Raw genomic sequence first — 56090 nt, 5'->3', positions numbered from 1 at the left:
GGGCCACGCGCGCGGCCGATGCATCGGCCTCGCGCTGCTGGGCGATGCGCGCATCGAGGGTCCGCATCGCGACCAGCGCGTCCTCGACCTCGCGGAAGGCCTGCAGCACCGTCTTGCGGTACTGCGCGACGCTCTCCTCGTAGGCGCCGCGGGCGCGTTCGAGCTCGGCCTCGCGGCGTCCGCCGTCGAACAGCGGCAGGCTCAGCATCGTGCCCGCGAGCGGACCGAGCAGGAAGGTGCGCTGCGACCAGTTGCCGAGGTTGCCGAGCGCGGCCGATTCGTAGCCGAGCGAGCCGGTCAGCGCGAGCGAGGGAAAGTACGCGGCCTTCGCCACGCCGATGCGTGCGTTCTCCGCGGCCATGGCGCGCTCGGCGGCCGCGATGTCGGGCCGGCGCTCGAGCAGGGCAGAGGGCAGGCCCGGCGGCAGCTGCACGACGGTGGCTTCCAGCGGCTTCGCGGCGAGCGAGAAGCTCGCCGGCGCCTTGCCGAGCAGGATGGCCAGCGCGTGCGAGGCCTGCGCGTGTTGCTGCGCCACCGCCAGGTGCTCGGCGCGCGCCGTGAACAGTTCCGTCCTCGCCTGGTCGACGATGTGGCGCGCCACGGCGCCCGCGCCGAGCTGGCGCTCGAGCAGCGCCGCGGCGTCCTCGCGCAAGGCCACGGTGTCGGCCAGCAGGCGCAGCTCGCCCTCCAGCTGACGCAGGCCGAAGTAGGTGCCGGCGACCTCGGCCTGCACCAGCAGCAGCATCTGGTGCGCCAGGGCGCGTTGCCGCGCCTCGTCGGCCCGCGCGGCGGCGATGCCCGAGGCGACGCGGCCGAAGACGTCGACCTCGTAGGCCACGGAAGCCTGGGCGCGCCACAGCGTCTGCGTGCTGCCCGCCGCGCCGTCTCCGCGCCCCGCGGCCGCGCCCGTGCCGCGCTGGCGGGTCGGGCCGAAGCCCGCGTCGATCTCGGGGAAGCGTTCCGACTCGCTGCGCGAGGTCAGCGCGCGCGCCTGCTTCAGCCGTGCCATCGCGATCGCCACGTCGGGATTCGCCCGCAGCGCTTCCTCCTCGAGCTGCACCAGCACGGGATCGCCGAAGACGCCCCACCAGGGCGAGGGCGCCTGGTGGTCGGCGGGTTCGGCCGGCTTCCAGCGGCCGGGTTCTTCCGCCGGCATCGCGCCGGAAGGCGCACCGGACTGTCGGTAGCTCGCGGGGATGTCGATGCCGGGGCGCTGCTCGGTGGACGCGAGCGAGCATGCCGACAGCAGGAAGGCGATGGCCGCCGTCGCCAGCAGGTTCCGTGTGTGGATGACGCGGCTCATGCGCGGCCCTCCGGTTGCAGGGGTTCGAGATGGCGCGCGGCGAGCGCCGGCGCCTCGTGATGCGCCGCCGCGTGCAGCGGCCTGCCCCTGCCGAGCGACCTGACGAGCGCATAGAACAGCGGCGTGAGGAACAGGCCGAACAGCGTGACGCCGATCATCCCGAAGAACACCGAGATGCCCATCGCCTGGCGCATCTCCGCGCCCGCGCCGGTCGACGCGACCAGCGGGATGACACCCATCACGAAGGCGAGCGAGGTCATCAGGATCGGGCGCAGCCGCAGGCGGCAGGCCTCGATCACGGCCTTCGCGGTCGACAGGCCCGCCATCTCGAGCTCGCGCGCGAACTCGACGATCAGGATCGCGTTCTTCGATGCCAGCCCGACGAGCACGATCAGCCCGATCTGCGTGAAGATGTTGTTGTCGCCCCGGGTGAGCCACACGCCGAGCAGCGCCGAGAAGATGCTCATCGGGATGATCAGGATGATGGCCAGCGGCAGCGTGAGGCTCTCGTACTGGGCCGCCAGCACCAGGAACACCAGCAGCACGCACAGCGGAAGGATCCAGGCCGCGCTGTTGCCGGCGATGATCTGCTGGTAGGTCAGGTCGGTCCATTCGTAGCTCATGCCCGGCGGCAGCGTCTCGGCCGCGATCCGCTGGATCGCCGCCATCGCCTGGCCCGAGGAATAGCCGGGCGCCGGGGCGCCGTTGACGTCGGCGGCCGTGAAGCCGTTGTAGCGAACCACCTGGTCCGGCCCGTAGGTCTGGCTGATCCTCGCCAGCGAGGCGAGCGGAACCATGCGGCCCGACTCGCTGCGCACGTGCAGCTGGCCGATGTCGTCGGGCCTGGAGCGGAACCTGGCGTCGGCCTGCATCCGCACCTGGTACACGCGGCCCAGGAAGTTGAAGTCGTTGACGTAGTACGCCCCCAGGAAGGACTGCAGCGTGTTGAACACCGCCGGCGTATCGACACCCAGTTGCTGTGCCTTGGCGCGGTCGATGTCGACCTTGAGCTGCGGCACGTTCACCGTGTAGGTCGAGTAGATGGAAGCGAGCTCGGGTGCCTCGGAGGCCTTCTTGACGAAGGCCTGGGTCGCCTTGTAGAGCGCCTCGTAGCCCAGGTCCGCGCGGTCCTCGATCTGCAGCTTGAAGCCGCCGAGCGTGCCCAGTCCGTAGACCGGCGGCGGCGGGAAGACGCCGGTGTAGGCATGGCCGATGCCGGCGTACTCGCGGCTCAGGTCGGCCACCACCTGCTCGGCGCTGATCCCGGGCCGTTCCTTGAAGGGCTTCAGCAGCACGAAGGTCAGCGCGGTGCTCGAGCTCTTCGTCACGCCGTTGATCGAGAGGCCACTGTAGCTCGAGGTCCCCATCACGGCAGGGTGCTTGAGCGCGATGTCGTTCATCTGCTTCATGGTCGCCTCGGTGCGATCGAGCGTCGAACCCTCGGGCAGTTGCGCCAGGCTGACCAGGTACTCCTTGTCCTGCGCGGGCACGAAGCCGCCCGGCACGTGGCCGGTGAGCCACCAGGTCGCGCCCAGCAGGCCCGCGTAGACGACGAGCAGCGCGCCCTTGTGCCGCAGCAGGCTGCCGATGCCGCTGCCGTAGCCTTCGGAGGCGCGGTCGAAGCGGCGGTTGAAGCGCGCGAAGAAGCGGCCGAACAGCCGTTGCGTCACGCGCGTCACCGCATCGGGCGCGTCGCCGTGGCCCTTGAGCAGCAGCGCCGACAGCGCTGGCGACAGCGTCAGCGAGTTCACCGCCGAGATCAGGGTGGAGATCGCGATGGTGACCGCGAACTGCTTGTAGAACTCGCCGGTCAGGCCGCTCAGGAAGGCCAGCGGCAGGAACACCGCCGACAGCGTGAGCGCGATGGCGACGATGGGCCCGCTGACCTCGCGCATCGCCTGGTAGGTGGCCTCGTGCGGGCCCAGGCCGCGCGCGATGTTGCGCTCCACGTTCTCGACCACCACGATCGCGTCGTCGACCACGATGCCGATCGCGACCACCAGGCCGAACAGCGACAGCGTGTTGATGGAGTAGCCGGCCAGCAGCAGGAAGCCGAAGGTGCCGACGATCGAGACCGGCACCGCGAGCAGCGGAATGATCGAGGCGCGCCAGGTCTGCAGGAAGAGGAACACCACCAGCACGACCAGCGCCACCGACTCCAGCAGGGTCTCGATCACGGCGTCGATGCCGGACTGGACGGCGCGGCTGGGCTCGTAGACGACGCGGTAGACCACGTCCTGCGGGAACTCCTTCTCGAGTTCCTTCATGGCGCTGTGCACCTCGCGCGAGATCTGCAGCGAGTTCGCACCCGGCGCTTCCTGCACGGCCACCGCGACGGCGGGCGCGTTGTCCAGGGTGGCGCGGATGCCGTAGTCCTCGGCACCCAGTTCCACGCGCGCCACGTCGCCCAGGCGCGTGATCGCGCCGTTGGCATCGGACTTGATGACGATGCCCTTGAACTCCTCGGGCGACTTGAGGCGCCCGTCGGCGTTGACGTTGAGCTGGAAGGCGGTGTCGGGCGACGCGGGCGAACTGCCGATGGTGCCGACCGCGGCCTGGATGTTCTGGCGCCGGATCGCGGCCGCCACGTCGCTCGCGCCGAGCCCGCGCTCGGCCAGCGCGGCCGGGTCGAGCCAGACGCGCATGGCATAGCCGCCCGGCCCCCACACCACCACGTCGCCCACGCCCGCGATGCGGGCCAGCCGGTCCTTCACGTGGAGGATGGCGTAGTTGCTGATGTAGTTGTTGTCGTAGGTCCCGTTCGGCGAGACCATGTGCACGGCGATGGTGATGATCGGCGAGTTCTTGATGGCCGTGACGCCCAGGCGCTGCACGTCCTCCGGCAGCCGCAGCTGGGCCTGCGACACGCGCGTCTGCACCAGCTGCTGGGCCCGGTCCGGATCGGTGCCGAGCTTGAAGGTCGCCGTCAGGTAGAGATGGCCGTCGCCGCTGGCCTTGGAGTCCATGTAGAGCATGTCCTCCACGCCGTTGATGGACTGCTCGAGCGGCGCCGCCACCGTCTCGGCGATGGTCCTGGCGTTGGCGCCCGGGTACTGCGCATGCACGACCACCGAGGGCGGAATGACCTGCGGGTATTCCGAGACCGGCATGTGGAAGGCCGCGACGATGCCCGCGAGCAGGATCAGCGCGGACAGCACGCCCGCGAAGATCGGGCGGTCGATGAAGAACTTCGAGATGTTCACGACCGGCCCCCGTCGACGGCGCGCGCGGACGCGGTCGGCGCATCGGGCACCGCCGATGGCTCGGCTGCCTCGGCCGACACCGCGGTGCCCGGCGGCGCGCGGAACGCGCCGTCCACGATCACCCTGGCACCGGGCGCGACGCCGCTGCGCAGCACGCGATCGCGGCCGTGCAGCGTGCCGAGCTCGACGAAGCGGCGCTCGACCTTGTTCTGCGCATCGACGACCAGCACGTACTTGCGGTCCTGGTCGGTGCCGACGACCGCATCGTCGACCGTCACGGCCTCGTAGGGCAGGCCGCCCTGCAGCCGGATGCGCGCCTGCAGGCCCGGGAGCATGTCGGGGCCCACGCGGTCGATGCGAGCGCGCACGCGCACCGTGCCCGAGCGGGTGTCCATCTGGTTGTCGAGCGCCTCGATGGCGGCCGCATGGGGAAAGCCGTCGTCGCTCGCGAGGCCGACCGCGACCGTCGGCTGCGCGCCCGCGCGCAGCGACGGCGCGATGAGCCGCAGGTAGCTCTGCTCGTCGACGTTGAAGGCGGCGTAGAGCTTGCCGTCGGAGACGATGCGCGTGAGCGGCACCGCCTCGCCGCCCGCGCCCACCACGTTGCCCGCGGTGATCTCCGCTCGCGAGATGCGGCCCGCGATCGGTGCCCGCACCTGCGTGTAGTCGAGCTGCAGCCGGGCCTGGGCCAGCGAAGCCTGCGCGCCCTTGAGCGATGCGGCCGCCGCGCGCGCCGCGTTGTCGAGCGCATCGAATTCCCGGCGCGCGATCGAGTCCGATTCGAGCAGCCGCCGTGCGCGCGCCTGCTCGAGGTCGGCGAGGCGTTGCCGTTCCTCGGCGCCCGCCACGGCGGCCTGCGCCTGGCGCACCTGGACCTCGTAGGGCGCGGGGTCGATGGTGAACAGCAGTTCGCCCTGGCGCACATGCTGGCCGGGCTTGAAATGCACGGCCAGCAGCGTGCCGGGCACCTTGGGGCGGACGTCCACGAGGTCGACGGCTTCGAGCCGGCCCGTGTAGTCCTGCGAGTCGGTCACCGGCCGCTGCAGGGCCGGCCGGTACTTGACGGTGGGAACCGCGGCGGCGGGCGCGGCATGCGCTTCGGAGCCATGCTTCCAAAGAACGCTGCCCGCGCCGGCCACCGCGATCGCGGCCACGATGGCCGCGAGGGGATGCTTCTGGAGGGGATTCATGCGAGTTGCTCGAGAGGGTTGAATGGCCCGCAGTCTGAGCGCGCGGCGCACGAACATCTAGCCCTGAAGCTGGCTAAGTTTGTTGCCTTAAATGGAACAGTGGATTCGGCCTCGGCCCTTGAATTCAGAGGGAAAGGCGCCAGACATCGAGGGAGGCGAACCTATACTTGTTTCGCTTCGAGCAATAAATTCCGGGCCAAGGAGAGATCGAATGGACCGCCTGCAATCGATGCAGATCTTCGCCCGCGTCGTCGAGATGCACAGCTTCACGCGGGCCGCCGACAGCCTCGTGCTGCCCAAGTCGCGCGTCACGCGCGCGGTCAAGGACCTCGAGAAATTCCTCGGCGCGCGGTTGCTGCAGCGGACCACGCGCCATATCAGCCTGACGCCCGAAGGCACGCTCTACTACGACCATTGCAGGCGGCTGCTGGCCGAGATCGAGGCCGTCGAGTCCAGCTTTCCCGGCAGCGCCGGACGGCCGCGCGGGCGCCTGCGCGTCGACATGACGCTCTCGCTCGCGCGCCTCGTGGTGCTGCCCTCGATCCGCGACTTCCAGTCGCGCTATCCCGATGTCGAGCTCACGCTCACGGTGAGCGACCGGACGGTGGAGCTGGTGCAGGAGGGCATCGACTGCGTCATCCGCGCGGGCACGCCGGAGGATTCGGCCACGCTGGTGGCCCGGCGCATCGGCGCCTTCGACTGGGTGAGCTGCGCCTCGCCCGAGTACCTGGAGCGCCATGGCACGCCGAAGACGCTGGAGGACCTGGCGCGGCACAAGGCCGTGGGCTATCTGTCGAGCCGCACGGCGCGCTCGCTCGAGTGGCATTTCGTGGAGAACGGCGAGGACCGCTGCATCGCCATGCGCGAGAGCCTCGTCGTCAACGACACCGATGCCTACGTGGCCTGCGGCCTCGAGGGCCTGGGCCTGATCCGCGCGGGCAGCTACATGGTGCAGCAGCACCTGCGCAGCGGACAGCTGCGGCGGGTGCTCGCCGACTACGCCGCGCCGGCCGCGCCGCTCTCCGTGCTCTACCCGCAGAACCGCCACCTGTCGCCCACCGTGCGCGCCTTCGTGGACTGGGTGGGCGGCGTGGTGGGCAAGGCGGAGGCGGGCTGGCGGGTCGACGCGCATCCCGCTCGCTGAGGAGGCGCGCGGCCGCATTGTTCGGGAGGCCGAACGATGAATTCGAGCGGCGCCCGTAGATGAATCGTCGGCGCGTTCCTAGAATTTTTTGCATCGACATCCATCCACCAAAGCCATCGATGACAGACACGCCTCCAGCCAATCAACCCGCGGGCTACGTGCCCGCCAAGGTCTGGCAACCGAAGAGCAATCCGGCCGGCACCTTCGGCAGCATCAACAGTCCCGTGTCGGGCGCGCGTTTCGACCAGGCGCTGCCGGTCGGCAGGCATCCGCTGCAGCTGTATTCGCAGGGCACGCCCAACGGCCAGAAGATCACGATCCTGCTCGAGGAACTGCTCGCGGCCGGACACGAGGGCGCCGAGTACGACGCCTGGCTCATCGACATCTTCAAGGGCGACCAGTTCGGCAGCGGCTTCGTCGGCCTCAATCCCAACAGCAAGATTCCCGCGCTCGTCGATCGATCGACGGACCCGGTCACGCAGGTCTTCGAGAGTGGCTCGATCCTGGTCCATCTCGCCGAGCGCTTCGGCGCCTTCCTGCCGGCCGAAGGACGCGCGCGCACCGAGACCTTCAACTGGCTGATGTGGCAGGTGGGCTCGGCGCCCTTCGTCGGCGGCGGCCTCGGCCACTTCTATGGCTATGCGCCGTTCAAGATCGAATACGCGATCGACCGCTACGCGATGGAGACCAAGCGCCAGCTGCATGTGCTCGACACCCATCTGGCCTCGCACGAGTTCCTCGCCGGCGACCAATACACGATCGCGGACATGGCGGTGTGGCCCTGGTATCCGGGCAGCCTCTACGGCGTCTACGACACGCACGAGTTCCTGGCCGTCGAGGAGTACAGGCACCTGCTGCGCTGGTACGAGGCCATTGCCGCGCGGCCCGCGGTCGCGCGCGGCAGGGTGGTCAACCGCACCTCGGGCGCGCCGGGCACCGTGCTGCGCGAGCGCCACGATGCCAGCGATTTCGATGCTCTGATACCCGCTCCTCTCTAGTCAACCATGAAACTCTATTACGCCCCCGGTTCCTGCGGCCTCGCCTCGCAGATCGCATTGCAGGAGGCCGGCCAGGCCTATGAACTGGTCAAGGTCGACTTCAAGACCAAGACGACGGTCGAAGGCGACTACCTGCAGGTGACGCCCAAGGGCTTCATCCCCGTCCTCAAGCTCGACGACGGCGACCTGATCACCGAAGGCGCGGTGATCCTGCAGTGGATCGCCGACCGGCATCCCGAGCACCGGCTGCTTCCGCCCTTCGGCACGCGGCAGCGCTACCGCGCGCTCGAGTGGCTGAACTTCGTCGCGAGCGACCTGCACAAGGGCATGGCCGTGATGTTCTCGCCCTACCTCGACGCGGACACCAAGAAGCGATTCGCGGACGGCAACCTCACGAGCAAGTTCGCCTACATCGACGAGCACCTGTCGACCCACGACTACGTGCTGGGCGCCGATTTCTCGGTGGCCGATGCCTATCTCTACAACGTGCTGTCGTGGCCGCCGCGCGTGAATCTCGATCTCTCGGGCTACGCGGCGATCCAGCGCTTCATGGTTCGCATGGGGCAGCGCGCCAGCGTTCGCGCGGCGCTGGAGGCGGAACGCCTCGCGGCTCACTAACTGGAAGCCGGCGGCCACAGCACCGGAAACAACGGATGCGCCATCGGCGCGCCCGCCGGCAGCTGCTCGGCCAGTCCCGGGAAATCCGGCGAGGTCTTCCAGCGCCGCGGCGCATGCCGCATGTCGTCGCCCAGCATGCGCACCGAGAACACCCGCCGCCGCCGGCCGGGTTCGAGCCCGGCCGAGGCGTGCAGCGTGAGCATGTTGAAGGCGATGGCGTCGCCGGGTTCCACGGCCCAGCCGAGGATGTCGTGGGCCGCGCGGTCGGCCTCGATGTCGGGCAGGTCGGCCAGCGCGCCCTCGGGGAACCACCGGGCCTCGTTGGTCATGAAGGTGCGCGGCATCAGCCACGGCCCCTTGTGCGAGCCGGCGACAAGCTCCAGCGTCGAGGCACGCGACACCGGATCCACCGGAATCCAGAAGCTGACGTTCTGGCTGCCCTCGACGTTGTAGTAGGGCTGGTCCTGGTGCCAGGGCGTGCGCTGGCGCGTGCCCGATTCCTTGGTGAGCATGTGGTCGTGATAGAGCCGCACCTGCGTGCTCCTCGTGAGCCTGGCCGCGGCGGCCGGCAATGCCGAGCGCGAGATCACGTCCCAGTACGCCGGGATCTCCTGCCAGTTGCAGAAGTCCTCGATGAAGAAGCCCGGATCGTCGGGCCGGCTCGCCACCTTCGCGCGCACGCTCGGCGCGGCGAGATTGGCATCGATGCCCTGGCGCAGCAGCTCGACCTCGGGCGGCCGCAGGACACCGCGCAGGACGATGGCGCCGTCGCGCGAAAATTCCTCGACCTGCTGGTCCGATGGGAGCCTGTCGTCGGGTCGTGCATTCATGGGCGGGGTCTCCTTCGAGATAGGCAATGGTTGCGAGGCCGAAGGCAGTCTAGAGTGAGGGGGTGGATGGCAGCCCATCCAATCGGACAACCGATCGAGCAAGCCGGACAACATGAAGCGACAACTCAAATCCGCCGCCGACGGGCAGCCCGTGCTCTTCAAGGTCGTGCACCTCGCGCCCGGTGGCACCGCGCCGCGCGACAGCCACGAAGAGGGACAGTTCGTGCACGCGATCTCGGGCGTGATCGAGGTCGGGATGAGCGGCCGGGTCTTCCTGGCGCCGCCGCAGTACGGCGTGTGGATCCCGCCGCGCGTCGAGCACCTGTCGAGCAACCGCCATGCGGCCAGCTACGCCACGGTCTACCTGGCCGAGGCCTTGTGCGACGTGCTCCCCAAGCGCGCCTGCACCATGGTCATCAGCCCGCTGACGCAGGCCGTGCTCGACAGCCTGCGCACCCGTTCCATCGAGGTGCCGCGCAATCCGGCCGAGCAGCGCCTGTTCGAAGTCCTGCGCGACGAGCTGGCCATCGCGTCCGGCCACGACAGCTACCTGCCGATGTCGGACGACCCCCAGCTGGGCCGCGTGCTCGAGGCCTTGCAGGCGCGGCCCTGGGATGGCCGCTCGCTCGCCGAATGGGCCGCCACGGTGCATTCGACCGAGCGCACGCTGGCGCGGCGCTGCGAGCGCGACCTGCAGATGCCGTTCAGCGAGTGGCGCCAGCGCCTCAAGGTGATCCGCGGGATCGCGCTGCTGGAAGCAGGCCGCGCGGTGAAGGACGTCGCGATCGAACTGGGCTACGGCTCGCCCTCGGCCTTCATCGCCATGTTCTGCAAGCAGATCGGCATGACGCCGCAGGCGTACATCCGGCAGAAGGGGCGCTGATCGCGCCGACGGCGGCGAGCCTTGCTCACCATGCGAGCTGCAATCGCGAGGGCCGTGGTTCGCCGGGTTCGCCGCCGCGCGGTGGCGCGCGGCGCTCGTCGATTCCGGCATCGACGAAATCGCCCAGCACGTCGTCGCGCAACCGGATGAACGCCGGATCGCTGCGGTTGCGCGGATGCGGCAGGTCCACCGCCACGGTGCGGCGGATGCGCCCCGGCGATGGCTGCATCACCACCACGCGGTCGCCGAGGAACACGGCTTCCTCCACGTCGTGCGTCACCAGCAGCATGGTGATGCGCTCCTTCTGCCAGATGCGCTGCAGCTCGATCTGCAGCCGCGCGCGCGTGAGGGCATCGAGCGCGCCGAAGGGCTCGTCGAGCAGCAGCACGCGCGGCCGGTTGACCAGGCCGCGCGCGATGGCCACGCGCTGCGCCATGCCGCCCGAGATCTGGTGCGGCCACGATTTCTCGAAACCGCCGAGGCCGACCAGCGCCACGTGCTCGGCCACCAGCTCGGCCTTCCGCTTCGCGCCGAGCGGCGCGTTGCGCAGTCCCACCGCGATGTTCTGCTCGACCGTGAGCCACGGGAACAGCCGGTGGTCCTGGAACACGATGCCGCGCTCGCGGCCGGTGCCCGCGATCGGCTGGCCGCCCAGCAGGATCTGGCCCTCGTACTGGTCGTCGAGCCCGAGGACCAGCCGCAGCAGCGTCGACTTGCCGCAGCCGCTCGCGCCCACGATGCTGGTGAAGCTGCCCGGCGGCACGTGCAGGTCGATGTTCTCGAGCACCTGCAGTTCGCCGCCGCGCGCCTGCGCCTGCGCGTAGCGCTTGCCGAGGCCGCGGATGTCGAGTTCGTTCGATGCGATGGAGGTGCTCATGGTGCGAAGAAGAAGAGGTGTCAGGCCCGGCCGGTCCAGCGCGCCAGCCGGCGTTCGAGCGCGCGCGCCGAGGCATTCATCAGCCAGCCGACGAGGCCGATGACGAACATGCCGAAGATCACCAGGTCCATCTGGAAATGCTCGCTGCCCTCGATCAGCGTGTTACCGATGCCCTTGCCGGCGACCAGCAGGTATTCGGCGCCGATGGTCGCGAGCCAGGAATAGATGAGCGCGAGGTACACGCCCGTGAAGATGGCGGGCAGCGCGGCCGGCAGCACCACCTGCGCGAGCGTCTGCCAGCGCGTGAAGCCGTAGACGCGCGCCACCTCGAGCAGCGCGGGCGGCACGGTGCGGATGCCGTCGCAGGTGTTGACCACCACCGGCACCAGCGCGGCCAGCGAGAGGAACACCACCTTGGCCACGTCGCCGAGGCCGAACCAGACCGAGATCAGCGGAATCCACGCGAACAGCGAGATCTGCTTGAAGGTGTTGAAGCTCGGGCCGACGATACGGTCGAACAGCGGCCACAGGCCCAGCAGCGCGCCGAGCACCAGGCCCGAGGCGGTGCCGATCAGGAAGCCCGTGGCCTCGCGCGCGAGGCTGGCGCCGAGCGCGCGCCACAGGCGGCCGCTGAGGATCTGGTCGGCGGCGGTCGCGAGCACCTTCTGCGGCGAGACCAGCAGCGCCGAGTTCACCACGTCGAGCCACGACAGCAGCGCCCACAGCGCGATCGCCACGGCGGGCAGCACCAGGCCGCGCCAGCGGCTGCGATCGACGGGCCGCAGCGGCTGCACCGCGGCCAGTTCGGCCGCGTCGCGCGACAGCGAGGCGGGCCCGCTCATCGCGCGGCACCGCCCGGGCGGTGCCGGTGCAGCGTGTTCTCGAGCCGCTCGAGCAGGCGGTCGATGGCCCAGCCGATCGCGCCCACGATCACCACCGCGGCCATCACCAGGTCGAGCTGGAACAACTGGCGGCCATAGACGATCAGGTAGCCCAGCCCCTCGCTCGAAGCGACCAGCTCGACCACCACCAGCGACAGCCAGGCCTTGGTGAAGCCCAGCCGCACGCCCGTGAACAGCGTGGGCACGGCATGCGGCAGCACGATCTCCAGCACCTGCTGGCGCCGGCTGTAGCCATAGACCTCGCCGACCTCGCGCAGCGACTGCGGCGTCTGCCGGAAGCCCTGCAGCGTGTTGAGCGCCACCGGCACCAGCGCCGCCTTGGCGATCAGGATGTACTTGAGCGGCTCGCCGATGCCCACGATCAGCAGCACGAAGGGCAGCCAGGCCAGCACCGGGATCTGCACCAGCGCATTGAAGCTCGGCAGCAGGTAGGCCTCGACGCGGCGCGACAGGCCCATGGCCGTGCCCAGCAGCAGCCCCAGCAGCGTGCCGATCGCGAAGCCCACGCCCACGCGCGCGAAACTGGTGCTCACGTGCAGCCAGAGGTCACCGCTGGTCGCGAGGTCGCGCAGCGTCTCGGCCACGAACTCGGGCGGCGGCAGCACCTGCGGCGAGATCCAGCCCTGGCCAGCACCCACGAACCACAGCGCGAGCAATGCGGCGGGCAGCAGCCAGGGCAGGGCGGCGTCGCCGAGGCGGCGCCACGGCAAGGACAGGCGAAGGGGCGTGACCGCGTCGCGCTGCAGGACCGCCGACAGTTCGGCTTCGGCGCTCATCGCGACGCGACCGCGGGCCCGCCCTTCGGCTGACCCTTCGCGTCCGAGGCACTCCAGTAGCCCTCGAGGCCCTGCTTCTTGAGCGCGGCCTTGAGGTAGCGCGTGTCGAACCAGTCGTCGACCGTGACCTCGCGGCGGATCAGCTTGAGCTTGAGCGCGTCGCCGACCACGGCCTTGTAGCGCGCCACGATGAAGTCGTCGGCCAGCGGCGAGTTGCGCTGCGCCAGCGGCTGCTTGTCGAACTCGGCGGTCCACGAGGCGACCGGCGTGCCGCTGCGGGCCCAGATGCGGAACAGATCGTCGCGGTTCTTCTCCTCCGACGACCAGTGGGCGGCACGCACGAACACGTCGACCACGCGCTGCACCTCGGCGGGGTTGGCCTGCTCGAACTCGCTGCGCACCAGCAGCGCGGCCTGGCGCGTGAGCGCCGGATCGCGGCCCTGGGTGGAATAGACCACCTTCGCGAGCCCCTGGTCGCGCACTTTGAACCATTCGTAGCCGCCGAAGGCCGCGTCCACGCCGTTCGAGACCAGCGCCGCCTGCGCGCTGCCGGTGTCGAGGTTCACGCCCTTGATGTCGCGCTCGGCCAGGCCTTCGGCCGCCAGCACGTTGATCGCGACCAGGTGGCCGTTGGTGCCGCGGAAGATCGACACCGTGCGGCCCTTGAGGTCCTTGATCGACTGGATGGCCGACTGCGTCGGCGTGACCAGGTAGAGGTTGTTGCGCGCGCCGCTGACCAGCAGCACCTTGGTCTTGAGGCCGTTCGAGCGCCCGACGATCGAGGGCAGGTCGCCCTGGTAGGCGAAGTCGATCTGCTTGTTCGACAGCGCCTCGTTCACGGCCGGGCCCGCGCCCTTGAAGAACAGCCACTCGACCTTGATGCCCGAGGCCTTGAACTCTTCCTCGAGCCAGTTGTTGGCGCGCGCCACGCCGCCGGGCGAACCGCCCCAGGTGACGGGATCGCCGCCGCCCGCCGTGGCCACACCGATGCGGATGGTGTCGGGCGCGGCCTGCGCCGAGGCCGCGAGGGCGGTGGCCAGCAGCGCGGTCCAGCGCAGGAGATGCCGCATCGGCTTCATGGCGTGCCTTTCTTCGCGGCCAGCTTGCGGCCGACCTCGGTGCCTTCGAAGAAGCGCGGATTGGCCTCGGTGTAGAAGCGGTGCGGGTTCTCGAACACGAAGGCCCGGAAGTCGGCCGCCGAGATCACGCCCTGCTGCACCAGGTCCCAGGTTTCGGCCAGCGGCTCGGTGAACTCGGGCACGTCCCAGTGGCCCACGTCGGACGACCAGATCGCGTTGATCTTCACGCCCAGCGGGTTCACCTTGTCGTTGAAGGCCGCGGCCACGGTGCGGTCGTCGGCTTCCGAGCCGAAGTAGAAGTTGTTCACCCAGCGGTCGCGGATGTCCTCGACCTTTTCGATGCCCGCGAGCGCGAAGTCGTCGATCTCGCTCTCGTTCGGTTCGCGGCTGTGCGGCAGCGCCGAGATGCCCAGGCTGTCGCGCAGCAGCGTGGCCTTGTCGAGCGTGCGGCCCTTGAGCAGGTCGCCGCCATGACGCTCGAACAGCGAGGCCAGCAGCTCGATGTCGGCCTCGGCCGGGTCGTAGTTGCGTACCGCATGCCGGTTGCGTTTCTCCCAGCGGTCCACCAGGTGCGTGTAGACGTGAGAACCCCAGTCCGCGCCGCCTTCGAGCAGGCCCACCCGCAGCCCCGGGAAGCGCCGCGTCACGCCGCCGAAGAACAGCGCCTTGGCGAAGGCCTGCGAGCCGTCGGCGAAGTGGCCGATGTGGTTGTTCATGTAGTTGCTGATCGACTGCCGGCCGGTCCAGCCCTGGCTGCCGTAGTGCGTGGTCACCGGCACGCCGAGTTCCACCACCTTGGCCCAGAAGGGGTCGTAGTCGTGCTCGCTGTCGATGCCGTAGAAGTCGATGTAGCCGACCTGCTTGGCGATCTCTGGATGCTCGGCGGCCGGGTACTTCTCTGCGATGGCGCGGATCGGGCGGCGCACACCGCCCGCGATGTTGATGACCTTCAGGCCCAGCGTCTTGACCGCGAACTCCAGCTCCTCGATGCCCTCTTGCGGCGAGTGCAGCGGTATGCCCGCCACCGGCGTCAGCCGGTCGGCGTAGGGCCGGTACTGGTCGGCGTGGAAGTGGTTGATGGCGCGGTGCAGCGGCTGGCGGTATTCGCTGCCGGCCGCGGCCGGCGAGAGCACGTCGTTGGGGAACAGGATCGAGTAGTCGGAGCCCTGTTCGCCCAGGCGCTCGTGCAGCAGCGCGGGCAGGGTGTAGGTCGCGAGGTCGTAGGTGTTGCGCGTGACGCGGGCCCACCAGGGCGCGCGCAGCGTGCGGTGGAGCTGGCGTTCCTCGGCCGACTGCTGGTACCAGTCCTTGCCGCCGCCGTTGCGCGTGACGAAGCGCCCGCCGAGCGCCTTGCGCAGCGCGTCGACCAGCTTGTTGCCGCCGTACTGCGCCACGTAGTCCTCGAGCACCGGCGCGAAGTCGTTGACGTGCACGTCGGTGTCGATCACCGGGTGGTCGAGGCCGGCCTTCACGGCGGCCGAGCGCGAGGCATGCACGCGCTGGAGTCGGTCGTTCATCTGCGGGGTCCTTGCTGAAAGAGGATCGACGCAGACTAAGGTGGCCGCCGGTGGCGGGCCAACGAAGGCTTTCAGGGATGCTTAGCCGTCGTTCGCATATGGATGCAAAGGTTCGCGGGGGCCGGCTGTCATGTCGCGCCTTCGAACTCCCCCTTGCGCAGCTTCAGCGCCACGTCGAAGAAAGAGGCGAGCACGCGGCTGTCGCGTCGCACCTGCAGGCAGTAGAGGTAGGTCTGCGTCACCGCGGGATCGCCCTCGATGCGCACGGTGCGCAGGCGCGCGTCGGGAATGAACTCGGCCTCGGAGACCGCGCCGATGCCGATGCCGCGCGCGGCCGCTTCGCGGATCGCCTCGCGGCTGCCGATCTCCATCGCGAGCCTGGGCCGGACGCCCGCGCGCGCGAAGGCCTCGTCGAGCGCGCGCCGCGTGCTGGAACCGCTCTCGCGCTGCAGCATGGGCTGGCCGTGCAATTCCTCGAGCCGGATCTCGCCGCGCCTGGCGAACGGATGGTCGCGGTGCACGAACAGGATCAGCGCATGGCGCGCATAGGGCGTCGCGCTGAAACCCGGCGCCTCGTGGAAGCGCGCGAGCACGCCGATGTCGACCGCGTACTCCTCGAGGTCCTTGAACACCGACGACGAATTGCCCATGCGGATCGAGACGTCGAGCCGCGGATAGCGCCGGCGATAGGCGTCGACCATCTCGATCACGTGGAAGGGACCGACCGCGCCGAGCTTGAGCTCGCCCGACTGCAGGTCGCCGCTGTCGTGCAGCAGGTTGTACGAATCGAGCTCGAGCGCCGCGATCTGGCGCGCGATGGGCAGCAGGCGCTCGCCGACGCTGGTGAGCTCGATGCGGTGGCCCTGGCGGTGGAACAGCATGACCTTGTGCTGGCGCTCCAGCGCCTGGACCTGGGTGGTGAGCGTGGGCTGGCTCAGGCCCACGGCACGCGCGGCGGCGCTGAAGCTGCCGTGCTGGGCGACGGCGAGGAAGGCGCGGAGTTTGGCGGCGGACATCCATAGATTGTTTGAATGGAATCGTGACAAATCCGTGATCGATCTGATATGCGGCTGTCACATGGCGTTCTTAGCCTTGGGGTAGTCGCAGGCCGATGCCTGCCGTTCCGGTCCCTTCCAGTCCCTTTTTTTCCATCCCAGACACCACCATGAACACCCTTCTCCGCCTGCGCCGCAGCCTGATCGCCCTGGCCCTTTCGGCAGTTTCCGCGGTCGCCGCCCTGCCGGCCCTGGCCGCGCAGCCCCTCACCATCGGGCTGATCCCGGCCGAGGACTCGCAGGCCATGATCGAGAGCAGCCGCCAGGTGCTCGACAGCCTGCAGCAGCAGCTCGGCATGCCGGTCAAGCCCTTCGTGGCGACCGACTACAACGGCGTGATCGAGGCGCTGCGCTCGAAGAAGCTCGACGTGGCCTACCTCGGCCCGTTCTCGTACGTGCTCGCGAACCAGGTCGCGGACGTGGAAGCCTTCGCGGTGGCCGTGACGAAGAAGACCGGCCAGAGCTCCTACAAGAGCGTGATCATCGCGCGCAAGGACAGCGGCATCGCCAGGACCGCCGACCTCAAGGGCCGCAGCTTCGCCTTCGTCGACCCGACCTCGGCCTCGGGCCACCTGTTCCCCAAGTCGGGCCTGCTGCAGGCCGGCCATGACCCCGAGACCTTCTTCGGCCGCGTGATCTTCTCGGGCTCGCACGACGCCAGCATCCTGGCCGTGGCCAACAAGAAGGTCGACGCCGCCGCCGTGGCCGACCGCATCCTCGCGAGCGCCATCGCCAAGGGTCAGGTCAAGCAGGACGAGCTCGAGATCGTCTGGTCGTCGAGCCCGATCCCCGAGTCGCCGATGGTCTGGCGCAAGGACCTCGATCCGGCGCTGAAGGCGAAGATCGCGAAGGCACTGGCCAACGTGAAGGACCTGCCGTGGGGCGACCAGGGCGTGCTCAACGGCTTCCAGCCCACCACCGACGCGGCCTACAACGTGGTGCGCGACACCGCCAAGGTGCTCAAGCTCGACCTGCGGAGCATGAAGTGATCCGCATCCGGCAGCTCACCAAGCGCTATGGCGACAACGCCGTGCTGCGCGGTGTGGACCTCGATGCCGCGGCGGGCGAGTTCGTGGTGGTGCTCGGCGAATCGGGGGCCGGCAAGTCGACCCTGCTGCGCTGCGTGAACCGGCTGGCGCTGGCCGACGGCGGCGAGCTCAGGGTCGACGGCATGGACGCCGTGAACTGCGCCGACACGCGCGCGCTGCGCCAGCGCGTGGCGATGATCTTCCAGCACCACAACGTGGTGCCGCGGCTCAGCGCGCTGAAGAACGTGCTCACGGGGCGGCTCGGCGCGGTGTCGACCCTGGCCTCGGTGCTGCATTTCTTCAGCCGCGCCGACATCGCGCTGGCGCACGAATGCCTGGGCCGCGTGGGACTCGCGCACAAGGCCCATGCGCGCACCGATTCGCTGTCGGGTGGCCAGATGCAGCGTGTGGGCATCGCGCGCGCGCTCGCGCAGCAGCCGCGGCTGATCCTCGCCGACGAGCCGGTCGCGAGCCTCGACCCGCAGACCTCGCGCAAGGTGCTGCAGTACCTGCGCGATGCCTCGCGCGACCTCGGCATCACCGTGCTGTGCAACCTGCACCAGGTCGACTACGCGCGCGAGTTCGCCGACCGCATCGTCGGCCTCTCGCAGGGCCGCGTCGTGTTCGACGGCGCGCCGCAGGCCATGGGGCCCGAGGACATCGACCGCATCTACGTGCCGCAGCCCGCGGTCGACCACAAGGAGCCCGCCGCGCAGGCCGTGCCGCTGCCGCTCTTTGCACGCACCGAAGGACACGCATGAACACCCCCTCGACCCGATACGCCTGGACCGGCCCGCTGCCCGAGAGCCGCCGCGGCTGGTTCAACCTGCTGATCGGCCTGTGCGTGGTCGGCTGGGCATTGCAGTGGAGCGCCGGCGGCGCGCAACTGAGCTGGTCCGAACTGGCGGCGGGCCTGCCGCAGATCCTCGATTTCCTGGGCCGCACCATGCCGCCCGACACCAACATCCTGAGCCGCCTGGTCGCGCCCGCGCTCGAGACCATCCAGATCGCCGTCTGGGGCACGCTGCTGGCGGTGCTGCCCGCGATTCCGCTGTCCTTCCTGGCGGCGCGCAACCTGCAGAGCCGGCGCTGGGTCTACCAGTGCACGCGCCAGGCCCTCAACGTGGTGCGCAGCATCAACGAGCTGATCCTCGCGCTGGTGTTCGTGTCGGCCGTGGGGCTCGGTCCGTTCCCCGGCGTGCTGGCGCTCGCGCTGCATGGCGCGGGCATGCTCGGCAAGTTCTTCGCCGATGCCATCGAGGAGATCGACCAGGGACCGCTCGAGGCCCTGCGCGCCACGGGTGCGCGGCCGCTGCAGGTGATCGTGTTCGGCGTGCTGCCGCAGGTCGTCACGGCCTGGATCGCCGTGGTGCTGTACCGCTTCGAGGTGAACCTGCGCTCGGCCACCGTGCTGGGCATGGTGGGCGCGGGCGGGCTGGGCTTCGAGCTGGTGAGCAGCCTCAAGCTGTTCCGCTACCAGGAGACCGCCACCTGCATCATCGTGATCACCGTGATGGTGATCGTGGCCGACCTGCTCTCGAGCCAATTGCGCCACCGCATCCAGCACAGCGGCCGGCACTGAAGGCCGCGCGGATCCTTTCTCTTGAGCGCCCGGCTGCACGACGCGGCCGCGGCGCCCGCTTTCCCGAACCCATCATGTGGACCTACTACAACCCCGTCGACGTGCATGCCGGCTGCGGCTCGCTCGATGCGCTGCCTAGACTGCTCGGCGCACGCCGCGCGATCCTGATCGCCTTCCCCGAGGCGGTCGGCCTCGGCCTCGTCGATCGCATCCGCGGCCTGCTGGGCGAGCGTCTGGCGGCCGTCGAGACCGAGGTGCTGCCGAACCCCGACGTGGCCTGGCTGGCGCCGATGTACGAACGGCTGTGGCGCGAGCATGCCGAGGTCGACTGCGTCATCGCGCTCGGCGGCGGCAGCGTGATCGACTGCGCGAAGGTGATGCTCACGCGCCCCGCGGCCGGGCGCTTCGACGAACTGCTCGCGCTGCTCGAAGGCGCGGACAGCGCGCCGGCCTCGGTCCGGCGGCACCGGCAGCTGCTGGCCATTCCCACCACCGCCGGTACCGGCAGCGAAGTCACGCCCTGGGCCACCGTGTGGGACCAGGCGCGCGCGCGCAAGCTGTCGCTGCAACTGCCGTGGACCTGGCCCGAGGCCGCCATCGTCGATGCCGACCTGATGTTGAGCCTGCCGCATGCGGCCACCCTGGCCAGCGGCCTCGATGCGCTGTCGCATGCGCTCGAGTCGCTGTGGAACGTGCACCGCAACCCGGTGTCGGCAAGCCTGGCCGTGAGCGCGGCGCGCAGCATCGTCGCCACGCTGCCCGAACTGCTGGCACGGCCCGACCGGCCCGAGCTGCGCGAGCGCCTGGCCACTGCCGCGTTGCAGGCCGGCCTGGCGTTCTCCAACACGCGCACCGCGCTCGCGCATTCGCTGTCCTACGACATCACGCTGCGGCATGGCGTGCCGCACGGCATCGCGTGTTCGTTCAGCCTGCCGCGCATCATGCAGCTCGCGGCCGGGCGCGATCCGGCGCTCGATGCGTTGCTGCTGTCGGTCTTCGATGCGCCCGACATCGGCCAGGCCGTCGCGTCGCTGAGCGCCTTCTTGGAGGGGCTGGGCGTGAGCGTCGATCCGCTGAGCTATGGCATTCCCGAGGCGGACTGGAGCGAACGCATCCTGCAGGCGCTGGTCGGTGCGCGCGGGCGTAACTTCATCGCCGCCGACGCCGGCTGATCAGGACGCGCAGGCGGTGTTCGCCGCCGTGCGTGGGTACTCCATCTCCTGCATCACCCAGTCGCGCCGCGCGTTGCCGTAGCGGCCCGCGATCTCGCACAGCGTGCGGTCGAGCTGCTGCACAGGCTTCAGCGCGGCCACCAGCGGCAGGGGCTTTGCCTCGCGCGTGGCGGGGCCAGCCACCAACACGAGACCGCTGCGCAGCTTCACCGGGCCCGAGGACGAGACCGCCTCGACATCGACATGCCCCGTGCGCGTCCACGCATCGGTGGCCAGCGCGAGCGCGATGTCGTCGGCACCATCGCGCACCTCGAGCCGGCGGCGCTCGCCGCGCCAGAACGCGGCCTTGTTGAACAGGTACTCGGCGCCGCGGCCGGTCGTGAGCCCGAAGGGCGCGCTCGCATGCGCCGGGCCCCAGCCGTCCACGCCGAGTTCGGCCGCCATCGCCGCGGCCTTCGCGGGACCGCCGATCGCCTCGACCAGCGCGAGCGTCGCGGGCACCGAGGCCGTGATACCGGTGGTCGTCGCCACGTCGCGATCGACCAGGTAGCGCCGGTCCGGCACATGCGTGGCGCCGGGCCGCTGGCGCAGCGTGCCGCGGTCGTACCAGTGGCCGGCAAAGCGTCGGCCGTCGAGCAGGCCGGCCTGCGCGAGCACGAGCGCGCCCGAGCACACGCCGATCACGCGCGCGCCTCGGCTGGCCTGTTGTTGCAGCCAGGCCCTCACCGCGGGCGCATCGGCCGGCTCCATCGCGGGCACGATCACGTAGTCGGCGCCCGCGGGATGGGCGCGCCCGAAGCTGGCGAAGTCCTGCGCCCCCTCGACCTGCAGCGCCGGGAACAGCGTGACCCGGCCCGCCCGCGGCGCCACCACGCGCACATCGGCCACGTCGGCGCGCTGCAGCACCGCGTGCGGCAGCAGCAGGTCGGTGAGCTCGGTGCCCTCGTTGAGCGCCAGCATGGCGATCACCGGCCGGCCGGGCCGGCGCGGCTTCATGGCCTCGACGAAAGCCTGCCGGTCGCGCGCGAGCGCCGCCTCGTCGTGCGCCGCGGGCGGCACCGCCGCATCGCGCGTGCCCGTGCCGCATCCCGCCAACCCGATCGCCGCCATACTCGCGCACAGCAGCGCACGCAGCCCGTTCCACATGGAGAATCCCCTTCATGACCTCGATGCACCGAGCTTAGGAATGCCGACCCCCACCCACAAGGACGAAGAAGCCGCGGTTCCTGCCAGCACCGTCGTGCTGGTCGCGTTCGACGGCGTCGAGGCCATCGACGTCGCGGGCCCCGCCAGCGTGTTCAGCAAGGCCGAGCAATTGCGACCCGGCAGCTACGAGGTGCTGATCGCCTCGCCGGGTGGCGGCACCGTGTCGACCAACAGCGGTCTGCAACTGGGTGGCACTTGCAGCCTGGATGCATTGCCCGCCGCCATCGACACCCTGATCGTGGCCGGCGGCGACGAACCCGCCGTGCGCCACGCCATCCTCGAGCAGCGCATCGGCGACTGGATCGCCCAGGCCGCGCCGCGCGTGCGCCGCATCGCGAGCGTGTGCAGCGGCGCCTTCGCGCTCGCCGCGGCCGGCCTGCTCGACGGGCGCGAGGCCACCACCCACTGGCGCGTGTGCGAGATGCTGCAGGAACTGCGTCCGCAGGTGCGCGTGCGGCAGCAGCGCATCTACGTGCGCGACGGCAAGGTCTGGACTTCGGCGGGTGTGGTCACCGGCATCGAGCTCGCGCTCGCGCTGGTCGAGGACGACCTGGGCCACGAGGTCTCGATGGACATCGCGCGCACCCTGGCGCTGCCGATGCTGCGCGGCGGCGAGCAGCCGCAGCTCACCCCGGCGCTGCAGGCGCAGGCCAGCGCGAGCCATCGGCTGCGCGAACTGGTCGCATGGATCGGCACCCATCCGCAGGAAGAGCTTGCAGTCGAGGTGCTGGCCGAACGCGTGGGCATGAGCCCGCGCAACTTCGCGCGCGCCTTCGCGGCCGAGACCGGGTGCACGCCCGCGCGCTTCGTCGAGCGCACGCGCGTGGCGGCGGCGGCGCAGTTGCTGCGGCAGACCGGGTGGACGCAGGAACGGATCGCGAGCCGCAGCGGGTTTCGGTCGGTGGATGCGTTGCAGCGGGCATTCGTGCGGCTGCATGGGGTGACGCCGGGCGGATGGCGCGATGCGGCGCGGGTCGAAACACGAGGAGGGACATGGGAATGAGCGAAACGAAGCCGTCCGGCCACGCGGTGCTGATCGCGGGCGCGGGCCCCACCGGCATGATGCTCGCGGGCGAACTGGCGCTGGCCGGCGTCGATGTCGCGATCCTCGAGCGGCGCTCGAACCAGGATATCGAAGGATCGCGCGCCGGCGGCCTGCATGCGCGCACTCTCGAGATCTTCGACCAGCGCGGCATCGTCGACCGGTTCCTGGCCGAGGGGCAGACCGCCCAGGTGGCCGCGTTCGGCCTCAACCGGCTCGACATCAGCGATTTCCCGACGCGGCACAACTACGGACTGGCGCTGTGGCAGAAGCACATCGAGCGCATTCTTGCGGGATGGATTGCCGAACTGGGCGTGACCACGTATCGGGAGCGCGAGGTGGTCGGCTTCGATCAGGACGAGGCCGGTGTCGACGTCCATTTGCGCGACGGCCAGACGCTGCGTGCGCAATACCTGGTCGGTTGCGATGGTGGGCGCAGCGTGATCCGGAAGGCGGCGGGGATCGAGTTTCCGGGATGGGATGCCACGATCAGCCACATCCTCGCCGAAGCGGAGGTCGCCGAGGAGCCCGTGTGGGGCATGCGGCACGACGCGATCGGCACCCACGGCCTGAGCCGCATGGACGACGGGAAGACCGTGCGGATCATGGTGACGGAGCGCGAAGTGGGGCACGCGGACCAGCCCACGCTGCGCGATCTGAGCGGAGGCCTGATCGCGCATTACGGCACCGACTTCGGCGTACACAGCCCGCTTCATATCTCGCGATTCACGGACATGGCGCGGCAGGCGGCCAGCTATCGCAAGGGGCGCGTGCTGTTGGCCGGAGATGCGGCGCATGTGCACTACCCGGCGGGTGGGCAGGGGCTCAATCTCGGCGTGCAGGATGCATTCAACCTCGGGTGGAAGCTGGCGCAAGTGGTGAATGGGATCTCGCCGGACAGCCTGCTCGACAGCTATCCGGCGGAGCGGCATCCGGTGGGGGCGCTGGTGCTGCGCAATTCGCTGGCGCAGGTCGCGCTGCGGCGGCAGGACGGTCGCAGCAAGGCGCTGGCGGAGAGCGTGTCGGAACTGCTTCGGATGGAGGAGCCGCGCAAGCGCTTCGCGGGGATGATGTCGGGGCTGGATATTCGGTATGACTTGGGGGAGGGGCATCCTTTGGTGGGGAGGAGGATGCCGGATCTGGAGGTGGTGGTTGGGGGCACCAAGAGGTGGGTCTTCGAGCTGATGCATGCGGCGCGGCCGCTGTTGCTCGATCTCGGAGCTCTCCGTGACTGGGACACCGGAAGGCCGGGGGACAGGCTTCGGCTGGTTGAAGCCAGCTTCGATGGCAAATGGGAACTGCCGGTCGTTGGAGAGGTGGGCGCGCCCGGGGCCGTGCTGATCCGGCCGGATGGCTATGTGGCGTGGGTGGGGTCGGGTACGCGGGAGGGCCTTGTCGAGGCCATTGCCACCTGGTTCGGGTCGCCATGCGCGGCATGAACCTCGATGCCGAAGGTCGACGATTTTGTCGTGCGCCGGACCAGCGCAGGCCGGCGCGAACCCGTGAACGTCATTTGTTTCGACGCGGTCCGGGCCGATGCGACGGCATCCCCTTCGTGAAGATGCCGCCGATCGATGAGGAGCCGGCGATCAGGGCAGCAAGCAGTTCCAGGCGTTCGACGGAGTGTTCGCGAGGACGTAGTTCTTGATGGTGACAACCGGCTGTACCCAAAGATTGCTGCCCTTCGTATAGATGTAGTTCACGATCTGCTGGTAGGCCGACTGGCTGATCGCATTGCCGTCGCCGGAGTCTCCCAGCGAGTGGAAGACCAGGACCGTCCAGGTTCCCTTGGCGATGCCGTTGTCGATGGCTGCTTTCGCGGTATTGAAGGCGGTGGCATCGTCTCCGGAAATGGGGAGTCGGCTAATGAAGAAGCGTCGTTGCGCAACGTTATTGGGATCGTTCTCGCCGGATCCGGCGATGGTGGCGCCGGTCAAGACGGCCGACAGCAGCGCCGCGTACTCGCATGCTCCGACTTGCCTGTGCTGGGAACTGCTCTGAGGGCCGACGATGTAGTTGCCTTCCGGGTATGCGTAGGTGTGGTCGACCGGCGTGTTGGAGTAGATGTTCGTCAGCAGCCACTGTTCGTTGGTACCGACATCCGTGGCCACATCCACCCAGGACTTGGTCGCCAAGGTCGCGCTCCCCCAGTGAGAGTAGGAGTGATTGCCGACCTCGTGGCCTCTTTGAAAGACGCTGCGCCACGAGGTTGCGTTGGCGGCCACCACCGGGAGTCCTCCCGGCGTCAGGTAGAAGGTCCCGCGGAAACCGTAGTTCTCCATGGTGGTGGCCTGGGTCAACTGCGACGGCCAGCCATCGTCATGCGAAAGACTGATTGCGCTCTTCGCTCCATTGGGCCAAGTCAGCGCGGCGGCCGAGCCCAAAAGAGAGAACAAAAAGACCGCGCCAGCGAATTGGCGCAAACGAAGATTCGGCATCCTTCACTCCACTTGTTTTGGCGAGTGAATTGTGCGTTACGGTGGGGACGCGACGGTGAAGAAATCGCCTGGCATTCGTGTAGCGAAGCGGGCTTCTTTGTCTATGGAAGTGAATCGCCAAGCAAGCGAATCGCTAGGCAACGGCTGCTGAAAGATTCTTCTCGATGCTCGTGGTCACCCTGACCCTTCGATCCGAGGCTACTTGCAATCCCCACCCATCGACACAGTCCCATCCCTGCACTCGGTCAGCATCGGCTCCCCCACGGAAGCCGAGCCCGGTCCCGGCGCAGAACCCGCGCCAGTACCGACGTCCCTCTCATAGACGATCTTCCTGCTGCCCAGCTCGCAGCTGCCCACCACCTGCCCGCTCGTCGACGCGTTGGCATCGACGACGGCCACGGTGAAGCGCGCCACGCCGGCGGCGGCGATCTTCGACTCGATGCGGGTGCGCAGGGCCTCGCAGTCCTCGGCCGCGTGCGCGCTGCCCGCCGCGCCGGCCAAGGCCAGCACGGCGGGGAGCATCGCGAGCCAGGAGGGCTTCATGGCTGCCGCCACCCGCGCGATGCCGATCAGCCCTGGGCCGAGGCCAGCGCCGCGTTGAGCGTGGCGCTCGGACGCATCACGGCCTCGAACTTCACCTTGTCGGCGAGGTAGTAGCCGCCGATGTCCACGGCCTTGCCCTGCACGGCGGCGAGTTCCTCGACGATCTTCTGCTCGTTGGCGGCGAGGGTGTCGGCCAGCTTGACGAAGGCGGCCTGCAGCTCCTTGTCGTCGGTCTGCGCGGCCAGTTCCTGCGCCCAGTACATCGCCAGATAGAACTGGCTGCCGCGGTTGTCGAGCTGGCCGGTCTTGGGCGAGGGGTTCTTGTTGTTGTCGAGCAGCTTGCCGGTGGCGGTGTCCAGGGTCTTGGCGAGGATCTTGGCCTTCTGGTTGCCGGTCTTGATCCCCAGGTCCTCCAGGCTCACGGCCAGCGCGAGGAACTCGCCGAGCGAATCCCAGCGCAGGTGGTTCTCTTCCACCAGCTGCTGCACGTGCTTGGGGGCCGAGCCGCCCGCGCCGGTCTCGTAGAGGCCGCCGCCGGCCATCAGCGGCACGATCGACAGCATCTTGGCCGAGGTGCCCAGTTCCATGATCGGGAACAGGTCGGTCAGGTAGTCGCGCAGGATGTTGCCGGTGGCGCTGATGGTGTCGAGGCCGCGGACCACGCGTTCCAGCGTGTAGCGCATGGCGCGCACCTGGCTCATGATCTGGATGTCCAGGCCCGAGGTGTTGTGCTCGTGCAGGTACATCTTGACCTTGGTGATCAGCTGGGCCTCGTGCGGGCGGTAGGCGTCGAGCCAGAACACGACCGGCATGCCGGAGTTGCGCGCGCGCGTGACGGCCAGCTTGACCCAGTCGCGGATCGCGGCGTCCTTGACCTGGCACATGCGCCAGATGTCGCCCTGCTCCACGTCCTCGCTCATCAGCACTTCGCCGGTGTCCAGGTCGGTGATGTTGGCGACGCCGTCCTCGGGGATCTCGAAGGTCTTGTCGTGCGAGCCGTATTCCTCGGCCTTCTGCGCCATCAGGCCGACGTTGGGCACGGTGCCCATGGTCTTGGGGTCGAAGGCGCCGTGCCACTTGCAGAAGTTGATCATCTCCTGGTAGATGCGGGCGAAGGTCGATTCGGGCATCACGGCCTTCACGTCCTTCAGGCGGCCGTCGGCGCCCCACATCTTGCCGCCGTTGCGGATCATCGCGGGCATGGAAGCGTCCACGATCACGTCGTTGGGCGAGTGGAAGTTGGTGATGCCCTTGGCCGAGTCGACCATGGCCAGCTCGGGGCGGTGCTCGTGGCAGGCGTGCAGGTCGCGCTTGATCTCGTCCTGGGTGCTCTGGGGCAGGGTGGCGATCTTGTTGTAGAGGTCGACCATGCCGTTGTTGACGTTGATGCCCAGCTCGTCGAACAGCTTGCCGTGCTTCTCGAAGGCTTCCTTGTAGAAGATCTTCACGCAGTGGCCGAACACGATGGGGTGCGAGACCTTCATCATGGTGGCCTTGACGTGCAGCGAGAACATCACGCCGGTCTTGTGCGCGTCCTCGATCTCCTTCTCGTAGAACTCGAGCAGGGCCTTCTTGCTCATGAACATGGAGTCGATGACCTCGCGGTCCAGCAGCGCGACCTTGGGCTTGAGCACGATGGTCTTGCCGCTCTTGGTGATGAGCTCCATCTTGACGTTGCGCGCGCGGTCCAGGGTCATGGACTTCTCGCCGTGGTAGAAGTCGCCGCCGTGCATGTGCGAGACGTGCGAGCGCGAGGCCTGGCTCCAGTCGGCCATGCTGTGCGGGTTCTTGCGGGCGTATTCCTTCACCGCCTTGGGCGCGCGGCGGTCGGAGTTGCCTTCGCGCAGCACGGGGTTCACGGCGCTGCCGGTGCACTTGTTGTAGCGCGCGCGGATGTCCTTTTCCTCGTCCGTGGTCGGGTTTTCGGGGTAGTCGGGGATCTTGTAGCCCTTGCCCTGCAGTTCCTTGATGGCCGACTTGAGCTGGGCCACCGAGGCGCTGATGTTGGGCAGCTTGATGATGTTGGCTTCGGGCTTGAGGGTCAGCTTGCCCAGCTCGGCGAGGTTGTCCGGCACTTTCTGGTCGTCGCTCAGCAGTTCGGGGAACTCGCCCAGGATGCGGGCCGCCACGGAGATGTCGCTGGTTTCGACGTTGATCCCGGCCGGATTCGCGAAGGCGCGGATGATGGGCAGGAATGCGTAGGTCGCCAGCAGGGGCGCCTCGTCGGTCAGGGTGTAGACGATGGTGGGTTGCTTCGTGCTCATGCGCTTCTTCCGTAGATGCAGGTTGTCAAGTGCTGGAATTTCCGGCCGTCAGGGGGTGGCCCTTTTTTGGCCGTAACCCCGGATTGTCGCGCGACCGGGGCCGGGGCTGGCCAATGGGCCCCCGAAACCCTGGTGCGGGGGGGTGTCTCAGGCGCCCGGAACCCGAAAATATCCCCGGACCTCAGGGCCATCCCTGCCCGCCGCGGGCCGCCTTGCATCGCACAATGAGGCCCCCATGAGCGCCACCACCGTTTCGGCCGTTCCCCCCCTTGCGCCCACCGATCCGCAGATCCGCGTCCTCGTCGCCGACGACCAGCCCCTGATCCGCCGCGGCATGGCCATGCTGCTGGACGCCGCATCCGACATCCAGGTCGTCGGCCAAGCCGCCGACGGCATGGAGGTGGTGGAACTCGCGCGGCGCCTGCTGCCCGACGTGGTGCTGATGGACCTGCGCATGCCGCGTCAGAGCGGCGTGCTGGCCACCCGCGAGATCACGGCCGCGCTGCCGCGCACCCGCGTGATGGTGCTGACCACCTTCGACCGCGACGACCTGGTGTTCGACGCGGTGCGCGCCGGCGCGCAGGCCTACCTGCTCAAGGACGCCTCGGAGGACGAGGTGCTGGACACGGTGCGCGCGGTGCATCGCGGCGAGTCGCGCATGACGCCGCAGATCGCGCGCAAGGTGATGGACCAGTTCCGGCTGCTGGCCAACCACGTGGCGCAGGACGTGGCGGCGGAAGACCCGCCGGCCTCCGCCGAGCCCGTCTCGGCCGAAGCGCAGGAGGCGCCCGACCCGCTGACCGAGCGCGAGGCCGTGGTGCTCGACCTGATCGCCAAGGGCCAGAGCAACCGCCAGATCGCGGCGGCGCTGAACCTGGCCGAAGGCACGGTGAAGAACCACGCGAGCCGCATCATGCAGAAGCTTCACGCGAACACGCGCACCGAACTGGCGGTGCTCGTGCTCGCGCGAAGAAAACAGCCCTGAGAAAAAAAGACGCCGGGTCGTGCCCGGCGTCGTTCATCCGCTCATTCGCTGAAGCGGATCATTCGCTCAATCCGAAGCGTCCATGCTTGCCCGCGGGATTCGCGGACGAGGCCTCGACGTGCGCCTTGAGCATCGGCCGCAGCGCCACGATGGCCAGGAAGGCTGCGAACAGGTCCAGCCCCGCCACGGTGTAGAGCACGGTCGACCAGGTGCCGGTGGCTTCCATCATCAGGTTGCCGATGGGCACGAACAGCGCGCCGATGCCCTTGGCGCAGTACAGCACGCCGTAGATCTTGCCGATGTGCTTGGTGCCGAAGGCGTCGCCGGCCAGTGCGGAGAACAGCGAATAGACCTCGCCCCAGGCCAGGAACACCACGCCCGACAGGATCAGGAAGGCCCACGGGTTGTGGCCGAAGTAGCCCAGCGCGATGATGCCGATGCCCTCGAGCGTGAAGGCGATCACCATGGTCTTCTCGCGGCCGATGTGGTCGGAGATCCAGCCGAACAGGGGACGCGAGATGCCGTTCATCACGCGGTCGAGCATCAGTGCCAGCGGCAGCGCGGCCATGACGAAGAAGTAGAGGTCGACCTTGAACTCCTTCACGCCCAGGTCCTGCGCGATCACGCCCAGTTGCGCCACGGCCATCATGCCGCCGGTGACCACGCACGAGAACATGAGCAGCATCAGCCAGAACAGGCGGGTGTTGAGCGCCTCCTTCAGCGTGTAGTCGCGGCGGCTCTGGGTGAGCTTGGCCGAGGCGCGGATCTCGTGCGCCTTCGGGGCCCGCAGGAACCACGCGGCCAGGAAGGCCAGCGAACCCTGCATCACGCCGAAGAAGAAGAAGGCTTCCTGGAATCCCGACGACTCGATCATCGCGGCGATCGGCAGGATGGTCGCGGCCGAGCCGGCGCCGTAGCCGCCGGCGGTCAGGCCCACGGCCAGGCCGCGGCGGTCGGGGAACCACTTGAGCGCGTTGTTGATGCAGGTGGCGTAGATCGATCCCACGCCGATGCCGCCGACGGCCGCGCCGATGTAGAAGCCCAGCAGCGTGGTCGCCTGCGAGTTGATGACCCAGGCCGCGCCGATGAAGACCGCGCCGAAGGCCACGATCAGCCGTGGCCCGAACTTGTCGATGAAGTAGCCCTCGATCGGCGCCAGCCAGGTCTGGACCAGCACGAAGATGGTGAAGGCGATCTGGATCGAGGCGCGTTCCCAGCCGAAGGACTTCTGGATCTCGGGCACGAACAGCGTCCACGCGTACTGGATGTTCGCGGTTGCGATCATGCAGACGATGCCGACGACCAGCTGCGTCCAGCGGCTGGCGTACCAGCGTACCGGGACGCCGGCGGAGGCGCCGACGGCCGGCGAGAGGGATGTGGGGGTGCTCATTGTCGAATGTCTCCTTGGCAGGTCACGCCGATCGCGTCGCGGCGCTGTCGAACTGGGTGGATGTGGCGCATCTCTCGACACGCTGCGCGATGGACGCAACTGTCGTCTCGAAAATAACTGCTCGCGCCTGCCGGAAGTCACGCCGCGACCCGAGGAAAACCCCGAGATGTCAGGGTAAGTGCCCATACCGAAAGTCATGGGCTGACGCGCCGCGGGTCCTTTGCGACAATGCGCCGCCCATGACCGCGCGCCCCCCTTCCGCCTCGCCGGCCTCGACCCCTCGATGAGCCTGCTGCAGCGCATCGACCCCCGGCGCAGCCTCGCCGCCGCGATCGGCTGGCTGATGATCGCGCTGGCCATCTGCCTGGCGCTGGCGGCCAATCTCTGGCTGCGCAGCTTCGTGCGCTCGACCCTGCTCGAGGTGCACTCGCAGCGGCTGGAGACGGCCGGCGAGCACGTCAGCGCCGAGCTCGATACCGCGATGCTGTTGCGCCTGCAGTCGGTGAGCGTGGTGGCCTCGATCCTGTCGCAGGACGTGCAGGGCGACGATGCCGCGTGGCGGCAGCGCTCGCTCGAAGCGGTGCACCGTGGCGTGCCGGACCTGATATGGCTGGCGCTGACCGATGCGGACGGCTTCATCGTCGCCGCCACCGACAGCCAGGTGGTGGGCCAGAACGTCAACCAGCATGCGTGGATCTCGCAGGGGCTGGCCGACGCGTGGATCGAGGAGGGCCGCTCGCCGGGCGAGCATTTCCTCAAGCTCAGCGCGCCGGTGAGCAATGCCGATGGCGCCATCGTCGGCGTGGTCGCGGCGCAGCTCAGTTGGCAGTGGGTGGACCACACGGTGTCCGGCATCAAGGCCTCGCCGGGCGAGTGGCTGCTGATCGACCGCGACGGCATGGTGCGCCACGGCCCGGCGGCCCTGCTCGGCACGCGCTGGCGCGAGAGCGGCGACCTGGCCGCGCCCTTCGACCCGACGGTCGCGGGCCTGGGCACCGATGGCGCCGACCTGCCGGCGCGCATCCGGGTGCGGCGGCTGGTCGACAACAAGCCCTTCCTGGTGGCGGCGCCGCGCACCGAGCGCGACGGCACCTTGCGGCGCCTGGGCTGGCGCGTGGTGGTGGTGGAACCGGTGGCGTCGCTGGCTTCGTTCGCGACCGCCATCGAATGGCGCATCACGCTGGTGCTCAGCATGCTGGGCCTGTGCGCCGCGGTGGTCGGCGTGGCGATGACGCACCGCCTGACCCATCGCGTGAGCGCGATCGCGAGCTCGGCCGACGCGGTGCTCGCCGGCAGCGCCTCGCGCATCGAGGTGCCCGAGGGCGCCGACGAGGCGGCGCGCCTGGGCACCGCGCTCGACCGGCTGCTCGACACCCTGCAGCGCGAGCGCGACGAACTGCGCCTGCTCAACGCGGAACTCGACGAGCGCGTGCGCCAGCGCACCATGGAGATCAGCCGGCTGGCGCAGGAGTCGCGCGAGTCTGCCGTGATGCGCGAGCGCCTGCGCATGGCGCGCGACCTGCACGACACGCTGGCGCATTCGATGATGGCCATGCTCACCGAGATCCGCGTGCTCAAGCACATCGCGACCGCGCAGCCGCAGCAGCTGCCCGACGAGCTGATGCGCGCCGAACAGGCCGCGCGCGAGGGCCTGGACGAGGCGCGCCGCGCCATCGACCAGCTGCGCAGCAACCCGGTGCGCGACATCGGGCTGGGCGCGGCGCTGACCGAGCTGGCCAGGGGCACCAGCGAGCGCACGGGCATCGCCGTGGACTGCGAGCTCGCGCCCGAGCTGCCGGCGCTGGCCGCCGAGCCCGCGGAAACGGTCTACCGCATGTGCGAGGAGCTGCTGCGCAATGTCGAGCGGCACGCGGGCGCGCGGCATCTGGGCCTGCGCCTGCGGCGTGCCGACCCCGGCGTTCTGCACCTGGAGATCGCGGACGATGGCGTGGGCTTCGACAGCCGGGTCATCGCGCCCGGGCACTACGGGCTGGTCGGCTTGCGCGAGCAGGCCGAGGCGATGGGTGTGCGGCTGGACATCGACAGCCGGCCCGGGCAGGGCACGCGCGTGAGCCTGCGCTGGGCCGCGCCCGGCTACGCGCCGATCGTCTGAGCGTCGGCCCGCGGCATCGACGATCGCGCCTGCGCCATCTGCCGCGCCGCGATGTAGCCGAAGGTCATCGCCGGCCCGATGCTGCTGCCACCGCCCGGATAGCGTCCGCGCATGATGGAGTTCATGTCGAGCCCGGCCGCGTAGAGCCCCTCGATCGGTACGCCCCGTGGCGTCAGCACCCGGGCCTCGGCATCGGTCTCGAGGCCGCCCACCGTGCTGAGATCGCCCGGATGCAGCGCGAGCGCGTAGTAGGGCCCGTCGCCGATCGGCGCCACGCCCGGATTGGGCGCATGCGTCTGGTCGCCGCGAAAGCGCGAGTGCGCGTCGGCGCCCTTGCCGAACTCCGGGTCCTCGCCGCGCGCCGCGCCTTCGTTGAAGCGCCGCACCGTGGCCTCGAGTTCGCCCGGATCGATCTGGAGCCGCCCGGCCAGCTGCGCCAGCGTCGGCGCCTCGACCAGGTAGCCGGCCTCGATCAGCGAGCGCGCGCTGAAGGGCGCGGGCCGCGCGAGGCCCAGCCCGTAGCGGCGCAGGAAGTCGCGATTGGCGATCAGGTGCGCCGTGGTGATGCCCCGCCGGTGCATCGTGCCCACGAAGGTCTGGTACGACCCGCCCTCGTTGACGAAGCGCCGCCCATCGGGCCCCACGGCGATGCAGCCGGGCATGGCGCGGTCGATGAAGATGTGCGGATACCTGACGATGCCGCCGTCGGGCTTGCGCAGCACCGACACCGGCGTCCAGATGCAGTCGCCCGCATGGGCCGGGTCGTGCAGGCCGCCGGCCGCCACGCCGAGGCGCACGCCGTCGCCGACGTTGCCCTCGGGCTGCAGCGAATGGTGGTGCTCGGCGAACGGAATGTGCTTGCGGCGCATCGCCTCGCTCGCGCCATAGCCGCCGGTGGCCAGCAGCACGCCGCGCCGCGCGAGCACCTGCATGCGGCGGCCCTCGCGCTCGATCTCCACGCCGGTCACGCGGCCGTCCTCCATGGCCAGTTCGAGCGCGGGCGTGTTCTTCCACAAAGTCACGCCGGCCTGGATCGCCGAATGGAACAGCCGCGCGGCCAGCGCGTTGCCGTTGACGATGCGCGTGCCGCGCCCGTAGCGCAGCCGGTCGGCGACGAAGCGCCGCATCACGCGCGCGGTGTGGCGAAAACCGGCCCAGGTCTTGAGCGCATGGCGCATCGGGTGGATGTCGGCGCCCTCGATCTGCATGCTGCCGAACAGCATCAGTTGCGGCAGCGGCATGCGCAGGTCGGCCAGGCGGTGGCCGAGCAGCCGGCCGTCGAAGGCCTGGGTCAGCAGCGAGCGGCTGCGCGCGGCGCCCGGCAGGTCCGATTCGTAGTCGGGCAGCGGAAAGGGCTTGAAGCGCACCTCGGAGTGCCGCTCCATGAAGGCCAGCATCTCGGGCGCGTGGTCGAGGTAGCTCGCGACGAGGTCGTCGCGGTAGGCCTCGCCGAGCACGGCACGCAGGTAGGTCTCGGCGGCCGCGCGCGAATCGTCGAGGCCGATCTGCTTCATCACGTGGTTGCACGGAATCCACGGCGCGCCGCCCGAGTAGGCGGTGGTGCCGCCGAACAGCGCGGTCTTCTCGACCACCAGCACCTCCAGGCCCAGCTGGCGCGCGGTGATGGCGGCGGTGAGCCCGGCCGCGCCGCTGCCGATGATGACGACGTCGGTTTCGATCATGTGGAACCTCCGGGAAACGATGGGAAGAATGAAGATCAGTCGATGGCGAGCACGACGTTGCCCAGCACCTCGCCGCGCTCGACCAGCTCGTGCGCGCGCACGATCTCCTCGAGCGGCAGCAACTGGCCGATGGTGTGCAGCAGCAGGTCGTCCTCGAGCAGCGGCAGCAGTTCGCGCAGGCAGGCCTCGCGCTCGCTGGGCGCGATCTCGTAGATGGTGAAGAAGCGCAGTTCGGCGCTCCTCTGCATCAGCACCACGGCCGGCAGCACGGCGTCCATGCCGGTCGTGCCGTAGACCACGACGCGCGCGCCGGGCTTCAGCAGCTTGGGGTAATGCGCCGCGTTGTTCGCGAGGTCGACCTCGATCACGCGGTCCACGCCCGCGCCGCCCGTGAGGGCCTGCACGCTGTCGCCGAGGTCCTGCTCGCGGTAGTCCACGACATGGTCGGCACCGGCCGCGACCGCGTGCGCGGCCTTGCGCGCCGAACTCACGCTGGCGATGACCTCCGCGCCGCGCAGCTTCGCGAACTGGATCGCATAGTGGCCCACCGACCCGGCGCCGCCGGCCACCAGCACGCGCTGGCCGGGTCCGCATTCGGACAGGCGCACCGCATGCAGTGCGGTGAAGGCGGGAATGCCCAGGCAGGCGCCCTCGGCGAAGCCCAGCGCGGCCGGCAGCGGCACGGCCTGCGCGGACGGCAGCGCGACGTAGTCGGCCGCGGTGCCGAAGGCGCGCCGCCATTGGGCGTTCCAGGTCCACACGCGTTCGCCGATGCGCGCGGCGGGAACGCCATCGCCCACCGCGTCGATCACGCCGGCGCCGTCGCTGTGCGGAACGATCAGCGGCGCCACCAGCGCGCGGCCACCGCCGCCGCGCCGCATCTTCCAGTCGGAGGGGTTCACGCCCGAGGTGCGAAGCCGCACCCGCACTTCGCCGGGGCCGGGCTCGGGCCGCGGCTGCTCGCCGATGCGGATCACCTCGGCCGCTTCGCCCTGGCGCGTGTAGAAGGCGGCGCGCATCGTGCTCATGCCTCGCTGCCCGCGACGACACCGCGCCGCTTGAGCTCGGCGATCTGCGCGGGCGTGAGGCCGATCTCGGCGAGCACCGCGTCGGTGTCCTGCCCGAGACGCGGTGCGTTGCGCCGCTGCGCACCGGGCGTGCGCGAGAGCTTGGGCACGATGCCCGGCACCTGCAGCGCATCGCCGTCGCCGGTGTCGATGGTCTGCAGCATGCCGCGCGCGAGATAGTGCGGATCGGCCGCGATGTCGGCCACCGAGTAGATGCGGCCGGCCGGCACCGAGGCCTCGTCGAGCCGCGCGAGCACCTCGGCCACGTCGCGTTGCGCGGTCCAGGCGCCGATGGCGGCATCGAGTTCCGCCACGCGCGCCACGCGGCCGGCGTTGTCCGCCAGCGCCGGATCGGCCGCGAGATCGGGTCGCTCGATCGTGGCCATGAGCCGGCGGAAGATGCTGTCGCCATTGCCCGCGATCAGCGCATAGCCGCCGTCGCCGCAGCGGTAGGCATTGCTCGGCGCGATGCCGGGCAGGGCGCTGCCGGCCGCGCCGCGCACCGCGCCGAAGGCGCTGTACTCGGGCAACAGGCTCTCCATGCAGTTGAAGACCGCCTCGTAGAGCGCCACGTCGATCACCTGGCCGCGGCCCGAGCGCTGGCGCTCCTGCAGCGCCATCAGGATGCCGATCACGCCATGCAGCGCGGCCAGCGTGTCGCCCAGCGAGATGCCCACGCGCACCGGCACCCGGCCGGGTTCGGCCGTGAGATGGCGCAGCCCGCCCATGGCCTCGGCCACCACGCCGAAGCCGGGGCGGTCGCGGTAGGGGCCGGTCTGGCCGTAGCCGCTCACGCGCAGCACGATCAGGCGCGGATTGGCCTCGAGCAGCGCCTCGGGACCGAGCCCCCAGCCCTCGAGCGCGCCGGGGCGGAAGTTCTCGATCAGCACGTCCGACTCGGCGGCGAGCCGGCGCACGATGGCCTGCGCCTCGCTGTCCCGCAGATCGAGCGCGATCGAGCGCTTGTTGCGCGACTGCACCTGCCACCAGACCGAGGTGCCGTCCTTCAGCAGCCGCCACTTGCGCAGCGGATCGCCGGCGCCGGGCGGCTCGATCTTGACGACCTCGGCGCCGAAGTCGCCGAGCGTCTTGGCGGCGAAGGGGCCCGCGATGAGCTGGCCCATCTCGAGCACCTTCAGGCCCGCGAGCGGACCGCGCGCTTCGCTGCCCGCCGTCATGCCGGCACGATGCGCATCGGCAGCCGGTCGAGCGTGCGCATCTGGTTGATCGGCCGGTAGCTGGCCGGCGCCGTGAGTTCCATGCGCGCCACGCGGCGGCTCAGCGCGCCGATCAGCGCCTCCGATTCCTGGCGCGCGAGCATCTGGCCGATGCAGGCATGGATGCCGTTGCCCAGCGCCACGTGGCTGCCCGCGAGCGCGGGGCGGTCGACGTCGAAGCGCTCGGGCTCGGGGAACTGGCGCGGGTCGCGGTTGGCCGCACCCATGAACACGCCGATCTTGGTGTCGGGGGCCAGGCGCACGCCCGAGAGCTCGGTCTCGCCGCGCGTGGTGCGGTAGGTGACCTGGAACGGCGTCTCGTGCCGGATGCCTTCCTCGAACGCGGCCTTGACCTTGGCCGGCTCGGCGCGCACGCGCTCCCACTGCGCCGGGTTCTTCGCGAGCTGGTGCAGCGTGAAGCCGATGCCGGCGATGGTCGAGTCGGTGCCGCCGCCCACGAAGCTGCGCACCACGTTCGAGGCGATGCCTTCGTCGAGCTCGCCCGCGTCCTCGGCGCGGAACAGCAGCTCGGCGATCGAGTCGGGAATCACGCCCTGGCGCGACACGCTCTCCTCGAACCATGCGAGGTAGGGCTGCGCGGCCTGCATCGCGCGCTCGTAGAGCGCGTTGCGCGGGCCGCTCTGGTTGAAGCGCATCTCGCCGATGGCCAGGGTCTCGGTGCGCGGCAGGCGCACGCCCACCGCGGCCGGAAAGGCCTCGAGCACGATGCGCTCGGCGCAGTCTTCCACGCCGTCGAACTCGCGCTGCTCCAGCAGCCGATCGACCAGGGCCTCGGCCTTGCGATCGAAGCCTTCCTTCCAGCGCCGGATCACCAGCGGCGACAGCAGGCGCGTGACCACCGAGCGGATCTTCGTGTGATCGGGCGGGTCGGCCTCGAGCAGCCGGCTCGGGATGCGGAACTCGCCGGGCTTGCGGATGTCCTGGATGCCGATGCCGCCCGCGTTGGTGAAGCGCGCATGGTCGGCCAGCACCGTCTTCGCCTCGGCATGGCGGCCCACGGCATAGATGCCGTGCGGCGCGATGTAGGCCACGGGACCGGCTTCGCGCAGCGCCTCGTGGAACGGATAGGGATCGAGCAGCACCTCGATCGCGTACGGGTCGATGTCCAGCACGGGCGCGTCGCGCAGCGCGACGGGTTCGGCGGTGGTGGTCATGCAGGGGCTCCTGGCGTGGGGGAATGCATCGAGTCTCGATGCGCTCCCGCCGCTCGTCAGTCCCCTTGGCGGGGACGGCGCGGGCTCATTGCGCGCTTGCGTCCCCGGCAAGGGGACAGACGCCGCGCGCTCCGCTTGATGTACTCGCGCCGGCTCGAAGAACGACCATCCCCCGGAACCAGGAGACACACACATGCGCGCTTCCCTGCTAGCCCTCGTGGCCTGCACCGCCTTCGCGACCGCGGCGACGGCACAGGCCCAGAAGACCTATGGCCCCGGTGCCAGCGACACCGAGATCAAGCTCGGCCAGACCGTGGCCTACAGCGGCCCCGGCTCGGCCTATTCGATGGTGGGCCGCATGTCGGTGGCCTACTTCAAGATGCTCAACGAGACCAGGGGCGGGGTCAACGGGCGCAAGATCAACCTGCTGTCGGTCGACGATGCCTACAGCCCGCCCAAGACCGTGGAGGGCACGCGCAAGCTGGTCGAGTCCGACCAGGTGCTGGCGCTGGTCAACTCCATGGGCACGGCCTCGCAGACCTCGGTGCAGAAGTACCTCAACGGCAAGAAGGTGCCGCAGGTGTTCTTCTATGCCTCGAGCCCGAACCTGCATGACTCCGCCACCACGCCGTGGACCGTGCCCTTCTCCTTCGCCTACGACATCGAGGGCTCGATCTACGGCAAGTACCTCGCCGAGTCCAAGCCCAACGCGAAGATCGGCGTGCTCTACCAGAACGACGACGTGGGCAAGTCCTACATGCGCGGTTTCCGCAAGGCGCTCGGCGCGAAGCAGTCGAACATCGTGAAGGAGGTGAGCCAGGAGATGAGCGACCCGACCGTCGACTCGCAGATCCTGCAGCTGCAGGCCTCGGGCGCCGAGGTGCTGGTGGCCTTCACCTCGAACAAGGCGCAGGCGCAGGCGATCCGCAAGACGGCGGCGATCGGCTGGAAGCCGTTCTACATCGTGCCCTACGTGTCGAGCTCGATCAGCGGCGTGCTGACCCCGGCCGGCCTCGACAACTCGGTGGGGCTGGTGTCGAGCTACTGGTTCAAGACGCCGTCGGACCCGACCTGGAACAACGACAAGGCGATGCAGGAGTACCTGGCCTTCTTCAAGAAGTACCTGCCCAACGACGATCCGGGCGACACCACCTCGGTCTACACCTACATGGGTGCGCAGCTCACGGCGCTGGTGCTCGAGCGCTGCGGCGACAACCTCACGCGCGAGAACTTCCTCAAGCAGGTGCAGGGGCTCAAGGACATCGAACTGGGCATGCTGCTGCCCGGCATGAAGATCAACTTCCGCGCCGACGACTACTACCCGATCCGGCAGGCGCGGCTGGCGCAGTTCGATGGCAAGTCGTGGAAGCCGATGACGGAGCTCATCACGATCGAGCGCTGAACGCGCGCGGCTCGCGCGGCCCGCGACCTCGGGCATGACGAAGGTCATGCCGGGGCTTGCTTGGCGAAGGGCACGCCAGCCTCTACGATGAGGCCCCCTTTTCCCGCGGGCCCGCCGCCATGTCCACCTCCGCCCGAGCCGCCGTCCTGCTGGTCGACGACCACGCGCTGGTGCGCCTGGGCTTTCGCGCGCTGACGCAGGCGCACGGCGCCTACACCGGCGAGGGCATGGAGGCGCTGGAAGCCAACACGCTGGCAGAGGCGATGGCGCTCTACGAGCGGCACCGCGGCGCCATCGGCCTGGTGCTGCTCGACCTCGCGCTGCCCGACACGCAGGGCCTGTCGGGCCTGGCCGAGTTTCAGGCCCGTTTCCCGGACGCCACCATCGCCATGCTCTCGGGCAGCCGGCAACCGGCGCAAGTGCAGGCGGCGCTCGCGATGGGCGCGGTGGCGTGGCTGCAGAAGGGCGGCGACCTGCAGGAGCTCGCGCACTTCCTGCGCCGCTGGCGCGAGGACGGCGTGCCGCCGCTGGCCGACGCGGCCGATGCAGCCGATCCCGCCACGGCGCGGGGGCAGGCCCTCGGGCTGCGCCAGCAGCAGGTGCTGAGGCACGTGCTCGAGGGCATGTCGAACCGCGAGATCGCCGAAGCGATGTCGCTCGGCGAGGGCACGGTGAAGAACCACGTCACCAGCCTGCTGCTGCGCTTCGGCATGCGCTCGCGCTCGCAGCTCATCAGCCGTCTCGGCGCGCAGGGCTGAGCGGTGGGCGGCGACGGACTGGACACGCTCGGGCTGCCCGCCGCCGATCCGGCGCGGCAGGCCCGCGTCGAGGCGCGCGTGCGCGAGCGGCAGGCCGACCAGGTGTTGGCCTACCTGCGGCGCCTGCCCTATTCCTATGCGGGCTTCGTGCTGGTGGCGGTGATCGGCTACCGCCACGGGCTGCGGCTGTCGCTGCCATGCTGGCTCGCTGCGCTGGCTGTCGTCACCTTCCTGCGCTGCCGCCAGGGGCGCCGGATCGAGCGCCTGGGCCCTTCCGCGCGCGCCGCGGCGCTGCCGGTGCTGCTGCGCGGCTTCCTCGCGGGCGGGCTGCTCAATGGCGCGATCCTGCCCTTCGTGTTCATGGCGCCGGGCGACGACTTCGCGCCGCTGGCGGTCTCGGCGATCCTGATCCTGGTGCTCTCGGTGGGCGCCGACGGGGTGGCCGGTTCCACGCGTGCCTTCGCGAGCCTCTCGCTGCCGCCCACGCTGCTGATGTCGCTGGGCTGGTTCCTGCGCGGCACGCCGATCGACGTGCTGATCGGCTTCGGTCCCTGGCTTGCCTACTTCCTGCTGCTGGCCGGCGTGCGCGACCGCGCGCGCACCCTGCATGCGCTGATGGAGATGGTCGACGCCAACCTGCACCTGTCGAACGTGGCGCGCGAGGAGCGCGACCGCGCGCGCGAACTGAGCGCCGCCAAGACGCGCTTCCTCGCGGCCGCCAGCCACGACCTGCGCCAGCCGCTGCATGCCATCAGCCTGTTCGGCGCCGCGCTCGAGCACGAACTGGGCGGCCATCCCGCGCAGGCCAATGCGCGCCGGCTGATGGGCGCGGTGCGCACGCTCGACAGCTCGCTCGACGCGATGCTCGACATCTCGCAGCTCGACGCGGGCGTGGTCCGCACCGAGCTGCGGCCCTTGCCGCTGCAGGGCCTGCTCGAGCGCGTGTTCGACCTGTTCGAGCCGCGCGCCAACCAGCGCGAGCTGGAGCTGCGCGTGCGCTCCAGCCCGCTGTGGGTGCGCAGCGATGCGCAGCTGCTGCAGCGCCTGCTGGGCAACCTGGTGGACAACGCGCTCAAGTACACCGAGCGCGGCGGCGTGGTGGTGCGCGCCCGGCCGCGCGGCGACGCGGTATGGCTCGAGGTGCGCGACACCGGCATCGGCATCGCCGAGCAGCATCGCGCGCGCGTGTTCGACGAGTTCTACCAGGCCGGCAATGTCGGGCGCGACCGCTCGCGCGGCCTCGGCGTCGGGCTGTCGATCGTTCAGCGCATCGCGGCGCTGCTCGCGCATCCGCTGGTGCTGCGCACGCGCGAGGGGCGTGGCACCTGCTTCCGGCTGGTGCTGCCCGCGGCCGAGGCGCCGCCGATGAAGGCGAGCGCCGCGGCGGCCGCGCAGTCCTGGCAGACCGTGTTGCCGCCGCTGGGCCAGGGCGAACTCGCGCGGCGCGTGCTGGTGCTCGACGACGATGCCGACGCGCGCGCGGCGATGGTCGAGGTGCTGCGCGCGTTCGGCGTGCAGGCCGCGAGCGTGGACACCGAGGCGGCCGCCCTGGCGGCGCTGCGCGAGGCGCGGGGGGAGGGCGGCGCGCCGTTCGAGGCCGCGCTGTGCGACTGGCGGCTGCGCGACGGCGAGGATGGCCTCGCGGCCGCGCAGCGCTTGCGCGCGGCCGGCGGCGGCCTGCACGTGCTGATGGTCACGGGCGAAACCGACCCGCTGCGGCTGCAGGCGCTGCAGGCCAGCGGGCTGCCGGTGCTGTTCAAGCCGGTGGAGGCCCGGCATCTGGTGTCGGCGCTGGTGATCGATCGCGCCAGCGGTCGGGCCGCGGCGGTGGCCTCTGCCTGAAGGCATAGGCCGCCGCCACATGACCTTCTTCACTCACTGCCTGGCGCGGCTTGCTTCTAACTTCTGCGGGTGGCGCCTTCGGGCGCGGTCCACCCATTGCACGAGGAGAAGCCCATGCATCCCATCCTGCCGGCACGCCGATCGCGGCGCGGCGTCGCCCGTTTCGCCACCGCGCTCGGCCTCGCCTTGCTGCTCGCGGCCTGCGGTGGGGGCGGCGGTGGTGGTGGTGGCGTCGGCCTGCCGGTGGTCCCGCCGGCGCCGGCCCCGGCCGAAGGTAGCGCCACGCTCGGCGCCGAGGGCGGCGTGGTCGAAGGCCCCGACGGCGTGCGCGTCACCGTGCCGCCCGGCGCCTTGCGCGAGCGCGTCACCTTGCGCATTGCGCGCGACGGCAGCGGCGCGCCCGGCGTACCGGCCGAGGCGCAGCGGCTGTCGGCCGTTTATGCCTTCACGCCGCACGGGCAGCAGTTCGACCTGCCGGTGGAGATCCGGCTGCCGATCGATGCATCGGGCCTGCCCGCGGACCGCAGCCCGCCCGTGCTGCTGAGCCAGCCCGGCGAGCCGTGGATCGGCCTGCCGGTCGACGAGGTGAAGCGGGACGGCAACGCGGTGCGCTTCCTCAGCACGCATTTCTCGTGGGGCCTGGCGGCCTGCGAATACAAGTGCACCGACGGCCAGCCGTGGTTCGGCGGCGCGCTGCTCGGCAGCTACACGCTGCTGCCCGCGCAGGCCGTGCCGGGCCAGCCGCAGTACAAGCTGATCGACCAGGCGGGCACGCGCATCGCGCGCCTGCAGGTGAACGCCATCGCCTACCAGCCCGGCACCAACCGCATCTGGTGCGAAGGCCCGATCACGCTGCGGCTGATGCGCCACGATGGCCGCGGCACGCGCAGCTTCATCGCCAGCCGCGTGTTGGCCGGTCCGGGCAGCGTCGACGTGCCGGTGGCCTTCGACCACGGCTTCAACGGCACCGGCGGCCTGTACGTGGACTGGAGCTGCACGCACCGCAGCGGCTATCCGCCCAACGTGGCCTTCGTCTACGACGGCTGGCCCCATCCCTTCGGCGTGGCCGCCGTGACGGTGGCGATTCCGGTGCCGGTGGCGGCACCGGTCATCACGCGCCAGCCCGCGGATGCAACGGCGGGCGCCGGCCAGGCGGCGAGCTTCAGCGTGGCGGCGACGGCGCCCGACAGCCTGTTCGTGCAGTGGCAGCGCAGCGACGACGCGGGCGCGAGCTGGCGCAACGTCGGCACCGGCACCAGCTTCTCGGTGGCGAATGTGCAGGCGGCCGACCATGGCGCGCTGATCAGGGCCCGGGTCTGCAACGCGCGCGGCCTCACGCTGAACTGCATCGATTCGGACGTGGTGCGGCTCGACTACACCGGGCCGATCGCGCCGGCCATCGTGCAGGCGCCGCATGACCTGTCGGTGGTCGCGGGGCAGACGGCCTCGTTCACCGTCACCGCCAGCGGCCGGCCCGCGCCGACCCTCGCGTGGTTCCGCGTGGAGGCGAGCGGCGACCAACAGGTGGGCACCGGCGCGACCTACACCACGCCGGCCACGCAGCTGTCCGACGATGGCGCGCGCTTCTACGCGGTGGCGACCAACAGCGGCGGGCGCGCGGTGTCGAGCGAGGCCGTGCTGCGCGTGGCCTCGGCCGCGCAGGCACCCACGGTGGGTGCGATCTCGGCAACGCCGGGGCTGTCGATCGTCGCCTGCGCCAGCGTGACCCTGAGCGCTACCGCGAGCGGCACCGCGCCGCTCCAGCACCGGTGGCGCCGCAACGGCACGCCGCTGGCCGACGGCGCGCAGGCCGCCAGCTGCAACGGCACCCCGGCCACCGTGAGCGGCGCGGGCAGCGCAACGCTGGTGCTCGGCAACGTGCCGGCGGCCTGGAGCGGCAGCAGCCTCGACCTCGCTGTGAGCAACAGCGCGGGCAATGCCAACGCCGCGGCCGTCACGCTCACCGTGATCGCGCCGCCGAGCGGCCAGGGCTGGAGCCCGGGCGCGACGATTCGCGCGCCCTTCGATGCCGCGCCGTGGAACTACGGCGATGCCGCCCTGCAGGGCTACGGCAACGGCGATGCCTGGGCCCTGCTGAGCGACGGCGGCCGCAACGTCTGGGCCACGCGCTACCGCGCGGCGTCCGGCGCCTGGGATCCGGCCGAGCCGATCGCGGCGGTCGCCGAGGCCGCGCAGGCGGCGCCCGTGGGCATCGCCACCGACGACCAGGGCCGTGCCGTGGCCGTCTGGGTCGAGATCATCAACGGCATGCCGCGCCTGTGGATGCGCCATCACGGCGGCACGGCCTGGAGCGCCGCGCGGCGGCTCGACGACGGCGCCGATCTCGGCGAGAGCGTACGCATGGGCCTGTTCCCCTGGCAGCAGGCGCGCGTGCAGCGCTCGGGCGGCCAGGCGCTGATCGCATGGTCCAGCACGCACGACAGCCTGGGCAGCACGGTGCGGGTGCGCCGGCTGCGGCTGTCCGATGGTTTGCTCGAAGCGGCGAGCACGCTCGGCAGCTCGATCGCGTCGCTCGAGCGCGATACCTATCGCATGCCGCTGCAGCTCGCGGTGAACTCGCGCGGCGACGCGATGGCCTTCTGGCATCACCTCGACGGCACGGTGCGCGCCGCGCGCTATGCGTTGTCCACCGAGCAATGGACGCTCTGGTCCGGTCCCGGGCCCAATGCAGCCGACTACCCCGCGTTCGCGCTCGACGGCACGGGCCGCGCCTGGCAGGCCGTGCCCGTGGACAGCAACAGCCAGGGACAGGAGATCGACGTCTACAGCCTCGGCCCGGCCGATACGCGCTGGACGCCGCACGGTTTCGTCACGGCCGGCCGCCTCGGGGCCTACGTCGCGCCGAAGCTGGTGGCCGACGATGCCGGCAACGCGATCCTCGCGTGGCCCTGCGGCACCTGCGTGGGCGCCAACCTGCCGATGAACAACGCGCCGATCCACGGCAGCCGCTTCTCGGCAGCGACCCAGGCCTGGAGCGCGCCGCAGCAGCTGGACCCGCGCGCCGCGGGCAGCAACGGCTTCGTCGACATGAGCAGCTTCGACCTGCGCATGAACGCGCGCGGCGATGCGCTGCTGACCTGGGCCTATACCGAGAACGTGCTGGGCAACGGCACGGGCGTGGGCCTCAGGATCCATGCGCGGCAGTTCCGGCACGACACGCTCGCGTGGGGCGCGGTCACGCAGATCGCTGCCTCGAACGTCGGCGAGCACTTCGCGCCGATCGCCTGGCTGGCGCCCGATTCACCGCGTGCCATGCTGCTGTGGTCGCATGCGCCGGGGGCGCAGGGCACGCAGGCCGGCTGGTCCGTCTACCTGCCTTGATTGAACGCGGGGCGCGCGGCTCAGGGCCGCGGCTGGCGCTCGATGCTGAGTTCGCGCCGGCAGCTCATGTCGGCCATGCGGATCGCCTGCGGCGCGCTGTCCATCGAGCGGCCCGTGGGCTCGAGCGCGCCCCACTGGTTGCGCGCGAGCTCCACGCCATAGCGCATCTCCCAGCGCTTGCCGATGATCCGCTCCATGCAGTGCTCCGCATCCGCATAGCGTTCGGCCATCTCCATCGCGTCGGCGGGTTCGGCCCGCACGGCGGCGGTGGCAAGCAGCGAACACAGGAGGAGGGCGGAGCGTGCGGGGAAGCGAAGGAGCATGGTGGATGCGAAAGAGGGGATTGAAGGAAAGTCGCGGATTTTAACGACCGGCCCGCGCACGATGCCGGCTGTTACAAGACGGCGGCCCGCGGCCTCAGTCGCGCAGGCTGCTCGCCAGCCGCACCACCTCGGCCAGGGTCGCGAGCTGCCCGGCGTGTTCGGTCGCGAGCCGCGCGAGCTTCTTGCGGCCCGCGGGCAGCAGGTGCACCTCCACCTGGCGCCGGTCGACGGCGCTGGGCTTGCGCACGACCAGGCCCGCTTCCTCGCAGCGCGACACCAGCGCCACCACGCCGTGCGGCTGCGCCTGCAGGCGTTCCGCCAGCTCGCCGATCGAGGCCCAGTCGCGGCCCGGAAAGCCTTGCGTGTGCAGCAGCAGCTGGTATTGCAGCGCGGTGATGCCTTCCTCGCGCGCGGCGTCCTCGCTGAAGCGCAGGAAGCTGCGCAGCGTGTAGCGGAAATCGGAGAGGGCTTCGAAGCGCTGCTTCTGGAGCGGGCTGGAGGAAGTCGGCATGGGCGGGATCGGCGAAAGAGACCGCAATGTATCAGCCGTTGCATGGGCCCAGAGGGTAATCACTCATGCTGTGACATAAAACATGTCATAGCATGATGCAACTGATCGGAAGCTGACCACGAGCCGGCGACCGGTTCTTCCGCGCGAACGCCCCGGCGTCCGTTGTCGACAACACCCCCGCTTCGCCCCACCCGCGTCCTTCGGCGCGGAAGGTCGCGGCGTTCCCTCCTCCTCATCCATGAAGATCAAGAGCCAGAAGGACTTTCTGTCTGGAATCATGTTCATCTGCGTCGGCGCGGCCTTCGCGATCGGTGCCACCAACTACACCATCGGCAGCGGGGCGCGCATGGGCCCGGGTTATTTCCCGCTCGTGCTGGGGATCCTGCTGGCGATCGGCGGTGCCGTCGTGCTGGCGGGCTCGCTGCGTTTCGGCGCGGCCGGCGGCGAGCCGGTCGGGCGCATCGCCTGGAAGCCGCTGCTGCTGATCATCGGCGCCAACCTGGTGTTCGGCGTGCTGCTCGGCGGCCTGCCGACCTGGGGTGTTCCCGCGATGGGCCTGATCGCGGCGATCTACGCGCTGGTCGCCGTCGCGAGCGTCGCGGGGCCGCGCTTCTCGATGCGCACCGCGCTGATCCTCGGCACCATCCTCGCGATCGGCAGCTACCTCACCTTCATCGTCGGCCTGAGCCTGCAGTTCCAGGTCTGGCCCACCTTCATCAGCGGCTGAGGGCAAACGCCATGGACCTGATCAACAACCTCTCCATCGGCTTCGCGGCGGCCTTCACGCTGCAGAACCTGGTCTACGCCTTCATCGGCTGCCTGCTCGGCACGCTGATCGGCGTGCTGCCCGGCATCGGCCCCGTCGCGACCATCGCGATGCTGCTGCCCGCGACCTACGCGCTGCCGCCCGTGGCCGCGCTCATCATGCTGGCGGGCATCTACTACGGGTCGCAGTACGGCGGCTCGACCACCGCGATCCTCGTGAACCTGCCAGGGGAGTCCTCCTCGGTCGTGACCGTGATCGACGGTCACCAGATGGCCAGGCAGGGCCGGGGAGGGCCCGCGCTCGCCGCGGCCGGCCTGGGCTCGTTCTTCGCGGGCTGCGTGGGCACGCTGATCCTCGCCGCCTTCGCGCCGCCGCTGACCGAGCTGGCCTTCAAGTTCGGCCCGGCCGAGTACTTCTCGCTGATGGTGCTGGGCCTGATCGGCGCGGTGGTGCTGGCCTCGGGCTCGCTGATCAAGGCCATCTGCATGATCATGCTGGGTTTGCTGCTGGGCCTGGTGGGCACCGACGTGAACTCGGGCGTGGCGCGCTTCAGCTTCGACATTCCCGAGCTCACCGACGGCATCAGCTTCATCGCCATCGCGATGGGCATCTTCGGCTACGGCGAGATCATCGCGAACCTCTCGCAACCCGAGGAGGAGCGCGAGGTCTTCACGGCGAAGCTGCACGGCCTCATGCCAACCAAGGAGGACTTCCGCAACATGATCCCGGCCGTGCTGCGCGGCACGGCGCTCGGCTGCTCGCTGGGCATCCTGCCCGGCGGCGGCTCGCTGCTGTCGGCCTTCGCTTCCTACACGCTCGAGAAGAAGCTCAGCCTCAAGCCAGGCGAGATTCCCTTCGGCAAGGGCAATATCCGCGGCGTGGCCGGCCCCGAGTCGGCCAACAATGCCGGTGCCCAGACCTCGTTCATTCCGCTCCTGACGCTCGGCATTCCGGGCAACCCGGTGATGGCGCTGATGGTGGGCGCGATGACGATCCACAACATCCAGCCGGGCCCACAGGTCATGACCAGCAACCCCGAACTGTTCTGGGGGCTGATCGCCTCGATGTGGATCGGCAACCTGATGCTGATCGTGTTGAACCTGCCGATGATCGGCATCTGGATCAAGCTGCTGTCGATCCCCTACCGCTGGCTGTTCCCGGCCATCGTGCTGTTCTGCGCGATCGGCGTGTACTCGACCAACAACAACACCTTCGACGTCTGGATGGTGGGCTTCTTCGGCATCGTCGGCTACGCCTTCCTGAAGCTGGGCTGTGAGCCCGCGCCGCTGCTGCTGGGCCTGATCCTCGGGCCGATGATGGAAGAGAACCTGCGGCGCGCGCTGCTGCTGTCGCGTGGCGACTGGAGCGTGTTCGCGACGCGGCCGATCTCGGCCGGGCTGCTGATCGGCGCGGCGCTGCTGCTGGTGATCGTGCTGTCGCCGGCGGTGCGCTCGAAGCGGGAGGAGGCGTTCGTCGAGGAGGGGTGAGCCGGCGTGATGGCGGGGACTCAACCGATCGCCTGCGCCTCCCTGAATCCCTCGAGCACCGCATCGTCCACCTCCCGCGGCGCCACGCAGTCGCCGATGCGGCGCACCGCCAGGCCGCGTGCCTTCAGCTGCTGGTACAGCCCATCGTCGCTCTCGCGCAGCATCGACAGCACGACCGTGTCGGCCGCCAGCGTCTCGCTCGCGCCGCCCAGCGTGCTGCGCAGCACGACGCGGCCCGGCTCGATGCGCTCGACGGTGGTCGAGGCACGCAGCGCCACGCCGGCCGCGGCCACGCGCGGCATCAGCCAGGGCCAGTCGAGCGTGGGCTCGAGCTTGCGGCCGAGCATCGCGTCGGCGCCGACAACCGTGACCTCTCGGCCGGCGGCGCTCAGCAGCCGGGCCAGGCCCAGCGGCAGGTAGTCGCCGTTGTCGTCGACGATCAGCACGCGGCGCCCGCAGGCGGGCAGGTCGTCGAGCGCGGAGAGCGCGTCCGTCACATGCGGCAGGTCCGCGCCCGGGATCGCGTCGCGGTCGGTGCGGAACATCGAGCGGCCGCCGCGCTGCCAGCGCGCGCCGGTGGCCGCGACGACCTCGTCGGCGCCGAAGGCGGCCACCGCGTCGGCCGTGGCCTCGCGGCGCAGCACGATCTCCACGCCGCGCCGGCGCAGCGAGGCTTCGAGGTCGTCGACCAGGAAGTTCCATGAGCCGTAGTCGGGCAGCAGGCCGGCGCGCCGGATCTGGCCGCCGAGCCGGTCCGTGCGTTCCCACAGGGTGACGCGGTGGCCGCGCGTGGCCGCGCTGTCGGCGAACTTGAGGCCGCCCGGACCGCCACCGATCACGAGCAGCGTGCGCGGCGTGGCGGCGGGACGCGGCAGCGCCGCGCCGAACTGCAGCTCGCGGCCCGCCTCGGGGTTCACGGTGCAACTGACGTTCTGTCCGAGCCGTCGCCAGCAGCCCTGGTTGGCGCCCACGCAGCGCCGGGTCTGGTCGGCGCGGCCTTCTTTCGCCTTGCGTACGATCTCGGGGTCGGCGATCTGGGCGCGCACCAGGCCGACCATGTCGGACTGTCCGTGCTCGACGATCCGTGCGGCGGTCGCGATGTCGCGCACCGAACCCTGGATCAGCAGCGGGATGCGCCCGCGCAGCGCCTCGCGCACGCGCGCGGCGTTGGCGGCCAGCGGCGCGGTCTCGCCGCTCGACTGCGGCGGCACCAGCCGGTGGTTCTGGTGGTAGTCGGTGTGCGAGAGGCACACGTAGTCGAACAGGCGCTCGGCCTCGAGCAGCGCGACCACGCGCAGCGTTTCCTCGGGCGTGGTGCCGGCCTCGCCGAGGTACTCGTCGAGGCTCAGCTTGATGCCGATCGCGAAATCGCTGCCGCAGCGCGCGCGCACCGCGCGGCCGATCTCGAGCGCGAGCCGCGCGCGGCGCTCGGTGTCGCCGCCCCAGCGGTCGTGGCGCCGGTTCCAGTACGGCGAGAGGAAGTTGCTCAGCAGGTAGCCGTGCGAGCCATGGATCTCCACGCCGTCGCCGCCACCGGCCTGCACGTTGGCGCAGGTCGCGGCGAAGCCTTCGATCACCGCGCGGATGTCGTCCTCCTCCATCGGCTGCGGCATGGCACGGTGCACCGGCGAGGCCAGCTGCGACGGCGCGAGCACGGCGCCCCAGTGCGCGATGTCGTCGGTGCGGCGCGTGCCGCTGGCGCCCATGTGCGTGACCTGCACGATCACCGGCACGCCGAGCCGCTTGCTCGGCGTGACGAAGGCCCGCACCGCATCGGCCCAGCCGGGCTCCCACGGCGACACGCCGGCGCGCGCGCTGGCCGGATGCACATGGAAGCCGTGCGTGACGATCAGGCCGACGCCGCCGCGCGCGCGTTCGGCCAGGTAGGCGCCATAGGCCGGCGGCGGCAGGCTGACCTGGTGCGCGGGCAGGTAGATGCGGTTGAGCGCCTGCACGGGGCCGATGCGCACCGGCTCCCACAGGACGTCGAGCGCGGTCGGCGTCGTCATGCGCGGCTCAGGAGAAGCACATGCCGCCGTTGACGTCGAGCACCGCGCCGGTGGTGAAGCTGGCGCCGCGCGAGGCCAGGAAGGCGGCGGGCCAGCCGATCTCCTCGGGCTGGCCCAGGCGCTTCATCGGGTACTGGTCGACGGTGAAGGGCTGGTTCGCCGACACCAGCAGCGGCGTGAAGATCGGCCCCGGCGCCACGCCGTTGACCACCACGCCCGAGGCCGCGGCCTGGCGCGCGAAGTAGCGCACCAGCGCCGACAGCCCGCCCTTCGAGGCCGCGTAGGCCGGCTCCACCGCCAGCGTCGAGCCCGCGTTGCGCGCGGCCATCGAGCTGGTCAGCACGATGCGGCCGCTGCCGCGCTTCATCATCGCGGGCAGCGCGGCGCGCAGCAGGTTGACCGGGCCCTTGACGTTCACGGCCATGGTGCGCTCGAACAGCTGTTCCCATTCGTCGCCGCCATCGAGCCAGTCGCCCTTGACGTAGTAGCCGCTGGTGTCGATCAGCGCGTCGATCTCGCCGATGTCCTGCAGCAGTGCGTTGACGTCGTCGCGCTTCGTGTTGTCGAGCGCGGCGGCGCGCGCCTTCAGCTCGTCGGCCAGCTCGGTCGGCGCCTTCAGGTCGGCGATGAACAGCTCGGCACCGAGCGCGGCGCACACGCGCGCGGTCGCGCCGCCGATGGCGCCGCCGGCGCCGGTGATCAGGATGCGCTCGCCGCGCAGGTCGAAGAGGTTCTTCATGGGTTGTCGTCCTTCAGGGAGTGGTGCAAAGAGTTCGTTTCATTCGGGCGCGCCGTAGGCGCCCGCCTCGAGCAGCGCGCGCGAGCCGAGGTCGGCGCCGTTCCAGCGCGTGAAGAAGCCCGCGGCACTGCCGCCGTCGACGGTCATCACCGAGCCGGTGACGTAGCTCGCGGCATCCGACAGCAGAAAGAGGGCGGGGCCGGCCTGCTCCTCGGCCCGGCACAGGCGGCCCAGCGGGTTGCGGTCGACCATCGCGTACTGCAGGTGATCGGGCGGGATGTTGGCCTGCACGAGCGGCGTGTCGACCACGCCCGGCGCGAGCGCATTGACGCGCACGCCGAAGCGGCCCCACTCGATCGCGAGCGCGCGCGTGAGGCCGATCACGCCGTGCTTCGAGGCGCTGTAGTGCGCGCGGCCCGCATGGCCGCCGAGGCCGTCGATCGAGGCCACGGTGACGATCGCGCCGCGCCGGCGCTCGAGCATGCGCCGGCCCACGGGCTGCAGCGAGCGGAACATGCCCGTGAGGTTGACGTCGAGGCAGCGGGTCCAGAGTTCGTCGGGCATCGCGTGGGCGGGCGCGGGCGGCGAGATGCCCGCGCAGGCGACCATGCCGTCGATGGCGCCGAGCTGTTCCTCGATGCGTGCCACCGCGGCTTCGCAGGCGGCGGCATCGCGCACGTCGAGCGTCTGCGCGACGGCCTGCGCGCCGAGTTCGCGCAGCTCGGCGGCCACGCTCGTCGCGCGCTCTGCCACCGCGTCGACGACGGCGATGCGCGCGCCGCCGCGCGCGGCCTCGATGCCGATCGCGCGGCCGATGCCGCTGCCGCCGCCGGTGACGAGGATCACGCGGTCCTGCAGTCCGTAGTCCATGGCTGTGCCTCCACGAGGGAATGAATGAGTGAATGAGGAGTGGGAAGAGGGGAGTGCGGCGAATGTGGCAGCCGCGTCGCGCGGCGTCTGTCCCCGTGGCAAGGGACAGCGCGGCCTGTACCACGGGCAGGGGACTGACGGGCCCGCGATGCGCGGCGAATACTGCCCGCCATGACAACCCCCTCCGCCTCCACCAACGCCGCCGCCGACGTGCTGCTGCGCGTCAGCGGCCTCGGCGTGCGCTTCGGCGGCATCGTGGCGCTCGACGGCATCTCCTTCGAGGTGCGCCGCGGCCAGATTTGCGGGCTGATCGGTCCCAACGGGGCCGGCAAGACCACGCTGTTCAACTGCCTGAGCCGCATCTACACGCCGGCTTCGGGATCGATCGTGTTCGACGGCGTCGACCTGCTCGCGCAGCCGCAGCATGCGATCGCGGCGGCGGGCATTGGCCGCACCTTCCAGAACGTGGCGCTGTTCCCCGCGATGACGGTGCGCGAGAACGTGATGGTGGGCCGCCATTGCCGCACCGGCACCGGCTACCTCGCCAATGCCTTTCGCCTGCCCTCGGTGCGGCGCGAGGAGGCCGAGGTGCGCGAGCGCACCGAGCAGCTGCTGGCCCTGCTCGACCTCTCGGCGCTGGCCGAGACGCCGGTGAAGAACCTCTCGTTCGGCACCCGCAAGCGCGTGGAGATGGCGCGCGCGCTGGTGGCCGATCCCAAGCTGCTGCTGCTCGACGAACCCGCGGCCGGCCTCAACCACGAGGAGGTCGACGGGCTGCGCCAGCTGATCCTCGACGTGCGCGAGCGCTTCCACGTGACCGTGCTGCTGGTCGAGCATCATCTGAACCTGGTGATGCGCGTGTCCGACCAGGTGGTGGCGATGAACTTCGGCCGCAAGATCGCCGATGGCCCGCCCGCGCAGGTGCAGGCCGACCCGGAAGTGGTGCGCGCCTACCTCGGCACGGAGACCGCCTGATGGCCGCGCTGCTGGAGGTGAAGAACCTCGAGGCCTTCTACGGCCCCACGCGCGTGCTCGAGGGCATCGACTTCGAAGTCGCCGAGGGCGGCATCACCACCATCCTCGGCGCCAACGGCGCGGGCAAGACCACCACGCTGCGCGCGCTGAGCGGCCTGGTGCGGCGCACCGGCGAGATCCGCCTCGCGGGCCAGCGCATCGACGGCCACAGCACCGAGAAGACCGCCGCGCTGGGCATCGCGCACGTGCCCGACGGGCGCGGCACGCTGGTCAACATGACGGTGGAGGAGAACCTGCGCGTGGGTGCCTACCTGCGCCGCGGCAAGGCCGAGGTCGAGCAGGACATGGAACGCATGTTCGGCTACTTCCCGCGGCTGCGCGAGCGGCGCGGGCAGCAGGCCGGCACGCTCTCGGGCGGCGAGCAGCAGATGCTGGCGATCAGCCGCGCGCTGATGCAGCGCCCGCGCCTGCTGCTGATGGACGAGCCCTCGTTCGGCCTCGCGCCGCTGGTGATCCGCGAGATCTTCGAGATCATGCGCGTGGTCAATCGCGAGGAGGGCGTGGGCATCCTGCTGGTCGAGCAGAACGTGGCGCGCGCGCTCGAGATCGCCGACCACGCCTGGTTGCTCGAGACCGGCCGCACCGTCATCTCGGGCACCGCGAAGCAGCTGCGCGACGACGCGCAGATCCGCCGCTCCTACCTCGGCTTCTGACAAGGACCCTCCCCATGTACAGCCTGCTGCAACAGATCGCCTCCGGCATCGCCATGGGCGGCATCTACGCCTGCCTCGGCCTGGCGCTGGTGATGATCTACCAGTCCACCCACCACATCAATTTCGCGCAGGGCGAGATGGCGATGTTCTCCACCTTCATCGCCTTCCTGCTGCTGAAGTGGGGCCTGCCGTACTGGGCCGCCGCGCTCGCCACGCTGGCCTTCGGCTTCGTGGCCGGCTTCGCCATCGAGCGGCTGGTGCTGCGGCCGCTGGGCGACGTGCCCGAGCTGTCGGTGATCGTGGTCTTCATCGGCCTGTTCGTCGGCATCAACTCGCTGGCCGGCTGGATCTTCGGCCACCAGCTCGAACCCTTCCCGAGTCCGTTCCCCGACAAGCTGCCCGGCGGCAGCACGTTGATCTCGGGCCACGAGCTCGGCACGGTCGCGGTGGTGCTGCTGGTGATGGCGCTGCTCTATGTCTTCCTGCGCTTCACCAAGGTCGGGCTCGCGATGCGCGCCTCGGCCGAGAACCCGGTGTCCTCGCGGCTCGCGGGCATCCCGGTGTCGCTGATGCTCTCGCTGGGCTGGGGCCTGTCGGCGCTGATCGGCGCGGTGGCCGGGTTGATGGTGGCGCCCGTGGTCTTCCTCGAGCCCAACATGATGGGCGGCGTGCTGATCTACGCCTTCGCGGCGGCGCTGCTCGGCGGCATCGACAACCCCTGGGGCGCGGTGGCCGGGGGCCTGATCGTGGGCGTGGTCGAGAACCTCGCGGGCACCTACCTCGTGGGCACCGAGCTCAAGCTCACGCTGGCCCTGGTGCTCATCGTGGCCGTGCTGCTGGTGCGGCCCTCGGGCCTGTTCGGCCGCAAGCTGGTGGCGAGGGTCTGAAGATGTCGGCCTTGCCCTTCATTCCCGAGCAGGCACCGGCGCTGGCCGCCGATGCCGCGCCCGCGCGTTCGCCCTGGCGCATCGCCGCCTTCGCGCTGCTCGCTATCGCGTCGCTCGCGCTGCCCTTCGCGCTGTCGGACTACCGCCTCTTCCTCGTCACCATGACGCTGATCACCGCCATCGGCGTGCTCGGCCTCAACATGCTGGTGGGCTACAACGGCCAGCTCTCGCTGGGCCATGGCGCGCTGTACGCGCTCGGTGCCTACGTCACCGCGGTGCTGATGGAGCACGGCGGCTTCGCCTGGTGGGCCACCCTGCCGGTGTCGGCCGCGGTGTGCTTCGGCTTCGGCTTCCTGTTCGGCTGGCCGGCACTGCGGCTCAAGGGCCACTACCTCGCGCTCGCGACCTTCGCGCTCGCGCTGGCCACGCCGCAGCTGCTCAAGCACAAGGCGCTCGAGCCATGGACCGGTGGCGTGCAGGGCATCGTGCTGATGAAGCCCGAGGCGCCCTTCGGCCTGCAGCTGTCGGCCGACCAGTGGCTCTACCTGGTGGTGCTGGCGATCGCGGCGCTGATGTTCGTCTGCGCCTGGAACATGCTGCGCGGCCGGCTGGGCCGCGCCACCATCGCGATCCGCGAGCAGCCGACTGCCGCGGCCGCGATGGGCGTCAACGTGCCGCACGTGAAGGCCATGACCTTCGGCATCAGTGCGCTCTACACCGGCGTGGCCGGCTCGCTCGGCGCCATCGCCACCGCCTTCGTGGCGCCCGACAGCTTCGGCATGTTCGTGTCGGTGTTCTTCCTCGTGGGCGTGGTGGTGGGCGGGCTCGGCACCATCTCGGGCGCGCTGGTGGGCGCGGCCTTCATCCAGTTCATACCGAACGTCGCCGACCAGATATCGAAGTCGGCGCCCTCGGCGATCTTCGCGGGCTTCCTGATCCTGTGCATGTTCCTGATGCCGCAGGGCTTCGTGGGGCTGGTGCGCAGCGTGCTGCGGCGCCTGCGCGGCGGCGCGGCCCAACGTCCCCGTCGAGGGGACTGACGCGAACGACCGCCTGAGAGAAAGTCCTTCCATGCCCCGTGCCATCTACATCCATTCCAACGGCGAGCGCACCGAGCTCGAGGTCGCCGAAGGCCAGAGCCTGATGCTGGCCGCCACCAGCCACGACCTGCAAGGCATCGTCGGCGACTGCGGCGGCGTCATGAGCTGTGCCACCTGCCACGTGATCGTCGACGAGGCCTTCATCGACAGGCTGCCGCCCGCGGTCGACACCGAGAACCAGATGCTCGACTACACGGCCGCACCGCGCGAAGCGGGCAGCCGGCTGTCGTGCCAGATCGTCATGAGCGAGGCGCTCGACGGCATCGCCGTTCGCATGGCCGACCCTCAACTGTAAGAACGAGTTCCAAGAGCCGACATCAACACGGAGAAACGCTTCATGCAAGCCACTGCACCCGATCTCAGCACCAAGCCCAAGGCACCGCTGACCCCGAACCCCGGCCTCACGCCGATGATGCTGAACCATGCGGCCTGGGTCACGCCCGACGCGGCGGCGACCACCGACTTCTACACCCGCATCATGGGCATGGAGCTCGCGAGCACGGTGCTCGACGACAGCGTGCCCTCGACCGGCGACGCGATTCCCTACTTCCACATCTTCTTCCGCATGGGCGACGGCTCCACGCTGGCCTTCTTCGAGGCGCCGGGCGTGCCCGCGCCCTCGAAGTCCAGCCATCCGGCCTACGACATCTTCAACCACATCGCGCTGCAGGCGAAGGACCGCGCCGAGGTGACGAAGTGGTACGAGTGGCTGACCTCGCAGGGCGTGGAAGTGATCGGGCCGACCGACCACAAGGGCCTGATCCTGTCGATCTACTTCCACGACCCGGCCGGCGTGCGCCTGGAGATCACCACGCCGCTGGACAAGGAATGGAACCGCCACACCGACAAGGGCTATGCCGACCTCAAGCTGTGGGAGGACTGCAAGCGCCAGGCCAAGGCCGAGGGCCGCGACGTGCCCAAGGCGCTGCTGGAGCTGATCCAGGACGTGCGCAAGCGCTATGGCGGCGGCCACGGCGAGAAGGCCGGCGAGTGAGCGGCGCGCCGGCATGACACCGATCGAACTGCGACCGCTCTTCACGATCAAGGCCGAGGTCACGGCACCGGCCCAGCTCGTGGGCGCCGTGCC

Annotated in this window: 49 protein-coding genes (2 of these 49 running past the window's edge); 25 read left to right on the top strand and 24 right to left on the bottom strand. The window is 70.2% G+C overall.

Annotated features, from left to right (window positions below; genetic code table 11):
• The 3 genes in view from KV106_RS03230 to KV106_RS03220 are tightly spaced (each overlapping or abutting the next) and all read right to left on the bottom strand, a layout consistent with a single transcriptional unit that may run on beyond the window.
• On the bottom strand, positions 1–1303 hold the 5' portion of the coding sequence (locus tag KV106_RS03230; RefSeq protein WP_261206067.1) for an efflux transporter outer membrane subunit. Its footprint begins 209 nt before the window's first position; only the first 1303 of its 1512 coding nucleotides appear in the window; the start codon lies at positions 1301–1303; its stop codon lies beyond the left edge, outside the window.
• Positions 1300–4506 carry an efflux RND transporter permease subunit gene (locus tag KV106_RS03225; protein WP_261206065.1) on the bottom strand — a complete coding sequence of 1069 codons (3207 nt, stop codon included), beginning with the start codon at positions 4504–4506 and terminating at the stop codon, positions 1300–1302. Before KV106_RS03225 ends, KV106_RS03230 begins: the two co-directional genes overlap by 4 nt.
• The gene (locus tag KV106_RS03220) at positions 4503–5696 is read right to left on the bottom strand and encodes an efflux RND transporter periplasmic adaptor subunit (RefSeq protein WP_261206064.1); all 1194 of its coding nucleotides are present in this window, start codon (positions 5694–5696) and stop codon (positions 4503–4505) included. The genes KV106_RS03225 and KV106_RS03220 overlap by 4 nt, the downstream gene beginning before the upstream one ends.
• Before the next feature lie 211 nt (positions 5697–5907).
• On the opposite strand from KV106_RS03220, the gene KV106_RS03215 reads away from it, so the two are divergent.
• The 3 genes from KV106_RS03215 (at position 5908) to gstA (ending at position 8456) form a co-directional block, all read left to right on the top strand.
• Positions 5908–6840: a LysR family transcriptional regulator gene (locus tag KV106_RS03215; RefSeq protein WP_261206063.1), complete on the top strand. Its 933-nt coding sequence runs from the start codon at positions 5908–5910 to the stop codon at positions 6838–6840.
• A gap of 119 nt (positions 6841–6959) precedes the next feature.
• Positions 6960–7838, top strand: coding sequence for a glutathione-dependent disulfide-bond oxidoreductase (gene yghU, locus KV106_RS03210; RefSeq protein WP_057597827.1), 879 nt, complete (start codon positions 6960–6962; stop codon positions 7836–7838).
• Between the two features lie 6 nt (positions 7839–7844).
• Positions 7845–8456 (top strand): glutathione transferase GstA, encoded by a 612-nt coding sequence (gene gstA / locus KV106_RS03205; RefSeq protein WP_261206062.1) that lies wholly within the window; start codon positions 7845–7847, stop codon positions 8454–8456.
• Here the strand turns inward: gstA and KV106_RS03200 are convergent.
• Positions 8453–9286 carry a phytanoyl-CoA dioxygenase family protein gene (locus KV106_RS03200; protein WP_261206061.1) on the bottom strand — a complete coding sequence of 278 codons (834 nt, stop codon included), beginning with the start codon at positions 9284–9286 and terminating at the stop codon, positions 8453–8455. The genes gstA and KV106_RS03200 overlap by 4 nt on opposite strands.
• Positions 9287–9398: 112 nt before the next feature.
• Between KV106_RS03200 and KV106_RS03195 the strand changes: the two genes are divergently transcribed.
• The gene (locus KV106_RS03195) at positions 9399–10169 is read left to right on the top strand and encodes an AraC family transcriptional regulator (RefSeq protein ID WP_261206060.1); all 771 of its coding nucleotides are present in this window, start codon (positions 9399–9401) and stop codon (positions 10167–10169) included.
• 25 nt (positions 10170–10194) lie between these two features.
• Here the strand turns inward: KV106_RS03195 and KV106_RS03190 are convergent, their stop codons facing one another.
• From KV106_RS03190 to KV106_RS03165, 6 genes are all read right to left on the bottom strand, one after another.
• On the bottom strand, positions 10195–11046 hold the full coding sequence (locus KV106_RS03190) for an ABC transporter ATP-binding protein (protein ID WP_261206059.1): 852 nt from the start codon (positions 11044–11046) through the stop codon (positions 10195–10197).
• 20 nt (positions 11047–11066) lie between these two features.
• Entirely contained in the window at positions 11067–11888 is an 822-nt protein-coding gene (locus KV106_RS03185) for an ABC transporter permease (protein ID WP_261206058.1), read from the bottom strand.
• Positions 11885–12724, bottom strand: coding sequence for an ABC transporter permease (locus KV106_RS03180; RefSeq protein WP_261206056.1), 840 nt, complete (start codon positions 12722–12724; stop codon positions 11885–11887). The genes KV106_RS03185 and KV106_RS03180 overlap by 4 nt, the downstream gene beginning before the upstream one ends.
• Positions 12721–13803 carry an ABC transporter substrate-binding protein gene (locus tag KV106_RS03175; RefSeq protein WP_261206054.1) on the bottom strand — a complete coding sequence of 361 codons (1083 nt, stop codon included), beginning with the start codon at positions 13801–13803 and terminating at the stop codon, positions 12721–12723. The genes KV106_RS03180 and KV106_RS03175 overlap by 4 nt, the downstream gene beginning before the upstream one ends.
• A complete protein-coding gene (locus KV106_RS03170) occupies positions 13800–15320 on the bottom strand; it encodes an amidohydrolase family protein (RefSeq protein WP_261206052.1) in 1521 nt (506 codons plus the stop codon). The genes KV106_RS03175 and KV106_RS03170 overlap by 4 nt, the downstream gene beginning before the upstream one ends.
• 128 nt (positions 15321–15448) lie before the next feature.
• Positions 15449–16336 (bottom strand): LysR substrate-binding domain-containing protein, encoded by an 888-nt coding sequence (locus KV106_RS03165; RefSeq protein WP_261206050.1) that lies wholly within the window; start codon positions 16334–16336, stop codon positions 15449–15451.
• A 149-nt stretch (positions 16337–16485) separates the two neighbouring features.
• Between KV106_RS03165 and phnD the strand changes: the two genes are divergently transcribed.
• The 4 genes from phnD (at position 16486) to psrA (ending at position 20157) form a co-directional block, all read left to right on the top strand.
• Positions 16486–17364, top strand: coding sequence for a phosphonate ABC transporter substrate-binding protein (gene phnD, locus KV106_RS03160; RefSeq protein WP_261206049.1), 879 nt, complete (start codon positions 16486–16488; stop codon positions 17362–17364).
• On the top strand, positions 17361–18164 hold the full coding sequence (gene phnC, locus KV106_RS03155; protein ID WP_261206048.1) for a phosphonate ABC transporter ATP-binding protein: 804 nt from the start codon (positions 17361–17363) through the stop codon (positions 18162–18164). Before phnD ends, phnC begins: the two co-directional genes overlap by 4 nt.
• Entirely contained in the window at positions 18161–18985 is an 825-nt protein-coding gene (phnE, locus tag KV106_RS03150; RefSeq protein WP_203206793.1) for a phosphonate ABC transporter, permease protein PhnE, read from the top strand. The genes phnC and phnE overlap by 4 nt, the downstream gene beginning before the upstream one ends.
• Before the next feature lie 74 nt (positions 18986–19059).
• Positions 19060–20157 carry an iron-containing alcohol dehydrogenase PsrA gene (gene psrA / locus KV106_RS03145; RefSeq protein WP_261206047.1) on the top strand — a complete coding sequence of 366 codons (1098 nt, stop codon included), beginning with the start codon at positions 19060–19062 and terminating at the stop codon, positions 20155–20157.
• On the opposite strand, the gene KV106_RS03140 is transcribed toward psrA, so the two are convergent.
• Positions 20158–21303 (bottom strand): DJ-1/PfpI family protein, encoded by a 1146-nt coding sequence (locus tag KV106_RS03140; protein ID WP_261206046.1) that lies wholly within the window; start codon positions 21301–21303, stop codon positions 20158–20160.
• 40 nt (positions 21304–21343) lie between these two features.
• Here KV106_RS03140 and KV106_RS03135 point away from each other — a divergent pair, with 40 nt between their 5' ends.
• Both KV106_RS03135 and KV106_RS03130 read left to right on the top strand, forming a co-directional pair.
• Positions 21344–22366 carry a GlxA family transcriptional regulator gene (locus tag KV106_RS03135; RefSeq protein WP_261206045.1) on the top strand — a complete coding sequence of 341 codons (1023 nt, stop codon included), beginning with the start codon at positions 21344–21346 and terminating at the stop codon, positions 22364–22366.
• A complete protein-coding gene (locus KV106_RS03130) occupies positions 22363–23844 on the top strand; it encodes an FAD-dependent monooxygenase (protein WP_261206044.1) in 1482 nt (493 codons plus the stop codon). The genes KV106_RS03135 and KV106_RS03130 overlap by 4 nt, the downstream gene beginning before the upstream one ends.
• A gap of 150 nt (positions 23845–23994) precedes the next feature.
• On the opposite strand, the gene KV106_RS03125 is transcribed toward KV106_RS03130, so the two are convergent.
• The 3 genes from KV106_RS03125 to KV106_RS03115 all read right to left on the bottom strand — a co-directional run bounded on the left by KV106_RS03125 (position 23995) and on the right by KV106_RS03115 (position 27650).
• Positions 23995–24843, bottom strand: coding sequence for a polysaccharide deacetylase family protein (locus KV106_RS03125; protein WP_261206043.1), 849 nt, complete (start codon positions 24841–24843; stop codon positions 23995–23997).
• A gap of 198 nt (positions 24844–25041) precedes the next feature.
• Positions 25042–25386: a DUF1161 domain-containing protein gene (locus tag KV106_RS03120; RefSeq protein WP_261206042.1), complete on the bottom strand. Its 345-nt coding sequence runs from the start codon at positions 25384–25386 to the stop codon at positions 25042–25044.
• A 26-nt stretch (positions 25387–25412) separates the two neighbouring features.
• Complete coding sequence (locus KV106_RS03115; RefSeq protein ID WP_057593503.1) at positions 25413–27650, bottom strand: NADP-dependent isocitrate dehydrogenase; 2238 nt, start codon at positions 27648–27650, stop codon at positions 25413–25415.
• Positions 27651–27885: 235 nt separating this feature from the next.
• On the opposite strand from KV106_RS03115, the gene KV106_RS03110 reads away from it, so the two are divergent.
• Positions 27886–28635, top strand: a complete 750-nt coding sequence (locus tag KV106_RS03110; RefSeq protein WP_261206041.1) for a response regulator transcription factor — start codon at positions 27886–27888, stop codon at positions 28633–28635.
• A 58-nt stretch (positions 28636–28693) separates the two neighbouring features.
• On the opposite strand, the gene oxlT is transcribed toward KV106_RS03110, so the two are convergent.
• Complete coding sequence (oxlT, locus tag KV106_RS03105; protein WP_261206040.1) at positions 28694–30025, bottom strand: oxalate/formate MFS antiporter; 1332 nt, start codon at positions 30023–30025, stop codon at positions 28694–28696.
• A gap of 283 nt (positions 30026–30308) precedes the next feature.
• Between oxlT and KV106_RS03100 the strand changes: the two genes are divergently transcribed.
• Positions 30309–32138 (top strand): histidine kinase, encoded by a 1830-nt coding sequence (locus KV106_RS03100; RefSeq protein ID WP_261206039.1) that lies wholly within the window; start codon positions 30309–30311, stop codon positions 32136–32138.
• Here the strand turns inward: KV106_RS03100 and KV106_RS03095 are convergent.
• The 4 genes from KV106_RS03095 to KV106_RS03080 are packed head-to-tail and all read right to left on the bottom strand — an operon-like array spanning position 32120 to position 37279.
• The gene (locus tag KV106_RS03095; protein ID WP_057593507.1) at positions 32120–33820 is read right to left on the bottom strand and encodes an FAD-dependent oxidoreductase; all 1701 of its coding nucleotides are present in this window, start codon (positions 33818–33820) and stop codon (positions 32120–32122) included. The two genes, KV106_RS03100 and KV106_RS03095, sit on opposite strands and share 19 nt — an antisense overlap.
• A gap of 35 nt (positions 33821–33855) precedes the next feature.
• A complete protein-coding gene (locus KV106_RS03090; protein ID WP_261206038.1) occupies positions 33856–34848 on the bottom strand; it encodes an NADPH:quinone reductase in 993 nt (330 codons plus the stop codon).
• Positions 34845–36065 (bottom strand): CaiB/BaiF CoA transferase family protein, encoded by a 1221-nt coding sequence (locus KV106_RS03085; protein WP_261206037.1) that lies wholly within the window; start codon positions 36063–36065, stop codon positions 34845–34847. Before KV106_RS03085 ends, KV106_RS03090 begins: the two co-directional genes overlap by 4 nt.
• Complete coding sequence (locus tag KV106_RS03080; protein WP_261206035.1) at positions 36062–37279, bottom strand: cytochrome P450; 1218 nt, start codon at positions 37277–37279, stop codon at positions 36062–36064. The genes KV106_RS03085 and KV106_RS03080 overlap by 4 nt, the downstream gene beginning before the upstream one ends.
• A gap of 193 nt (positions 37280–37472) precedes the next feature.
• Here KV106_RS03080 and KV106_RS03075 point away from each other — a divergent pair, with 193 nt between their 5' ends.
• From KV106_RS03075 to KV106_RS03060, 4 genes are all read left to right on the top strand, one after another.
• The gene (locus KV106_RS03075) at positions 37473–38681 is read left to right on the top strand and encodes an ABC transporter substrate-binding protein (protein WP_057593510.1); all 1209 of its coding nucleotides are present in this window, start codon (positions 37473–37475) and stop codon (positions 38679–38681) included.
• A gap of 119 nt (positions 38682–38800) precedes the next feature.
• Positions 38801–39439: a response regulator transcription factor gene (locus tag KV106_RS03070; protein WP_057593511.1), complete on the top strand. Its 639-nt coding sequence runs from the start codon at positions 38801–38803 to the stop codon at positions 39437–39439.
• A gap of 3 nt (positions 39440–39442) precedes the next feature.
• A complete protein-coding gene (locus KV106_RS03065; protein WP_057593512.1) occupies positions 39443–41281 on the top strand; it encodes an ATP-binding protein in 1839 nt (612 codons plus the stop codon).
• A gap of 114 nt (positions 41282–41395) precedes the next feature.
• A complete protein-coding gene (locus KV106_RS03060) occupies positions 41396–44623 on the top strand; it encodes a hypothetical protein (RefSeq protein ID WP_261206033.1) in 3228 nt (1075 codons plus the stop codon).
• A gap of 20 nt (positions 44624–44643) precedes the next feature.
• Here the strand turns inward: KV106_RS03060 and KV106_RS03055 are convergent, their stop codons facing one another.
• The gene (locus KV106_RS03055) at positions 44644–44883 is read right to left on the bottom strand and encodes a hypothetical protein (RefSeq protein ID WP_216087275.1); all 240 of its coding nucleotides are present in this window, start codon (positions 44881–44883) and stop codon (positions 44644–44646) included.
• 157 nt (positions 44884–45040) lie between these two features.
• Positions 45041–45457 carry a MarR family winged helix-turn-helix transcriptional regulator gene (locus tag KV106_RS03050; protein WP_057593515.1) on the bottom strand — a complete coding sequence of 139 codons (417 nt, stop codon included), beginning with the start codon at positions 45455–45457 and terminating at the stop codon, positions 45041–45043.
• Between the two features lie 238 nt (positions 45458–45695).
• On the opposite strand from KV106_RS03050, the gene KV106_RS03045 reads away from it, so the two are divergent.
• A complete protein-coding gene (locus tag KV106_RS03045; protein WP_057593516.1) occupies positions 45696–46184 on the top strand; it encodes a tripartite tricarboxylate transporter TctB family protein in 489 nt (162 codons plus the stop codon).
• A gap of 11 nt (positions 46185–46195) precedes the next feature.
• The gene (locus KV106_RS03040; RefSeq protein ID WP_261206032.1) at positions 46196–47710 is read left to right on the top strand and encodes a tripartite tricarboxylate transporter permease; all 1515 of its coding nucleotides are present in this window, start codon (positions 46196–46198) and stop codon (positions 47708–47710) included.
• A 20-nt stretch (positions 47711–47730) separates the two neighbouring features.
• Here the strand turns inward: KV106_RS03040 and KV106_RS03035 are convergent, their stop codons facing one another.
• From KV106_RS03035 to KV106_RS03025, 3 genes are read right to left on the bottom strand one after another with little or no spacing between them, the layout of a single operon-like run.
• Positions 47731–49719: an oxidoreductase gene (locus KV106_RS03035; RefSeq protein ID WP_261206031.1), complete on the bottom strand. Its 1989-nt coding sequence runs from the start codon at positions 49717–49719 to the stop codon at positions 47731–47733.
• 7 nt (positions 49720–49726) lie between these two features.
• Entirely contained in the window at positions 49727–50458 is a 732-nt protein-coding gene (locus KV106_RS03030) for an SDR family NAD(P)-dependent oxidoreductase (RefSeq protein WP_208510672.1), read from the bottom strand.
• A 39-nt stretch (positions 50459–50497) separates the two neighbouring features.
• Complete coding sequence (locus KV106_RS03025) at positions 50498–51328, bottom strand: SDR family NAD(P)-dependent oxidoreductase (protein ID WP_261206029.1); 831 nt, start codon at positions 51326–51328, stop codon at positions 50498–50500.
• A gap of 171 nt (positions 51329–51499) precedes the next feature.
• Here KV106_RS03025 and KV106_RS03020 point away from each other — a divergent pair, with 171 nt between their 5' ends.
• The 7 genes in view from KV106_RS03020 to KV106_RS02990 are tightly spaced (at most 42 nt apart) and all read left to right on the top strand, a layout consistent with a single transcriptional unit that may run on beyond the window.
• Positions 51500–52303 carry an ABC transporter ATP-binding protein gene (locus KV106_RS03020; RefSeq protein WP_261206028.1) on the top strand — a complete coding sequence of 268 codons (804 nt, stop codon included), beginning with the start codon at positions 51500–51502 and terminating at the stop codon, positions 52301–52303.
• Entirely contained in the window at positions 52303–53016 is a 714-nt protein-coding gene (locus KV106_RS03015; RefSeq protein WP_057597313.1) for an ABC transporter ATP-binding protein, read from the top strand. The genes KV106_RS03020 and KV106_RS03015 overlap by 1 nt, the downstream gene beginning before the upstream one ends.
• Positions 53017–53030: 14 nt before the next feature.
• Positions 53031–53903, top strand: coding sequence for a branched-chain amino acid ABC transporter permease (locus tag KV106_RS03010; protein WP_261206027.1), 873 nt, complete (start codon positions 53031–53033; stop codon positions 53901–53903).
• Positions 53904–53905: 2 nt separating this feature from the next.
• Complete coding sequence (locus KV106_RS03005) at positions 53906–54943, top strand: branched-chain amino acid ABC transporter permease (protein WP_057597315.1); 1038 nt, start codon at positions 53906–53908, stop codon at positions 54941–54943.
• Positions 54944–54974: 31 nt separating this feature from the next.
• Positions 54975–55298 carry a 2Fe-2S iron-sulfur cluster-binding protein gene (locus KV106_RS03000; RefSeq protein ID WP_261206026.1) on the top strand — a complete coding sequence of 108 codons (324 nt, stop codon included), beginning with the start codon at positions 54975–54977 and terminating at the stop codon, positions 55296–55298.
• Positions 55299–55340: 42 nt separating this feature from the next.
• A complete protein-coding gene (locus tag KV106_RS02995; protein ID WP_261206025.1) occupies positions 55341–55997 on the top strand; it encodes a VOC family protein in 657 nt (218 codons plus the stop codon).
• Between the two features lie 13 nt (positions 55998–56010).
• A protein-coding gene (locus KV106_RS02990; protein ID WP_261206024.1) for a DUF3237 domain-containing protein crosses the window boundary here: on the top strand, positions 56011–56090 show its 5' end (the start). It continues 388 nt past the right edge of the window; only the first 80 of its 468 coding nucleotides appear in the window; its start codon is at positions 56011–56013; its stop codon lies off the right edge, out of view.

Origin of the sequence: Variovorax endophyticus (assembly GCF_025376855.1) — a bacterium.
GTDB lineage: Bacteria > Pseudomonadota > Gammaproteobacteria > Burkholderiales > Burkholderiaceae_C > Variovorax.
This window is presented reverse-complemented; position numbering and strand designations above follow the sequence as displayed.

Bases quoted from the DNA above. Each gene is read 5' to 3' on its own strand.
- KV106_RS03010 (WP_261206027.1), top strand. From the start codon at position 53,031: ATGTACAGCCTGCTGCAACAGATCGCCTCCGGCATCGCCATGGGCGGC.
- KV106_RS03040 (WP_261206032.1), top strand. From the start codon at position 46,196: ATGGACCTGATCAACAACCTCTCCATCGGCTTCGCGGCGGCCTTCACG.
- KV106_RS03135 (WP_261206045.1), top strand. From the start codon at position 21,344: ATGCCGACCCCCACCCACAAGGACGAAGAAGCCGCGGTTCCTGCCAGC.
- KV106_RS03220 (WP_261206064.1), bottom strand. From the start codon at position 5,696: ATGAATCCCCTCCAGAAGCATCCCCTCGCGGCCATCGTGGCCGCGATC.
- KV106_RS03175 (WP_261206054.1), bottom strand. From the start codon at position 13,803: ATGAAGCCGATGCGGCATCTCCTGCGCTGGACCGCGCTGCTGGCCACC.
- KV106_RS02995 (WP_261206025.1), top strand. From the start codon at position 55,341: ATGCAAGCCACTGCACCCGATCTCAGCACCAAGCCCAAGGCACCGCTG.
- KV106_RS03025 (WP_261206029.1), bottom strand. From the start codon at position 51,328: ATGGACTACGGACTGCAGGACCGCGTGATCCTCGTCACCGGCGGCGGC.
- KV106_RS03200 (WP_261206061.1), bottom strand. From the start codon at position 9,286: ATGAATGCACGACCCGACGACAGGCTCCCATCGGACCAGCAGGTCGAG.
- KV106_RS03005 (WP_057597315.1), top strand. From the start codon at position 53,906: ATGTCGGCCTTGCCCTTCATTCCCGAGCAGGCACCGGCGCTGGCCGCC.
- KV106_RS03075 (WP_057593510.1), top strand. From the start codon at position 37,473: ATGCGCGCTTCCCTGCTAGCCCTCGTGGCCTGCACCGCCTTCGCGACC.
- KV106_RS03000 (WP_261206026.1), top strand. From the start codon at position 54,975: ATGCCCCGTGCCATCTACATCCATTCCAACGGCGAGCGCACCGAGCTC.
- KV106_RS03125 (WP_261206043.1), bottom strand. From the start codon at position 24,843: ATGCCGAATCTTCGTTTGCGCCAATTCGCTGGCGCGGTCTTTTTGTTC.
- oxlT (WP_261206040.1), bottom strand. From the start codon at position 30,025: ATGAGCACCCCCACATCCCTCTCGCCGGCCGTCGGCGCCTCCGCCGGC.
- KV106_RS03050 (WP_057593515.1), bottom strand. From the start codon at position 45,457: ATGCCGACTTCCTCCAGCCCGCTCCAGAAGCAGCGCTTCGAAGCCCTC.
- KV106_RS03180 (WP_261206056.1), bottom strand. From the start codon at position 12,724: ATGAGCGCCGAAGCCGAACTGTCGGCGGTCCTGCAGCGCGACGCGGTC.
- KV106_RS03045 (WP_057593516.1), top strand. From the start codon at position 45,696: ATGAAGATCAAGAGCCAGAAGGACTTTCTGTCTGGAATCATGTTCATC.
- KV106_RS03095 (WP_057593507.1), bottom strand. From the start codon at position 33,820: ATGATCGAAACCGACGTCGTCATCATCGGCAGCGGCGCGGCCGGGCTC.
- KV106_RS03015 (WP_057597313.1), top strand. From the start codon at position 52,303: ATGGCCGCGCTGCTGGAGGTGAAGAACCTCGAGGCCTTCTACGGCCCC.
- KV106_RS03070 (WP_057593511.1), top strand. From the start codon at position 38,801: ATGTCCACCTCCGCCCGAGCCGCCGTCCTGCTGGTCGACGACCACGCG.
- KV106_RS03080 (WP_261206035.1), bottom strand. From the start codon at position 37,279: ATGACCACCACCGCCGAACCCGTCGCGCTGCGCGACGCGCCCGTGCTG.
- KV106_RS03190 (WP_261206059.1), bottom strand. From the start codon at position 11,046: ATGAGCACCTCCATCGCATCGAACGAACTCGACATCCGCGGCCTCGGC.
- KV106_RS03035 (WP_261206031.1), bottom strand. From the start codon at position 49,719: ATGACGACGCCGACCGCGCTCGACGTCCTGTGGGAGCCGGTGCGCATC.
- KV106_RS03120 (WP_261206042.1), bottom strand. From the start codon at position 25,386: ATGAAGCCCTCCTGGCTCGCGATGCTCCCCGCCGTGCTGGCCTTGGCC.
- KV106_RS03020 (WP_261206028.1), top strand. From the start codon at position 51,500: ATGACAACCCCCTCCGCCTCCACCAACGCCGCCGCCGACGTGCTGCTG.
- yghU (WP_057597827.1), top strand. From the start codon at position 6,960: ATGACAGACACGCCTCCAGCCAATCAACCCGCGGGCTACGTGCCCGCC.
- KV106_RS03130 (WP_261206044.1), top strand. From the start codon at position 22,363: ATGAGCGAAACGAAGCCGTCCGGCCACGCGGTGCTGATCGCGGGCGCG.
- KV106_RS03115 (WP_057593503.1), bottom strand. From the start codon at position 27,650: ATGAGCACGAAGCAACCCACCATCGTCTACACCCTGACCGACGAGGCG.
- phnE (WP_203206793.1), top strand. From the start codon at position 18,161: ATGAACACCCCCTCGACCCGATACGCCTGGACCGGCCCGCTGCCCGAG.
- KV106_RS03170 (WP_261206052.1), bottom strand. From the start codon at position 15,320: ATGAACGACCGACTCCAGCGCGTGCATGCCTCGCGCTCGGCCGCCGTG.
- KV106_RS03165 (WP_261206050.1), bottom strand. From the start codon at position 16,336: ATGTCCGCCGCCAAACTCCGCGCCTTCCTCGCCGTCGCCCAGCACGGC.
- KV106_RS03195 (WP_261206060.1), top strand. From the start codon at position 9,399: ATGAAGCGACAACTCAAATCCGCCGCCGACGGGCAGCCCGTGCTCTTC.
- psrA (WP_261206047.1), top strand. From the start codon at position 19,060: ATGTGGACCTACTACAACCCCGTCGACGTGCATGCCGGCTGCGGCTCG.
- KV106_RS03030 (WP_208510672.1), bottom strand. From the start codon at position 50,458: ATGAAGAACCTCTTCGACCTGCGCGGCGAGCGCATCCTGATCACCGGC.
- KV106_RS03215 (WP_261206063.1), top strand. From the start codon at position 5,908: ATGGACCGCCTGCAATCGATGCAGATCTTCGCCCGCGTCGTCGAGATG.
- KV106_RS03060 (WP_261206033.1), top strand. From the start codon at position 41,396: ATGCATCCCATCCTGCCGGCACGCCGATCGCGGCGCGGCGTCGCCCGT.
- KV106_RS03110 (WP_261206041.1), top strand. From the start codon at position 27,886: ATGAGCGCCACCACCGTTTCGGCCGTTCCCCCCCTTGCGCCCACCGAT.
- KV106_RS03140 (WP_261206046.1), bottom strand. From the start codon at position 21,303: ATGTGGAACGGGCTGCGTGCGCTGCTGTGCGCGAGTATGGCGGCGATC.
- gstA (WP_261206062.1), top strand. From the start codon at position 7,845: ATGAAACTCTATTACGCCCCCGGTTCCTGCGGCCTCGCCTCGCAGATC.
- KV106_RS03185 (WP_261206058.1), bottom strand. From the start codon at position 11,888: ATGAGCGGGCCCGCCTCGCTGTCGCGCGACGCGGCCGAACTGGCCGCG.
- phnD (WP_261206049.1), top strand. From the start codon at position 16,486: ATGAACACCCTTCTCCGCCTGCGCCGCAGCCTGATCGCCCTGGCCCTT.
- KV106_RS03100 (WP_261206039.1), top strand. From the start codon at position 30,309: ATGAGCCTGCTGCAGCGCATCGACCCCCGGCGCAGCCTCGCCGCCGCG.
- KV106_RS03085 (WP_261206037.1), bottom strand. From the start codon at position 36,065: ATGACGGCGGGCAGCGAAGCGCGCGGTCCGCTCGCGGGCCTGAAGGTG.
- KV106_RS03090 (WP_261206038.1), bottom strand. From the start codon at position 34,848: ATGAGCACGATGCGCGCCGCCTTCTACACGCGCCAGGGCGAAGCGGCC.